This is a genomic window from Pseudochrobactrum kiredjianiae (assembly GCF_030362795.1).
GTDB lineage: Bacteria > Pseudomonadota > Alphaproteobacteria > Rhizobiales > Rhizobiaceae > Pseudochrobactrum > Pseudochrobactrum kiredjianiae.
The window spans coordinates 57,672-105,960 of sequence record NZ_JAUCBM010000010.1 but is presented as its reverse complement, the minus strand read 5'-3'; the positions used below and the strand labels follow the sequence as shown (position 1 = coordinate 105,960).

Sequence of the window (48,289 nt, the reverse complement as noted above, 5' to 3'; positions counted from 1 at the left end):
CGCGGATATCATCATGGCCAGCGGGAATAAAGCCGCATTAACAGGCCGAACATATGACTGCACCGTCCCATGGGCCATCAATGCAGAAAAACCTTGCTATCAGGGCCGTTCCACATATGCGACACAACCCCCGTTATGATCCACCGGATCAGCGTGACTGGAACCGTAATGCTATCGCAGTATCTAGCCGGGTAGGTTGGCAAGCCATTACCGGTTATTGCCAACGCGCCAGGGCAGAGTCATTGATGGGGCATTACAAATCTAACATGGTCAAACCGCTGCATACACGTAAGTTTGCAATTCAGTAAACAAAAGTTGGCCTTGGTTGGAGCGCACTCAATCGTACGCTGGGCTGAGTACGTCGAAATCCGCCGACAAGTGCATCCATATACAACGCTCCGTTTTGGGGGCGCGTCCACCCCCAAAACACTATACTATAGACACAGTCTTATTATGTTTTAATAATTTTTTCAGATTTGTAACCACGTTTGCCAAACGCGTTACGGGTATCCAAAATCAGCTTGGAATGTCTTTGTAACAAATCGTAGTCGACGTTATCATGATCGGTGGCAATTATGACTGCATCGTAAGTTTCAACGAGCTCTGGTGTAAGCTTAATAGAATGCTGGCCTGCAAGTGCGGCATGATCACGCGTGATCGGTACCTTTGGTACATATGGATCGAAGTACCCAATACTTGTACCACGTTGATCCATCAACTTTAGTAACGCTAACGATGGACTTTCCCGGATATCTGATACGTTTTTTTTGTAGGCGAGACCTACGATTAGAACCTTCGCGGAGCCCAGTGATTTTGACAAATGTTCGTCGAGTGCACGTTCCAAACTGGCGATAACATATTGCGGCATCGCCAGGTTAATTTCACCTGCAAGTTCTATAAAGCGAGTTGAGAGCCCGTATTCCCTTGATTTCCAAGTGAGATAAAACGGATCAATGGGAATGCAATGCCCCCCAAGACCAGGTCCAGGATAAAATGGCATGTAGCCGAACGGTTTCGAAGCCGCCGCATCAATAACCTCCCAAACATCAATACCCATCGCATCGTAGATCACCTTAAGCTCATTAACCAAGGCGATATTGACGGCTCGAAAGATGTTCTCTGTAATTTTTACAGCCTCTGCAGTTGATGGCGAAGAGACCATCACCACACGCTCGACCACCGCTCCATAGAAGGCCTCGGCGAGAGCTGAAGCGTTGGGGCCATCTCCCGCGACAACCTTGGGTATCGTCGTGGTGCCAAAATGTGCGTTTCCTGGGTCTTCGCGCTCTGGTGAGAACGCAAGATAGAAGTCGCTGCCACTAAGAAGCCCTCCTTCTTCCAATATAGGTTTTACCACCTCTTCGGTTGTACCGGGATAAGTAGTCGATTCTAGCACGATCAGTTGTCCCTCGCGCAAATATTTGGCAATCATTCGCGCCGTTAGCACAATGTAGCTAAGGTCAGGTTCGCGTTGTTTTGACAAAGGGGTCGGTACGCAGATAATAATAACATCACAATCGGCTAGTTCGGCGGAGTCACAGGTAGCGCGGAACAAGTTCTTCCTTATATAATCAGAAAGCTGTTCAGATGTGACTGCATCAATATATGATTCCGCCTTGTTGAGGCGAGACACCTTGTCAGCGTCAATATCGAAGCCAATTGTTCGGAATCCGCTACGCGCCATAGCTGCAGCAAGTGGCAGACCGACATAGCCAAGCCCGATGACACCGGCGACAGCTTCTAGGTTTCTAATTTTTTCGGCTACCTTGTGAAAAAGGCCGGTTGAATTTCTGTCATGATTTTTCATTTTTTTCTCGTTCGTCCTTGTTTACACAGCGCCTTGTAGTCTTGATGAGATGAAGCATTCGATTTGCCAAATGCTGGCGGTCATATTTGCGCGCAGCCGCCAGCCCGTTCCGTCCCAGTCTTGATGCCAATTCCCGATTATCGTCAAATTTAATAAGCAAACTGGCTAGTTCCACAGCGTTTTCAGGTTCGTAAGTTAGTCCTGCGTCCTCGTTCTGGACGATCTGTGCCGACTCCCCTTGGACACCATGCAAAACTGGGATTCCCATTGCCATGCCCTCGAACAGTTTTGAGGGAATAACAGTCTTAAATAGATCCGTCTTGCGCAGATGGATAATCGATACGTCAAGCAATGACCAATACCGAACGACATCTGCTTTAGGTACCGAATCGACAAAGGTCACGTTTCTGATGCCCTGTTCTTTTACACGTGCCATCAGAGCTTTCTTGGATGCACCACCCCCAAGAAAAAGAAGATGGATATCATCGCGACCTTCTTCTTGAAGCTGGCGAGCGGCCTCTATCAGTGTTTCTAGGCCATGTGCTAATCCATGCGTACCGATATAACCAGCAACAAACTTACCTTGCAGACCCAGCGTCTCAACCAGGCCGCTGTCTTTTTGCAAAGGTTGGAAGCGGGAAAGATCGGCACCGTTAGTAACAACATGAATCTTTTTTGCCTCAATACCGCGCGCCACAAGATTTGCTTTGAAAGAATTAGTAACCACAATGATTAATGTAGCCCTTCGGTAGAGAAAGAGCTCCAATTTTTCGAGCCAATCTAGGATGAAAGACTGTTTCATCGCTCCCACCGCCCGGATAGATTCTGGCCACAGGTCGCGTAATTCCAGAACAAAGGGTATGCGACGTAATTTGCTAACTACATATCCCGCGCAGATAGTAAAGAACTGCGGCGACGTTGCAACCACCACATCAGGCTTCTTAACTCGCAAACTAGCAGGAATGGCCGCAACCATGAAACTCAGATAGTCCAGCGTACGGCGCAGAAAACCTTCATTCGCTGTTATGTAACTCCAGACTCGGATCACCTCTATTCCATCCATAGTTTCTCGCGCGAAGAGCCTGTTGCGGTAACCCTCGAAAAGTACACCGGTGGGGAAGTTAGGAGCACAGGTGATTACTGTGACCTGATCAACTGCCTTAACCCACTCACGACAATGCTCGTAGGTTCGGCTGGCAGGAGCATTCACTTCTGGCGGGAAATTGTCGGTCAGGAAAAGGATTTTCATTGAGAGAGCGTGTTCCGAGTTAGAGTATTTCATCGTCAGATTGTTGCAACTTGACGGTTATGAAAATGCGAAAAAAATCTTGAGCGGATACTGCGATGCAGCCAGGAAGCAAACCATCATGTGTTAGGCCAGAAGAATTCGATAATACTTTCAGTATTGCAGAGTTCGATAACCAGCCGTTGTGACGGATGGCAAATACCAAATTCAGGATGCCAAGTCGAGCGCTCTAACCTTGCTGTTCCCTTGTGAATTCTCCAGCGTAGTAAAACATTATCATCCATAGCCAAATTCCCCGAACAACCATCTTCTAATAGTGAGAGAGACAAATCTGGATGGAAGTGGAACATCGCTTCAGCATGGCTATCACTGCCCTCAATTCTATCTGACACGATTAGGCTGCCAACTTTGAATTTCCAAGCGCGGTGATGTACTGGCTTTCCTACAAGCCGACGATATCCGTCATGTGCACAGGAGACGTCCCAACCTTGTTCATTCATTTCTATTAACGGTGGTTTGGGTCGAGCGCGGCGCGCAACACGGAAAGCTGACCAGACCTCGGATGAGTTCTCTGCGTCAACTACCACGGTATTATGCGCGGCCGTGCCCCGCTGGCGTAAGCGTTCCGGGCCATCTCCATATACAGAAGTGCCTGAATTGACGATGGTTCGCTGCCCAGCAACCGATAGTTCGAATGATAATGTGTCAGCATGGGCATGGCCTGGCAAGTAGTCTGGCCCAATTTTTGCAACATCAAGCAGGGCAACGACACATCCTTGCTGGATACGAATATAGCCACTATCACTTTGCCATGTGCATCCTGTAGGTAGTGCGGCTTTTGGCGCAAGGCCTAGCCTAATTGCATAATGTTCCAGTTCATCGGGTGAAGGTGCAATACCCATAGCCGCATCATTGAAAAACGCAATCTCGCCATCCGGATGGCACATGCTATCAAGCCAATCGCGCATGGTGACGAGCTTTTCGCCCCACAACTTCGGTATTGGAAGCCCTGTACTGCGTATGACATTCACGAGGTCAAGCATGTCTTCAAGCGCCAGCGCATGATACATTGGTGAAAGTTCAAAATGACCACCATCTGTCAAGATTTGTTCGGGAACTTCACGTGCCAATATGCGCATGCCTTGATGCAGCCATGCTGCCGCTTCAGGGCCTTCAAAAAAACAACCCGCGAAGACAAGCGCCTTGGCGTTTGTGAAGAGATGATTGCCCAGCAAGTGATATTCCAGCCGCTGCGTTAACCATCGTACCTGTATAGCCAGACTGTGAACCATATCAGGCGTGAGCGAATTCCCCACTAACGCCCATTTTATCCAGTTAACGATCCTGAGCGAGGTTGGATAAGGCTCCCAGCCTGATCCTTTCGTAGGAGAGTTTTCCACGATCCAGCGCGCAATCAGTGCTTTATGCCATTCCACGCGAGCCGTTGAGCCTTTGGCATTCAGGTCGTCAAAATAATGAAGGTTGTAACGCCACAGTTTTGCCAGTGCTGGATCATCCCAACTATGTTGCGATAACGAATGTACCTCGTTCAAAAGAAAAAATTCGTCTGGTCCTGTCAGGCTCTGCTCTCTATGTGCAGGTTTCACCCAACTCCCTTTGTGTTTCCGTTGGGCTGGCGCTGGGCGCGAGTCAGCTTTTGGGTTAGCGATCCGGAACCATATCCGACCATAGAACTGGACTGGCCGCAGATGACGCAGAGTTTCCCAATAGAGGCGTACAGACGTTGGAGTCATGAGAGAAGCAGACTTTCCAGAGCAGTCACAATACGTTGGCCTGTCTGTCCATCCCATTTTTCAGGAATGTTGCCCTTTTTCCAGTGGCCATCAAAGAGCTGTTCGAATGCAGGCGCAAGAGCTGCCGGGTTGGTTCCGAGCAACTCATTAGTCCCGATGGTAACGGTTTCTGGTCGTTCCGTATTTTCGCGCAAGGTCATGCAAGGAACACCCAACACTGTTGTCTCTTCAGTGATGCCACCTGAATCGGTTAACACAGCTTTCGCGTTACGCACTAGATAATTGAACTCGAGATAGGGCTGAGGTTCTACGAATTTTATTGTCAATGGCAGCCCGGGGATTGTCTCTAATGTCCGCGCCGTACGCGGATGTACGGGAAAAATTACCGGCAATCCACGAGCACCTTCGCCAATCGCCATGAGCAATCGTTCAAAGGAAGCACCAGCGTCCACATTGGATGGTCGGTGCATCGTGACAACGAAATACTCCCCCGAACAAAGACCCAGTTCATTCCAGAACAACGGTGGACGCAACCGGTCGAGATTTGCCAGCAGCGTGTCGATCATTGTATTCCCAACAAAAAAAATACGTTCAGATGTGACACCACCTGCACGCAAGTTTTTGCCAGCTTCCTCACTCGTCGTAAAAAACCAATTGGTGATGGAATCCGTCACCATGCGGTTGATTTCTTCCGGCATGCTCCAATCGCCTGAACGAATACCGGCTTCCACATGAGCAACCGGAACTCTCAGCTTTTGCGCAGCTATGGCGCAGGCCATCGTGGAGGTAACATCGCCAACGACGAGGCAAAGCTTGCTGGGCGCTTCGAGCAGCAGCTTTTCATAACGTACCATAATTGCTGCCGTCTGCTCTGCTTGAGTACCCGATCCAGCCTCCAGATTGACATCGGGTGCCGGGATGCTCAATTGGCTAAAGAAATCTCCTGACATGCGGGTGTCGTAATGTTGCCCTGTATGGATAAGCCGATAGCGCAAAGACCCGCCTTCAGCTTTATGCTTTTCCAGCGCGTGGATGATCGGCGCAATTTTCATAAAATTTGGTCGTGCACCGGCAATGATGTCGATACTGGGGTTCAAGTTCTCGCCCACGCTTACGCTTTCTCTGCTATCTTGATGGTCAAATTGCTAACCTCGAGCAGCTCTTCAAAAGGGATCGGCGCGGGGCCGCCCTTTTCTACTGCCACTACAAAGGCTGCGGCACAAGCTTTCTGGCCCTTGTCCTGTCGCCACAAATTCATTTTATTGAAGCCCGGCCAACCAAACCCACGCAAGCGACGGAAATTATCAAGTTGGAGAATGCGGCCGTTTGAAAACACCTCAAGCCGTTCCTTGGGAAAGCTCTTCGAACCATTGGCAAAATAATGAACCGTACCAATCGAGCCATCCACAAAGGTTAGCGTTATCGTTGCCGTGTCGCCCATATTCGCCTCCATGATCCGAATATCATGCGAGGCAAACGGCACCCCGGCCAAATAGCGAAGCAGATCAATGAAATGACAGGCTTCGCCGATAATGCGGCCCCCGCCAACGAGACGATCCTGAGACCAATGTTCAGCAGGGATACTCCCCGCATTAACGGTCATCACAAACGCTTTAGGTCCGGATGCGCCTTCAAGTAGGATTTTTATTTTTTGGATTTGTGGTGCAAACCGGCGATTGAAGCCAACCATAACAAGCGGCGTTCTGCCGGTTTCTGCGCTGACAGCATCCCTCACTGTGTCGATCTCGGTAAGCTCTTCATATGTCAGCGCGAGTGGTTTCTCGACGAAAACATGTTTACGGGCTTGCAAGGCACGACAGACGAGTCCGGAATGGGTGTCATGCCGCGTCGCTATCACGACCGCATTAATATCGGGGTCTGCGAGCACATCAGCAACGTCAGTGGTTGTTTTTTCGAAGCCGAATTTCCGCCCGACATGCAGCCCGCTGACGCCGGCATTAGATGCTACACTTACCAGCCGCGCACCAGCTTTGTTGAATGCTGGAATCAACACTGCGCCCGCATAATTCCCTGATCCGATCACCCCCAAAGCAACCTTGCCCGCCGTAGTGGGCACAACCGCTGTAAGCTGTACTGTACGGCGCATCAGCGTTTCAGCCGATTTTACATCCTTTTCTGAGTAATCGAGCAGAATGCCGAGCGAAGGTTCAGAACCGCTTACAATATCATAGGCTTTTGGTGCATCGGCCAGATTGAAACGGTGCGAGATCAGCGGTTTTACATCGATCCGTCCGCTTGCCATCATATCAAGCACAGCTTCAAAGTTGCGTTGCTCGGTCCAGCGAACAAAACCGATTGGATAGTCCTGACCCTTTTCTTCATAATTAGGATCGTAACGACCAGGACCGTAGGAGCAGGAAACCTGAAAACTCAGTTCTTTCTCGTAAAAATCTGCCCGCGATAGCTCAAGACCTGTCACGCCAACCAGCACAATGCGACCACGTTTGCGGCTCATTAATGCAGCCTGATGCACAGGTTCGCTGCTCTTGGTGGAGGCCGTGATAATAACGGCATCAACTCCGTGCCCACGCGAAAACGCCTGCGCGGCCACCATAGGATCGGCTCCCTTCGAGAGATCGACGGTTTCAGCCCCAAATCCTTCCGCAATCCGCAGTTTGGCCGGATCGTAATCCAAACCAAGCACGCGACAGCCCTGCGCGCGTAGCAATTGTACGGTCATCAGGCCGATTAAGCCGAGACCCGTCACGACTACGGCTTCACCAAGGGTGGGCTGCACCAGCCTTATGCCCTGCAAGGCGATTGCCCCCAGCACGGTGAAGGCTGCCTCATCGTCCGAGACTGCATCGGGAACAGCAGCGCACAGGTTAACCGGCACAGAAACCGCTTCGGCATGCTTGCCATTGGAAACGACCCGATCGCCGACTGTAAAACCCGAAACGTTAGCCCCTATTGCCAACACATTCCCGACATTACAATAGCCAAGCGGTAGCGGCTGATCTAGCTTGTTGAGCACAGTTTCAAGCGTCGGTACCAGCCCGTCGGTGCGGATCTTGTCCAGAACCTGACGAACCTTATCAGGTTGCTGGCGCGCCTTACCGATTAATCCTGCTTTACCGAAATCAACCAGCATGCGCTCGGTGCCGGCTGAAACCAGTGTACAAGAAGTACGCACTAGCACCTGCCGATGCCCTAGCGCCGGACAAGGCACCTCAGCAACTTCCGTGAAGCCCGTTTTAAGAGATTGGAGAATTTGTTTCATGAGGGCCTCAAAATTGTTGGACGCGAGGATGCGGCTGCCCAGCCGGTGAGGCGGGTATGCTCAATTCTCTGCCGTTCAAACGCATTTCAAACAGCTTTCGTGCTCGCATTCTGTAGACATCAGATCTCATCCGCGACCAGGTCAAACCAACGCGTCCCGCTCGCCAAGACCCCTGCCATAAATAAGAATACAAAAAGACAATGAGCGAACGAAATGGCATGTGCATGAGTTTCGACTTTACCCACATCCTGCGTTCAAGTTGGTTGCCAAAGAGTCGAGGCGAAAACGCGAGTCTACTGCCCCGATAGGTACTAAGAGCTTCCGCCGATGAATACCGGTTTTGTTTCTCAAACCAATGATGTAAATCAGGACTGTCATGGTGTTCTAAGAAGCCCACAGTATTAGTTGCATGTTCTTCCACCAAGGGATGCTCGTTCACAAGCACGTCACTAAAGTGACACGTACCTGTTTTCCATCCTCGCAAAATGACCTGTATCACATGAAGTGGTTGGTTCATAAACCAAAGCCGTCGACGCAGCGTAAAAGCGTTGGCTCCGTTTTTTTCAATAATCCCGCGAATACTTTTTTTGAGCTCGTCTGTCAGCCGTTCATCCGGATCAAGCTTCATCGTCCACGGTGCGGTAATCGGCAGTTCGCTCATGGCAAAGTTCCATTGGTCGCCGAAACCACGAAATTTGCGCTGTACAACATGAACCCCGTGCGCAAGCGCGATATCCACCGTCTCATCGCTGCTATAGCTATCGACAAGGAAAACCTCGGCAGCAAAACCTTTAATGTTTTCCAGCACTGCAGTCATGTTATGGCCCTCGTTAAGACTGATCATAACGATTGCGATAGGAACCACGCCGCTTGCCCATTGAGGTGATTGACCTGCGACACGTACCATCTCCGATGTTTCAGAATTTTCAGTCATTGCGTATCCATGTTGGAGGGGTTCCACCCTCTCGCACCCAGCGATAGGACTCGATCATCTGCGCCGCAATTTGCTTCCATGCAAAATCACGTTCCATCCAGGCGCGGCCACGTGCGCCCATTTCTGTAAGTTCACTCGGATATTTCGACATTGCTTCGTGCAAAGCACGCTTAAGTGGATCAACACCAATATCAATCCACCAACCCGCTCGTTGTATTGGCAGTCCCGACCATGGTGCGCCTTTGGTTGTCACAACAGGACAACCTGCAGCAAGCGCTTCCGCTATTGCTATCCCGAAATTCTCTGAATGCGTCGGTAAAACAAAGAGGTCCGCAGACTGATAGGCTTGTGTCTTTTCTTCACCATAAAGTGGGCCCGTAAATACTACCCGTTCCGCAGCAATGGAATTGGCAAGCGCCTGCATTTCAGCAACATAGCCAACATTTCCTGGGCCAACTATGCGTAGGTGCCACTCTGGAAAAGCAGTCTGCAGTTCAGCCCATGCGCTTAAAAGCACATCTAATCCTTTGACCGGATGTATCCGCCCAAGGAAAAGAAGCGTTTTCTTGCTTTTATCAGAAGGTGCTTTCGCCTGCGGCATATCAATTCCGTTCGGAATTATCGCCACCGGCTGTCGATATCCCATGCGCCGAATGTCCTCGTATTCGTTTTCAGCGGTGGCATGAAATAGCGCTGTATGTGCAAGGCTACGTTTTTGTAGAGCGTGCCAGAATAAAAATTTGACAACTCGCGATCGGTTCATCGCCCACTTTGAAAATGTTCCGCGCGGGGAAACAATAAGCGGAATGTTACGGCCTCTCGTTACCCAACCTGTATACACGTTTGGCATCATCCAGATGCTATGGTTATGGATAACATCAACCGTACCTGAAGCGACTTCAGTACTTAGCCACCGTATCATTTCGGGAGAGTGACCTAGTCGCCTCAAAAACTTATGGCGCTGAAATGTCCTCAACGTATAGTCTGAACTTCCCAACTCTTTATAATTATCCGTAGTAACCGCAAGCTGGGAAGCCATGCCCAACTCATTCGTCATATTGTTCAAGGCGGTTGTTGTATAAGCAGGCCCACTAGCCTCTTCGCCTATATATGGAACGACGTGAATAATTCGCATCATTTGGCTTCCTGTTCACGGAAGACATGCGCCCATGGTACGGTCGGATGGACTGTTATTGTCATGTCTTGCGCATGGGTGAATACCGCTTCCAGATAGCGCGCGCCAGTTTCAGCATTGAGGCAACGTGCCCATGCCGCGAGATCTTTACGCTGTTCTGCCATCTGTCTCCCTGCTGTCAAGGCACCTTTTAAGATATCACCCAACGCCTGTGTATCATAAGCAGGAAATACAGCGCCCCCACCTGCCTGTACAACACCCGCCGCACCGCAGGAATCTGAACAGATAGCTGGGGTGCCTGCCATTAGCGCCTCAGATAGTACCGCGCCCCAACCGTCATGACGACTTGGCAGCACGATGCAGTCTGCTCCAGCCATAAGTGACGGGATTTCCCCAATGGGTTTTTTACCTAGCCACTTCACTCGACCGGGGAGCTTATTATCAGCAATATCCCGTAGTTTAGTTTCCATTGGTCCAGAACCAATCAATGCCACTTCAAACTCCACCTCCATAAACTTTGCAAGTGCATCAAGTAGAAAATCTACGCGTTTACGTTCAATAAACTGACCTACATAAAGAAAACGAAACGGAGCAGCAGGATCAAAGTTAGGCATATTTTGTACATGGCTCTCAGGCAGGAAATATGCAAACGGAAAAATGCGTTCGGGGGGTATGCCGCAGGCCGCAAGCCAATGTGGTGTAGTGTGACCGATAGCTAACACCCCTTCTAGTTTAGAACGCCATTGCCGAATTACGCGCCTATATTCCATGCGCTTAAGCACCCCGCGCCACCCGGAATCATCTATAGTTTCCATAATGGACCATTGCCGAAGACCGCGTTCAGCGAGCGCCTTCTGCGCGATGCCGATCAAACCATTGCCACGTAGCCCTTGACAAACGTGGATACTCGTTTCAGGTGCATCGCTTACAGCAGCGCGGACAGCATTTACTGTCGGCGCAAAACGCAAATTCGCTTCGCCAAGGTCTGGTGCGTGCCAGCCTTGAGCCGCCCGATCCGCCGACATCTCCTGTTCGGCAACATAGGTAACTTTACGCCCCTGAGCGGCGAGCGCAGCAGCAAGCACAGCCATATGCGGTGAGACAATACGCTGCCAAAACCAGACTGGATCAGCCATGCGGCAACCTCCCGCTTGGACTTCCATTTGCATAGGCCCAACCCAGCAATATCATTGGTAAAAGACCTAGCCCCCCAGGAGAAAAAAGCGTAGATTCACCCAAATTGAGCACTAGAACTGTCAGGCAAACAGCGAGTGGGGCGATACCACCGCGCGCTCCAGTACGTAGAAGTCGAAATACCCATAGAAACACAAGAAAAGCTCCCAATATCCCGAGTTCCTCCAATATGGCAACTGGCACCACACCCTTTTCAATCGCTGCACCGATAGGGAGACCAAGAACTGGATCACGCGTGACATCCATAGTTTCCAGCTCAGATGCAATTCCAAATCCGATTCCGGTGAGTGGATGTTCGGCGATGTTAGTGAACATTTTATCCATCAATCCGCCACGCGAGCGTTCATAAGCTTGCAGAAGGCCGCCAACTTGGGCACCGTTCACCTGCGCACGGCCGGACTTGGAAATATAATTCTGAAAATTGCTAGCAATGATTGGCGCCATAGCAACGCTGGCGATCGAAACAACTAAAAGTACAATCCAAATGCGAGCGCTTCGCAGACCCGGCAGCACTTGCCTAATTGAGCGTCCAGCTAGTCTCGGCCCAATCAATACTGCAACCCCTACCGCAAGCACCATACTCAATCCGGCAGTGCGCGCTTCGGACATGACAATGCAAGCAAGCGACGCTGCAGCCACCCCTAGCAACCATAAAGGTGGTCGCGTGCCAGCGCCAAGTAAACGCGAGATTGCCCAAGCACCTAACAATGCCATCGTTGGCCCGAAAGCTTGCGGATGGTTCATTATACCTTGGAAACCCGACCCATTGCGCAAATAGCCGAGCGATGTCCCGGCTAGGGGTAAACTAACAAGAAGCATAATAACCAGTCCCCAAAAGATCTGCTCAGAGACTTCTTCTCTCTCCCGAGCTGAAAGTCCACACCAGACGGAAATCGACGTCGCCATTACGAGTGACCACGAAATCCCTTTCAGTACGGACACATCCACTATCGGGCTGAACATCATTGAATGAAGGATGATGAACAGGCCAAGCAAGATTGTGGCGAGAGTGAAGGGACGCAGTATCGGCCGACTGCTGAACATGCCGCTGTGTATCAACGCAGAGAGTGCGGCCGCTAACAAAATTGAATAGCGGCCAATTGCTCCGGCACTTGCAGCCGGCGCTATGCCCGGATTGATCATCGTGAACAACCATGACATGGCCAGCGCGCGTACAGCGTGTGAACGCCCGAGAAGCGCATAAACTGCCACCACTAAATAGCTCAGATTGGCAGTCGGTCCGGAAGCAAGCCGCAATGCCAGCGCACCTGCCAAAGATGCATAGTCAAATAAGACCATATGCGCAGCACCCAGGTGGTTGTGCATCCCACTTCCTCGCACCAACAAATCCATATTTTTTCGACTATGGCTGGACAATTTACTCATTTATCATAAGGTCACTGACTGAGGGATACATGGTTATTGATGAAATCATAAGGCATTACGCGCGATTGCGGATTTCAAGTTTAGGAGATCCAAAACTCTTTTTTCATTGGCGTCCCAAGTGGAACCTTCAGCGGTCTGCCGCGCTCGTTTTCCAAGGACTACGCGTAACTCAGGGTCCTCAAAAAGCCGACTTAGTGCCATTGCAACCGCATACGTGTTTTTCGGTGGAATCAGCAGGCCGTACTTACCATCAGTGATAATGTCAGCCGCGCCATTTCCTAAACATCCATCCGTGGGCTTGAACCGCGTCATAGCCTCCAAATAGACAATTCCGAACGCCTCTCCCCAACTCGGCAATGAGAAAATATCCGCATTTGCCACTTCGTCCATTGTTTCTTTATATGGTAACCGCCCCAAAAATCGAATCTGCAAATCAAATGAAGTAGCCATCCGTTCGAGGTCTATTCGCTCAGGCCCGTCGCCGATTATATTATAGCGCCACTCGGTAATATCATAGTCATTATTTAATATATGGAGAGCACGGATATTGTCATCAATGCCTTTCAGAGCATCAAGATTTGAAACGCTAACCAAAGTGAGATAGTTTCTATTTTCATGGTACCGAGAGTTCATCACAGTCTCTGGATTTGGAGTTCCATTTGGAACGACAACTGAATTTACAATATCCAAGCCTATATCTTCTATATGCTGTCGAAGCGGAGAGCCAACCAGAACAACGCGATGAATAGAATTAATCAGTGGCAAAGCTACAGACTTGACCCATTTCTTTACTGATGGATGATTCAGAAACGGGTCGACACCATGAATACACAGCAGTGTCCTGAGATTCAGCTTGCGTGCCCAACGGATAGCCGACACGCCGGAATAACGAAGCCCATCGCTAGGTTGTTCGTCCGCGTGGAAAAGGCGGGTAATAGCGGTTGAGATGGAGACGCCCATCATAAATGTAATGAATGAAAGGGCCATACGGCTTTTGGATAACGATTCTGGCAAGCGAAATGACAATGAACTAAAGAATCTAATCCCCGTAGGAAGGTCAAGTTCTTCCGGAGTGAGGAAGCGATCATTCTTTAGGACGTAACGAAAGACAATGACCTTAACTTCAATCCCAGCATCACGTAGGGCCTTGATTTGTTGCGTGACGAAAATACCCGAAATGGGATTTCGATCCGTAGGCCAAAAGCCCCTGACGACGAGGATCTTGTTCACGAGATTGTTACGCTTATATCTTGATTAAGATCTTTCCGAATGAAGCATTTAGCAAGGTTATCGAGCGATTCGTTAATTCTGGCTCTTATTTTGTTCTGAACTTTTGCTTGTTGTACACAATCAGTATTTACATCTTTCAATATATAAACAAGACTGGAATTAAACGATACATTAGCATCAAACAGCTCATTAAAAGAAATCGGCTTTACGTTGATATCTGCCTCACGCCAAATGCCTGATACTTTTTTATCCCAAATTAAAGGGACAACTTTCGTACCAAGACTATAAACTACTATTCCTGCGTACATTCGACTTGTTATTAGAATATCTATATTCTGCAACATATCAACCAATTCGGATGGCGTAGTAGGTGAAGCTGCGATAAAAAAACGCTCGTTCATGCCAGAAGCTTCATAAACTTCCTTTGCTGCAATCAAATCAGTCACATCACCGTTTATTAAAATATGGAACGTCCATCCCTGAAAGACCGCATTCTGAATAAGAGCTCTCCAAAATGCGATGTAATTGGCGCGTGAAATAATCTTAACACCCTCAGGTAATGCCGCCACCGTCTCATAGGGCATTAAATTAATGCCCAGTATTTTTTTATGCATCGTCTCGACTTGGTTGTACAAATTTCCAGCTAAAAAACCAATATCAGGACGGACATCTATTCTAAGTTTCTTATCTAGATTCTGGAACATTTCCGCTGATGTATTATCACGGACACAAATATATACTGCCTCCCGCGCCATCTTAAGGCATATACGCTGTGGGATCCAACCTTGTTTAGCATCTGCACCGCATGAGAATACAGCGACTGGATTTCTCGAGTTTCGTGCCATCTTTAAGATCGCCTCAATCGCGAGCGGAAAATAAAGTTGGCGGTCAACAAGACTCTGACCACCGCCAATGATGACGCCATCGCTACTACCGAAGATATCCTTATATTTATTTATAGAATTCCTTCTACCGCCAAAAATCCACTTAGTGAAAGTGATAATTCGCCTAAGAAAAAGACTGGGCCTAACAAAGTACCTTGCAAATTTTCTCGAAGCTCCTAGATTAGTTGGAGCACTATTTTTTTCAGGCACAGAGTATCCATCACTCCGGGATAAATCTGCGGGGAAAATTTTAACTTCTCTTTCTGCCAAACCTAGGCGCAAACATTCACAAATTATGCCGTCACCAACATTTCGACTATAAATTTCACCAAGAGCTACATCATTGGTACTTCTAAAAATTTTACCCATGACACCGCCCGTATTAAAAACATCAGTAATAAACTCTATTCTACGTGCCTATTACATATTCAAGTCTATATTTGATCAAGAAGTGGCTCTTTCACAGTGGTATAACTTTCACGGAGCCCCCCTCCAATTGCACCACCATGTCGCAGCCTTCAAGTGTTGAGAGGCGGTGGGCTATAATGAGGATGGTCAGGTTGCGGTCGAGACGGTTGATCGCGTTCATCACAGCACTTTCAGTAGCAGTGTCCAGCGCACTCGTGGCTTCGTCAAACACCAATACACTCGCCTGTTTATACAGTGCGCGCGCAATGCCAATGCGCTGGCGCTGGCCACCGGAAAGCTGAATGCCGCGCTCGCCCACCTTTGTCTCATAACCCTGCGGCAATGCCGCGATAACATCTGCCAATTCAGCCTGCTCAGCGGCGCATTGCACCCGCTCAATATCAATATCTTCATACCGCACACCGAAGGCAATGTTCTCGGAAATGCTGGCATCGGCGAGAAAAATAGATTGTGGCACATGGGCTATGTTGCTCTGCCATGCGCCGCGGTTCTTCTCTGTTAACGCAATGGCGTCGATACAGATCATACCGTCCTCTGGCTGAAGCAAACCAAGAACAATGTCCATCAAGGTCGATTTACCGCTTCCGGTCTTTCCAGCAATGCCTACACGCGCACCTTTTGGAATTCTTAGACTGATCCCATTGAGGGCTGCGGCTCTGGCACCCGGATATGTGTAGGTTAGATTGTCCAATGTAATTGTATGCTCAAATGGGAGTGCCGCTATCGCTCGAGACTGCGCAGGCGATGAACGGCTCAGCAGTTGTACTATGTCCTTCAGCACGTTACTGTTGCCCATGGCTGATGCCCAGCCCCCATAAACCTGCTGGATCAGCGGCAACAAACGCTGCGCTCCAAGAGCAAGCGCACCCAATATAGGGAGTGCCGTCGCAAGACCGCCAGGTCGTTGCACCACAACCACAGCAATAGTGGCAATCAGCACCATCCCTACAGCTTCAACGATAAAGCGGGGTGCGCCGCCTAGAAAAGCATTTTTCACCCGTGCATCGCGAAAACCAGCTTCCGCCTGTTCGTATATTTCAACAAAAATTGGCTGCGAGCCATCAAGCAAAATATCGCGAATGCCGCCCACCCCTTCCTGCATAGTCTGGACACGTTTGCTCTGGGCGCGTGCGATAACGACGCTATTAGCCCGTAAACGCTTGCGTGCGGTGACTGAGGCTAGCAGGTAGATAGCTCCAAAGCCCAACCCGGCTACAAATGCAACCATTGGGTCAATGATGACGAGACCCACAATAATAAACAAGCCAATAACCGCTGCTATAATGCTCTGCATGATGGGCAGCAGAACATTGTTAGTGGCCATCTGGACCTTGTTGATTGAAGCAATAATCTCACTAGAATTGTGCTGCGTATGGTAAGAATAGGATTGCAGCAAAGTGTCAGCATAAAGCTTAACACCGAGTTCGTAAGACATGCCGTAAATAAAGCTGTTGCTTGCCCATAAAAGTGACAGACGAAGCACAGCGGCGACTAGTGTTGCCAGTGTGAACAGACCTATTACGACATAGACAGCAATGTTCGAGTCTCCTGCGCCCAGAAAATCGAGCAGGCCGGCAGTGTTTGCATTATCTATCGTAATGCTTGCGGGCGATGCTATAAACGCCAGAAGAGGAAGGATGGCCCCGATACTGACGACTTCTGCGACCGCTCCAGCCAACATCAGCAGTAGTAGGGGTAGAAAGGCGCGTCGTCGTGCAGGTGATAGTTGACTGAACAACAACCGCATAGCTATCAGCAACGACAATTCTTTCGCTTCGCTGCCGTTGGTCCTAGATTTTTTCACTTTTGTCTCTCTGTTTGGATCCACTCGCACATCAAGTACAGGCTTCACCTTAATGCTGTGTCTAATGGCCTCCATCACTTAGCCCCGAAGCCGGTCAGGATGATCCTGATCGTTCTCATCACTATGACGAGATCGAGCCAAGGTGAAATATTCTTGATGTAGTAAAAATCGTAATGCAGCTTTTCATGAACCTCGTCCACCGCCGCCACATGCCCCTGATTGACTTGTGCCCAACCAGTTATGCCCGGCCGCACGATGTGACGATAAGGATAAAAAACTAGTTCGGCATTATACCAGCGGGATAATACAACGGCCTCAGGGCGTGGACCGATCCAACTCATCTCACCCCGGAGAATGTTAATGACCTGTGGCAATTCGTCGAGCCGCGTGCGTCTTAATACATGACCGAGGCGCGTAATGCGCGGATCGCGATCACGCGTAATCGCACTTTCCTTCGCGGTCGCCGCACTATTATCGCTATGGCGCATGGAGCGAAACTTATAGACCATGAAATGTTTGCCACGATAACCGACACGCTCTTGACGGAAGAAGGCAGGCCCAGGAGTTTCAAGTTTGATTACTAGTGCCAGTATCAGAAACAATGGCGAAGCCAGTACAAGGACGACAAGAGCAATGAGCCATTCAAAAGATTGCTTTATCTTAATGTAAATTTGATTTGGATTGAGCGCACCTAAAGTATTTTCAGAGAGATGTTCTATCTCTACACGGCCAGTGAGAGATTCCAACACCTGCTTGACATGGTAAACGGGCGTGCCTGACAGTACGGATTGTGTGATAAAACGTTCCCAAGACTCAGACAAATCGGCACGAAGATCCGCAACCACACCTTGCGCTCTTATGATAGCAGTATCCGGAGATGACAAGAGTTGCCATTTGACGCCTGCCACTGATACAAGGTGTTCAACACTCCCGCCAGGAACTATGGCCAGATGATATGGCTCTAAACGACGAGTAAATATGATGACACCAAAATACCATGACACAGATGCAAAAAAGGAACCAATAGCTTGGAAGCGGCTATAGTCAAGACGAAAGAACAATATAGTGAGTATTACCAATCCATAGGTAAATGCGAACGGCGGTAATATATTACTAAATCCCGATATTCCTGGGAAAGTTTCTAATTTTTTATAAAAAGCATACCCCAACATATGTGCGGTCATCGCGGCTACGATCGTCACCTGATGATTGACTGAAAAGACGATATTAGGATTAATCAACATCCGGAAAAAAAGCGGCACTCCAATGGCAAAGATAAGCCCACCTAGAAGTTGATAGCGCCGCCGTTGTAATGGATGCTTTTTATGGCCAACATTGCCTACATAACTATACATGAAAACCACTTAACTATCTGATTGTATTTGAAGCCCCCGTCAGGCAAACTACAAATCGCTCCACATTTGCTACAACCCTGTAGGATGAATTCCCCAGAATATTACCTTTTACTTATCATCGCGGCTATTAAATCACGCTCACACAACAAGACTTTCGGTGATGTTGAAAATCCCGTTTTCGCCAGTTAATATTTAAAGTTATTTACTGGCCAGTCAGAACAACGTGAAAAACTCCTATTTTGCATAATTAGTGAACGGAGACATATTGTTCCGTTGACTGCACGCCACTAACCGATTGTGAAAAAAACATACACCTCTCTGGAAGTAGCCCCGTATGTCGCGTGACACTCAATGTGGTGGGCACTCAGACAATAAATCCCTACCTATGCAAATTCCTCTCAGCTTAACTCTTTTGGAATTACTTAGAAGATAATACATTCTAATGCGCAATCTTGCCAAAAATATAAACCAATTTTAATGTTCTGAATATAACATTTATTAAAAGACAATATAAGTCCAAGCATTATCTGTCAATGATGACAAATGAAATTAACCACTGCAGCGATACCGGATCTGTCATAAGATTTTTGGTATGTTAATAATGGTCTTATTCTCGTTCACAGTTATTGTGCGAGCTCCGCCAACACTTGAAATAGGGCTTGTCGCAAAGATTGTGCTTTAGCGATTGGTTAAACTTAATGGATTATTCTGTATCTCCAGATGGAGGAGATAGTCATGCGTTGGTGCATGGATACGCTTTAGGTCAGAGTCCGGTCCTTGATGTTAGTTTTATGCTGTTTTCTCTGTTACGCGGACGGAATTCGGGCGTGCGCAGTCCAGCATCCGGTTGAGAATGCGGCATCCGAGTACGACTTCGGTTTGTTGATTGGCAAATTTGCGTGAACGCAGCCGGATAGCCAATGATGGATTTGTAACGGCCCATTGATGTTTCCGCGTTGGATCGTCTGCCATAGCCGGTGATGATCTGCCAGCTCATCCGTCCATTTTCTGCGATTACGTTTGTGTGCCAGTCGCGCTGACCCGGCGGCTATGAGAGACCGGCAGTCGTGGCGCTAACGACGGTAGGGTTTGTAGTTCTTGTCGTCAATCCAGCACAGGTCCGCGCCTATGCCAATGCTCTGGGTCGAAAGGCTAAGACTGATCCGATTGATGCGGCTGTAATCGCGGCCTTCGTGATTGCAACACAGCCGCCAATTCAGCCGCTTCGAGACGCCGAAACCCAAGCTTTGCAAACACTTGTGACTCGTAGACGACAAATTGTCCAGATGATTGTCGCCGAGCAGTACCGCGTGCGGCTGATCCAGGACAAGCAGACGCAGAAAAGCTTCAAACGATTGCTGGCAGCGCTCAATCGCGTGCTCGTCAACTTGGATGCTGATTTCGATGACTATATCCGTAAGTCGCCGCTCTGGCGGGTCAGCGAGAGCCTGCTAACCTCGGTTCCTGGTGTCGGTGCGAAAAGTGCGCGTATACTTCTGGCTGAGATGCCCGAACTTGGCACACTCGATCGGCGCCAGAACGAATCGTTGGCAGACCTCGCGCCCTGGACCCGACAGTCAGGACAATGGTGCGGAAGGAGGTTTATTGGTGGTGGCCGAGGTAATGTGCCTTCGGGGCTGTTCATGGCCGCTCTCGTTGCCAGCCGTTATAATCCCGCACTTAAAGACTTTCGAGATCGGCTGGTCGCTAGCGGCAAGCCGAAGATCGTCGCTATCGTAGCCACCATGCGAAAGCTACTCACCATCCTCAACGCTATCATCAGAGACCAAAAGCCATGGCAAAGCACTTGACAGACAAGACAGTCGCTCTCTTCCGGTCGGTTCGCCGACTGCTCAGGGACAGAAGCAAAGTGCTTCTGACCTAAGCGTCAATATTAAAGAGTGAGTGAATTTGCATATGACCAAAACAATTATTTCTCACAAAGATATTTATCAGGACGTTACGAATGCGATTATTGCACAGCTTGAAACAGGTGTTGCCTCTTGGGTTAAACCTTGGATTGGCGGCGCATCTATGAGTTTGCCAAAGCGAGCAACAGGCGAGTATTACAAAGATATCAACATTTTGCTGCTTTGGACTGCCGCCCATGAATTCGATTTTTCCTCCCCCTATTGGATGACATTTAAACAGGCAAAAGCATTAGGCGCACAGGTTCGCAAAGGTTCAAAATCAACCACGATTGTTTATGCCAATGTGTTTACCCGTGAAAAACAGGACGCCGAGGGCAAGGATGTTGAGCGCACATCCCATTTCTAAAAACCTATGCCGGGTTCAATGCTGATCAGATCGAAGGCTTGCCGGAACAATTTTTTGTGCAGTCGCTGATAATGGAAACGGCAGAGGAGCGCATCGAGGCGATTTACCGTCGGCCAAACACCTCGAAGCCAGCGCCAGGGCATAAAATCTATCCTTATCTCCTGCGCAAGCTAGCGGTCACCAGACCCAATCAGGTGTGGGCAATGGATATAACCTATAGTGCGCCTCGCCCCAATCGGGGAGGCATATGACTGGAATGCAAAGAGAAAGGAGGATGCGAAGAATTGCCTGCCCTCTGCTGTACCCAAGGAAAAGGCCAAGGGGTTTGTGCGCAAGCTCACCGAAACCTTATCCGGCAATCATAGTGTCAGCACGGTCGACATGATCGCCGGCTTAAACCGCCAATTGGTGGGATGGGCGGCGTTCTACAAGTTCACCGACTTCACGGCGTACGTCTTCCGACGCATCGACCATGTCGTGTTCTGGAAAATGGCGCACTGGCTGGGGCACAAATATCGATCCCGCATCAAACCCTTGATGCGGAAATGGTTTAGGGTCCCGGAACCGGGCAAGGCGAAAACCTGGCTCGTGTTTGGTCGCAATGAACGCGGTGACCCTATCGGAAAGGCGTTGAAACGGCTTGTCTCAAGCCCCAAGGCGCAATTCCGGTGGCGTAATCCGGAGGAGAACCCATACATCTTCCGGCTTGAAGACCGCAATACCGTCACGTCGCACTACCACGACGTTGCTATGGCCATGGGCCAAGCTTGAACAGAGAGCCGTATGCGCTGAAAGGTGCACGTACGGTTCGGGGAGGAGAAGCGCATCTGCGCTTCTTACTCCACTTCCGATGGCACGTGGTTTTGTCTATCTGTGCGCTGTCGTCGACTGGTTCAGCCGCCGGGTTTTGTCATGGCGGCTGTCGATCACAATGGGGGCGGACTTCTGCATCGAAGCGGTTGAGGAAGCGCTGATCCGCTATGGAAAGCCAGACATATTCAACACGGATCAAGGATCACAGTTCACTTCCATCGACTTCACCAACGTGCTGAAAAAGGTAGGGATCGCCATCTCAATGGATGGCAAGGGTGCGTGGCGGGACAATGTCTTCGTCGAACGGCTCTGGCGGTCAATCAAATACGAAGAGGTTTATCTTCACGCCTACAAGACCGTGTCCGAGGCCCGCACTGGCATCGGCAGATATCTAAAATTCTACAACAGCCGACGGCCACATTCATCGCTTGACCGACAGACGCCGGATCAGGTTTACTTCAACGAGCTGACACCAATGATGGTGGCGGCATAATTGCGGCGGAAATCCACTTAACAAAACGCCCGAAACTGTTCAGACAATCCGAGCCACCTCTGTGCAGACCTGATTGAAAATCTAGAACAATTATTAAGCCCTAAATTGTTGCAGGGGCTGCAATCGGGAGACCCTGAGCGTTTGGCAGTTTTTGGAATTGATGCCCATGAAACGCTTTCCATTGCCAGAAGCTATTGTGATGCCATGCGCGAGCATGGCCACGATATGGAAACGTCAGAGCAGGCCATTCAGTTTGAGCAGCATTTACTCGACAGCACAGACCGTTTGAAGGCGCGCCAGCCCCAAGACTTGGGGTATGGCGCAGCGGAACATAGTGAAGTTGCGGTTGATGTTAATGAAGAACATCAGCAATTGGTACAGGACGACCGTATTGGCGCGCTGGATGAGATTAAGGATCTGGTCAAAATGGACACGCGCACCATCGTGGAAAGCCGTGCGCTGATTGATATTCTGGGTACGGTTTTAGGCTCTGACGGCATGAGGGATTTGCAAAACGGCAATCCTGATGCCTTTAAGAATGCGGGCCTTACCATTGACGCCCGTGAAACCTTATCGATTGCCAAGAGCTATTGTGATGCCATGCGTCAGCATGGTTACGATCCGCAAGCATCAGAACAGGCTATCATCCGATCAAGTGCCATTCTGGACGTTCAGGATAAAATTGCCTTACTTGAGGAGGAGCGCCGCATTGGCGAGGAAGCGCATAAGCAGAACTTGGGCGACAAAGAGTCTTACGGGCTCTAAGCGCAAAGGAATGTTTCAATGGGTATCAAGGGCGACTTCAAAAAATAGCTGATTTGTATTAGTTACGACTTGATCTGACACCGTTCCCTTTCCAGCTTGCTGCATTGGGAACGGTGCAGGCTCTTGCAGAGCCATGTGGTTATTGGTTTTGATGGTGGTGCAAACCCAACCTCAAAACGAAGGAAACCACAATGTTGCACTCTACAGATAAGATCATCAAACACAAAACGGGACTTTTAAATCTCGCGGAAGAGCTTGGAAATGTATCGAAAGCCTGTCAAGTCATGGGCCTGTCGCGTGATACATTTTATCGCTACAAAGCAGCGGTTGAGGAAGGTGGTGTTGCAGCGTTGCTGGAACGCACGAGACGCAAGCCCAACCTTGCCAATCGTGTTGATCAGGCAATCGAACAGGCAGTTCAGGACTCCGCCGGTGAGTTTCCGGCATATGGTCAGGCGCGAACTTCTAATGAATTGCGCAAGCTTGGTGTTTTTGTCTCACCGTCTGGCTTGCGTTCAATCTGGCTATGACAGAATCTTGCAATTTTCAAAAGCCGCCTGAAAGCGCTTGAAGCCAAAGTTGCGAATGAGGGGCTGGTGCTCACCGAAGCGCAGGTTCAGGCGTTGGAGAAAAAAGCCCTTGATGACGAGGCTTGCGGCGAGATTGAAACCGCGCATCCTGGCTATTTAGGCAGCCAGGACACGTTTTATGTCGGAACTCTCAAAGGCGTTGGCCGGATCTATCAGCAGACCTATGTGGACACCTATTCAAAGCACACCCATGCCAAGCTTTACACCACCAAAACGCCAATCACAGCCGCAGATTTGCTCAATGATCGGGTTTTGCCGTTTATGGAAGAACACGAATTACCGGTGCTGCGCATTTTAACGGATAGAGGGACTGAGTATTGCGGCAAGGCCGAAAGCTATGACTACCAGTTATTCCTTGCGATCAATGATATCGATCACACGAAAACCAAGGTCAGACACCCACAGACGAATGGCATTTGTGAGCGGTTCCACAAGACGATCCTGCAGGAGTTTTATCAGGGCACATTCCGCAAGACAATTTACCAGTCAATCGAGGAATTGCAGGCTGATCTTGACGAATGGCTTGATCACTATAACAATAAGCGCACACATCAAGGAAAGATTTGCTGCGGAAGAACACCGCTCGAGACAATGATCGATGGTAAGACGATCTGGCAGGAAAAATTCATAGGCTGAACTTAACCTGACAGACATCATCACAAAGCCGCTAACTGTCAGATCAAGTTTGAACCACTACAATTTACACTTGAAACCTTACTATATAATTGTGGCAAAGATAAAGAAAATTCAATAAAATAAGCTATTCAACGGTAACGGATTTTGCCAAATTGCGTGGCTGGTCAATATCTGTACCCATAAATACGGCTGTATAATAAGCCAGCATTTGAATTGGCAATGCATAAACCAGAGGCGAAATAAACTCAGGCACCTCTGGCATAGTCAGCGTAGCAACTGCATGTACATTGGCGTGTTTCGCGCCTTCAGCATCGGTTATCAGGATGATGCGACCGCCACGGGCTGCCACTTCCTGCATATTCGATACGGTCTTTTCATACAGACGATCATAAGGCGCAATCACAATAACCGGCATGGTTTCATCGATCAGCGCAATCGGCCCATGCTTCAATTCACCGGCGGCATAACCTTCGGCGTGAATATAGGAGATTTCCTTGAGCTTAAGCGCACCTTCCATTGCCAATGGAAATGACGTTCCGCGCCCCAAATAAAGTGCATGTTTAACATTAACCAGATCGCGGCAAATCGCTTCGACCTTCGGCGCGAGCTTCAATGCCTGATTAATATAGCCGGAGAGTGAAGCAAGCTCCTGCACCAGTTGCTGCTCTTTCTGTGGTGTAATTGTGCCCTTAGCCTTGGCAGCTGATAGCGCCAGTGCGGCCAAAACAGACAACTGACAGGTGAAAGCCTTGGTTGATGCTACGCCAATCTCAGGCCCTGCCAAGGTTGGCAGTACAATATCAGCCTCACGTGCAATGGTCGATTCACGCACATTCACCACAGCCGCAATGGGTAGTCCTTGCGCGCGGCAATAGCGCAGCGATGCCAGCGTATCCGCTGTTTCACCGGACTGGGAAACAAACAGAGCTAATGTGTCTTTCGACAATGGCATTTCGCGGTAACGAAACTCCGAAGCAATATCAATTTCCACCGGCAAACGAGCGTAACGCTCAAGCCAATATTTACCGATTGTCGCTGCATAATAGGCTGTACCACAGGCAGAAATCGCCAGACGATTGATCTGTGACCAGTCGATATTCGTCACATCTTCACGGACTGACGACGAAGCAAAATCCAGATAATGCGCCAGAGTGCGTGAAATCACTTCCGGCTGCTCGTAGATTTCCTTTTCCATGAAATGCTTATAATTGCCTTTATTGACAACATAAGCAGCGCCGGCGGATTGCTGCACAATGCGGCTAACCTGCGCATTATTCTCATCGTAAAAAGTGACGCTATCGCGCGTTAACACTGCCCAATCACCGTCTTCAAGATAGGTAATTTTATCCGTAAAAGGTGCCAATGCAATCGCATCGGAGCCAAGAAACATTTCCCCCTCACCATAGCCAATGGCCAGAGGGGAACCACGTCGCGCTGCGATCAAGAGATCGTCTTCCCCCTTAAACAAGAAGGCAAGCGCAAATGCACCGCGCAAACGATCAAACACTTTGCGCACCGCTTCAATCGGCGCATCACCGGTACGGATATTACGCGACACCAATTGCGCTACAGTTTCCGTATCGGTATCACTTTGAAATTTGATGCCTTCAGCTTCAAGCTCGGCACGCAATTCAGCAAAGTTTTCGATAATGCCATTATGAACAATCGCCACTTGCTCGGTTGCATGAGGATGCGCGTTGCGCTCCGTTGGCGCACCATGGGTTGCCCAGCGTGTATGGCCAATACCAATCGTACCGCTTAGCGGCTCAGCATTCACACGTTTTTCAAGATTAACCAGCTTGCCCTCAGCACGACGACGCTCAATATCACCATCAACCAACGTGGCAATACCGGCTGAATCATAGCCGCGATATTCAAGGAGTTTCAATGCTTCAAGAACCATTGAACTAATTGGTTGTTTACTAATTATTCCAATTATTCCACACATGATGCAGCCACCTATATAAATTTATATCTGAACATGGAATATTGTGAACAAGAATGAAAGTCGAGTGCGCATTGCAATACAAATACTATATTTTACATTATTTGTATAAGAGTTTGGACTCATAGATTTTCACACCATGTCCAACAGCCGCACTTCATTTTATTACCGCCATAGTTTTCATGGTTCTGTCGTATATGTGGAAGGACCCTGATAGCAAGGTTTCTCTGCATTGGGTTCGGAACAAGAGCTGCTCTAAATCGTACGCGGACTTTATCAACCAAAGACAATGAATTCCTTGCAGGCCAGCATCTTTCGTGCGATTCTTGGTCGTGCCCGAAGGAGATAGTTATGTCTGAAACGATGCTGGCGACCCTGTCCAATATTCGACAGTTGAAGACATGATCACCGCGTTCCGAAACGAGGAGCATTGCCGTCGTTTTTTTGGAAAGCATGGTATGGTCGAATGGCAGGGTCTGCCCCTCCTGTGGTTACAGACGCTCGATCGCAATAGCTGGCCGCGACATGGGCAAGCGCCGCGCGCGGCCGGGTCTCTTTCAATGTTCCAGCGGGGACTGCCGCTTCCAGTTCACAGTGACAACACACCGCCCCTGCACACCACTAAACTTCCCTTGAACACCTGGCTCAAGACGATGTGGCTGTTGCTGCAGACGGACAAAGGATTGTCCTCAATTCGTCTCGCCGAAACACTGGTGGTGAGCCAACCTACGGCCTGGCGGATTGGTCATGCGCTGCGCCTCATGGTGGCGCGTGAACATATGCTCAACGGCACGGTGGAAGTTGACCATTTCTATCTTGGTGGCAGACCCAGAAAGCATCCCGAAGATCCATCCCCCGGATGAGGCCGCAAAGGGCAAGCACAAACGGAAAAGACGCCCGTCGTGGCGATTGTTCAAAGACCAACAGATGTTACTCCCGGCTCCATCGCTGGCGATGCTCGCGCCGCTGTCGTTACCGGTCTTTCATTGCGGGCTGTCACACGTGCGATTGCGCCACAAGTCGAACTGCAAACACATTTGATGAGTGATGAGGCAAAGGCATTCATGGCCATGGGCGAAAGCTTTGCTACACACGAAACAGTCAACCACTCCCGCCGCGAATATGTCCGGGATGCCGTCCGCGTCAATTCAGTTGAGGGGTTTAACGCTCGGGTCCGCCGAACCATCGCAGGTGTTTTTCATCACATCATCCCAGAATTGGCGGACCTGTATTTCCATGAAATAGGCTTCCGTTGGTCCCAGCGCATTGTCACTGGCCAAGCTGTGCGGAAAAGCCGAAATGGCAGAGAAAGCATAAAAACACTTTGGTAGCGAGTGCCGCCAGCGCTGCAATTGCTACAAGTATTCCGCACTGTTACCGGTCGGCAAATGCGCAGAAGTCCGGATGGCGGCATCACCATCAAATCCGCTGTGGCTGTCTTTGGTTGATAAAGGCCGCGTACGATTTAGAGCAGCTCTTGTTCCGACCCCCATCTATGTAAAATTCTATGTTACTGCCCAACGAGCGTGCCTGTGAGGTATATACGCTAATTCGTATTTCATTTCATTATCTCGGTTAGCGTATATATATTCTGTATCGTAATTAACGTATATTGACTCAATATCCGAATTTACGTATAAGGAGATATGAACACTATTGCCCGTACCCCGCAGCAAATTGGCAATGCCATCCGACGCGCACGAAAGCAGCTCGGCATTTATCAGGCTGACCTCGGTGATCGAGCGGGCCTGCGCCAAGGAACGGTTTCTATCCTAGAAACAGGGAACCCCGCCGCACGGATCGATACCGTTTTGGCCTTGCTGGCTGCGCTTGATCTGGAATTTCAAATTGTACCGCGGTCAAAGCAGTCACCTTGGGACATAGAGGATTTGCTTGGATAATGGGTCGAAAACCGCTGCACGTCCCGCTACGGATTTATCTGAATAATCGCCTTGTCGGGCATCTGTCCAAAGAGTCGGGTGGGGCAACGATGTTTCGCTACGATGAAACTTGGCTGAACCGACGCGGTGTAATGCCCGTGTCTCTTTCTCTACCGTTGCGCGAAGACGCCTATCGCGGTGAACCTGTCAGCGCCGTCTTTGAAAACCTGCTTCCGGACTCTGATGCGTTGCGCCGCCGCGTTGCTGAAAAAGTCGGCGCGCGAGGAACGGACGCCTACAGCTTGTTGACCAAGATCGGGCGCGATTGTGTCGGTGACAAGGAGTTTGAATTTGACAGCAATATCAGCGGTGAGCCTGTTGATACTGCGCAGATCGAAACCCTGTTGAAGAACTTAGCGCAAGCGCCGCTTGGTCTCAATCGGGATGACGATTTCCGTATTTCGGTCGCCGGAGCGCAGGAAAAGACCGCCTTACTCTGGCATGAAGGGCAGTGGATCAAACCCCACGGCATGACGCCGACGACGCACATATTCAAAACACAGATTAGTACGCTGCCCAACGGGCTCGATCTGATGGATAGCGTCGAGAACGAATTTTATTGTCTTTCACTGGCCGAAGCTTTTGGGCTGCCCGTCAATGCCACTCGCATCGAAACCTTTGGCGAGACCAAAGCTCTCGTCATTGAGCGATTTGATAGGAGATGGACGGATAGCGGCCGATTGATATGGCTGCCACAAGAGGATTGTTGCCAAGCCCTGTCGGTTCCGCCGACACTCAAATATCAGTCTGAAGGCGGGCCGGGAATGGCGGCGATCCTTGATCTGTTGAAAGGAAGCGACACACCGGCTGAGGATCAGAAGTGCTTTCTGATCGCGCAGATGTTTTTCTGGATCATAGGAGCGACAGACGGACACGCGAAAAATTTCAGCGTGTTCTTACTACCGGGCGGAGGCTTCCACATGACGCCGCTCTACGACATTCTTTCGGCGCAACCGAGTTTGGACCGGCGCCAGATCGAAAGGAAGCAAATGAAGCTGGCAATGTCGGTTGGTCGGAATCGCCACTATCGCATCGACCAGATTCAGCCACGCCACTTCATGCAGATGGCGGCGGTGGCGAACATTCCCGAAAGCGTTGTTCGTACGGCTATGGCTCATGTCGTTGAGTTCGGCGCACTGGCATTCGAAGCTGTAGCGAATAAACTGCCTGCTGATTTCCCCGAAGAAATTCATACGAGTGTGAATGCCGCAGCAGTCTCTCGCCTTCATGCATTTGAGAGAATAGCCAATGGCGGTTCGAAAGCCGAAAGGTGGCAATGACAAAACGGCCATTTTTCCCTAAAGGCATCGAGGAACTGGAAGCGCTGTTCAACCCGAAGCGCGATGATACCGGCTTCCTGCAAACGCTTATTGCTGAGCTTAGCGAACATAGTACACAGCGTGCCCACGACCTCACAGGAAAGCTGATTGAAATCATATAGGTTAAATACCTGAACAATATCCTTGAACAGGGCCATCGTTTTATCAAGCGGATTACCAAACACATATTGGGCTTCAAAGCGGTTCATTCAGCCTCTGCTACTATCGCCGGCATCTGAGTCGCTCATATGATCCGCAAGAAGCAATTCGCAAAGGACAACCGTTACGCTTTCGAAGTCTTTACGGAGCTCGCTGCATAATCACGTCCAGAAATAAGGGCGCTTTTATCTAACGAAAAATTTTGCGGCACAACCCACAGGCGGATGAATATCTTTAGCGTCTGATGAGTAAGCGCAAGCTTCAATGATCGCGTCGCACTTTTTTTGTTTGTATAAAGCATAGCATTACATTAGATTTGTTTTCTGCCTGTCCCGCCGAATTTTTGCCAAGTACCGAAAGGCGGTAGTGCCGTAATACTACCAGCGAACAACAATTCTATTTCGCCACGCTTCAACCCGGGAACCACAGTTACTTTATCGATCAGTGGGCGAATGAGTTGAGAGGCAGCATGCGTTTCAGATCGCGCTTTGAGAAAGGTAAAAAGATCGGCAACGGCGTTCTGGTAATGGGTTAGGATATCGTCCCTATGGGGGCTGCAAACCTCCAGTCCCGTCTCAAGTTGGTACTCCAAATCTTTCTTGACCTGCTCTTGTTTTACTAGTTCTGCAGTCAGGCTGTCTGAACAAAGTCCATTCTTTATTTCGTCCACCATCGCGTTGATCTCCCGTGTAACCTTTTCCAATAACTTTCTGGTATGTTGACCATCGCTAGTGTCAGTGTCCATCAAATTCCGGAATTCTTTTTCGAATGCGTCAAACATGGCGTCTAATGCATTCTTGTCGTTCAGCATATCTTTAAAAGAATTATAGATATGCTTTTCAATCATCGGACCAGAGACTGTGCGGCTGTTTCGACAGCTGCCTTTGCGTTCGTGAGAAGAACAGCTGAATAGTTTTTTAGAGCGTGGCGTATATAGACCCTCACAACAACCACACCGTATTAAACCTAATAATAGTTTATGAGGACGAGGTGATGCGTTAAGTCGCATCTGTTCGTGACTGTTCTGAGTTTTTTTTATCGATTTCGTGTTGTTTTGAGTGACCTGTGCCTGTCGCAGACGAACAGCGCGATATAAATCGTCATCGATTATCTTCCAAGCTGGAACCGCGGCCATGTGCCACAGTTCTCTCGGATTAATCCTGCGATTCCGCCTATCGGTATACGGGTTTCTAGCGAAATCATGTTTGTTCCAAATGTATAGGCCATTGTAACATTCGTTGTTCAAAATACCTGTGGAATTTTTGGCGTGGCCTCTTATGGTTGAATCACACCATTGCTTGCCACTGGGAGAAGGGATACCTTCGGCATTGAGGCGTCTTGCAATCGAGATTGGGGAGTGGCCGGCCGCATATTCCTTATAAATTCGTTCCACAATTTTTGCAGCCGCTGGAACGATTACAAGTCTACCTTTGTTATCGTTATTAAGGTCTGTTGTGGCCGAGCGGCGTGCTAATTTGTAGCCGTAAGGTGGGGGGCCACCTGCCCATCGTGCTATTTTGACACGTTCTCTCATGCCTTGAAAAATTTTCTCACCCATCTGAGTATTCGTCTTTGCATTCGTAGTGCCGATCAATCTAATATGAATCTCAGAGATCATTCCTTCAGACAGCGTCTGTATACGGACCCTATTATATTTGAGGGTGTTGAAGATATGGACCCTGTATTCTTGGTTGCGACTTAGTCGATCGGTTGCTTCAGTAAGAACGATGTCAAAAGCCCCCATCATGGCATCGCGAAGTAAGTGTTGGATGCCAGTGCGGAGTTGCAAGAGAGAACCACAAATGGCCTCGTCGTGGTAAAATTTCACAATTTCCCAACCCTCGCTTTGGGCAAAGTCACTGCAGATGTCATTTTGGTCTATGATGGACTGTTGGTGCTGCTTATCCGTCGAAAATCTCGCGTAAATAGCAACCCTCAAAGGGCGGTTCAGCGAAGTGTGATTTCTAAATTTGTCATAACTGTTCATATCATTTTTCTCCAGAGGTGGGGTTAGTGCGTTTGGCGAAAAAATCTTTTGCAAGCAAACGTCCGACAAGTTGAGCAAGGCTTCGCGGAGTGGCATTCAGTTCATCAACTGCCTTTTGTGATGGATTGGTTTTATGTGGAAAAGCAGTACGCAGTTCACTCCGCCGCTGGCAGGTGAGATTGCCAACAAGCTGATGACATTTATCCTGTGGGCATTTAATGCGATTGTGGGGGCATTCAGTCATTAGAGGCTCCATTAATTTGAGGAGCCTGTTAATAATCACCTTGGGAAATGCAGATGTTTGAAAATAATCACCGACACTAAAAAATATTTGGGCGTACGTGTAAAAAACATTGAGGTCCACCGTAATAAAACGGTGGACCTCAAATATTATAAGCGTGTCGTCTCGTAAAACCTGCGGACAGATTCAATCAATCTGATAGGATAGGACACAATCTATTTTTAAGTAGTGAACGATCGTTAATATATGTAGGGTGACAAAGCCATGAAAAGTCGGTGTCCCAAATAACGTGCTCCAAACAGCCCTTTTAAACTCCAAATCTACTATTGGATCTGTATAGCTAAGCTGACCTCTTACCCACTTATGAAGTACGCGTACCGCATCTTCAGTAATTTCGGTAATGGGTTCATCATTTGCCGCTTTTGCGCAGATATTTATTAGCTCATAATATGGCCGCTCATGTTCCGCCGTCCAAATAAAGTCAGCGGGATTTACTTTTGAGATTTCGGCCAGTTTAATTCGCTCATGGCGGGTAATTTCAAACTCATTCTTATCACCTAATAGTTTTGGTGACAGGGTTTCAGCAGTAAATTGATGCTTACTTTTTCGGTTTCTAGTTCCGACTTTATTTTCACGATCCGCGAGCTCCCGGCCGAATTTATTAAACTCCTTAAAAAATTCGGAGGCAAATGCAAGTGCTTTTGCCAGTAATTTAATTTTGTTTAGGATCTCTATCTCCCACTCAACTGGCGGTGAGCCGTGAGCATGTGGCTGGGTGAGATCGCAAGAAATTGCTTTCATGTCATTATTGAAGTCAGAGGTAGATTTGTATTTTGTATAGTTTTTAATAATCCGCTCCGACCTGTTCGTGAGGCTATAAAATGCGTCTTGAATGTTCAAAGGCTCAAAGTAATTCGCGCTATGAAGTGCAAGAAGGCGGCTTTGCGCCCATGCCTTGTCCGTGCCGGGAGCTTGAAGTTTGAAAAACCATTCGCGATAAAAGATACTCATCCAATCATGCATAAGCACACAGGCTTTGTTCTTTTTTGCCTTCGAGGTGCGGTCCGATATTTTAATGGGTACAGGGCTTATTATTGGTGCTTTAATGAATTTAACATGGTTTCGGATTAGTGGGCTCATCGGAAGCATATTATTATATTCGCTGGCATCTCTATATTTGTTATCATCCCAAGAATAAAGTTCTGCGCCTGCTTCTGGTTCATCGGATTCTCTTTTAAAATATGTCCAACTACCATTTGGTAGCTTTCTGAAAAAACTAGTGTCAGGGATTTCACCAAGATTTATTTTAGGGGCTCGATTATTCATTTCTTAAACCTTTATTTTTTGAACTAAATACAAGGAAATATTGAAAATGAATTTTTGTCGACCAGTTAAATCGAAACATATGAGCGTGAACTTGACAAATGGATGCTAATTTTGCTATAATTTATGATATTATATAATAATTACCGACAACAGGTTTTTGACAGTTCGTACAATTATTGTTTCTACTGATAATATTTGTTGATTTTTTCACTTTTTAATACGCTTACCACTCCAAATGTTAATTTTATTAATTATTTTGGTAGAGTTACTATGAGTATTTCTTCGCTATGAAAACAGTCTGGCGACAGAAAGATTTATGCCGCCAGACTGTTTTCTTAGATCAAGCCCATATGCGCGAGAATGACATTTTCGATGACGGCGATGAGCCTTTTGCAGTCATCCTGGTTTTCATTGCGAATGCAATAGAGCTCGGTTGCTTGTGTGATCCCACCACCGACGCCATAATCCGTATAGCGGTCGGTAATATCCTGATTGATATTATTACGTTCAAAATGATCAATGGCATCTTCGGTGTTGCGCCAAACAAGCCAGCTGCAGGACGCAAGCCGCTTTTGAAACCCGCGAGTGAATTGCTGACGACTCATGTCGTGGGGGAGGGTGACTGACAAACCACGGGTTAAAGCGCGTACAGGACTTTTCTCATGCAGCATTCCCGGCAGACAAATCTGAAGGGCAGAATAGTTGTTATAGCCCTTCTCTTTTACTAGCCCGTCACCATCGATCTTATAATAGGACCCATACTGGTCTTTGCTCTGCTGCTTCATCCGATCCGCAATGCGGCCCTCGCCACATTCTCCAACCTTGAAGATCGGAATGCTGAGCTGCCTTTTAATATCCCTGAATCCATCGCAGCCGGCGATATAGATGTGTCGTTTGATGCCGGGCACAAATTTGGCAGAAAATGCTTTCGAATTCAGAATACCCGCGGTATCGAGGATGAGATCTTCACCACCGATAACAGGCCATTGTGTCGGATATTTTGATGAAGCTTTCTGTGAACGGGGAGACGGCAACAGCAATTGCTTTTCGTCTGTTTTGTTCTGCGCGACTTTTGATGTGATGGTTTCGTGCGATGTTTCGCTGTGTGGTGAACAGTTTGCATGAAGGGCTTCTTTGCTTAAAATGAAATTGTCGGGAAAGGAGAGGCTGATGCTCAGTGGGTTTCCACCCTCAAAGCAAAGACCGTTGGGGAGGGGCAAGGACATCTGGACTTGCCCAAATTCAATGCGCATGGTTGCGGATTTTGGTTCACTGCCAGCGTCAAAGGAGATGGTGAGCTGGAGGTTGGTATTTAAAGTTTTCATTAATTAGGTACTTTCTCTTGTTCGGTTTGACTTGTTAATGATGTTCAGTGCTGACGAACCGCGCGCGAAGGCATACTGAAAGCAAAGATGCTCCAGATATGAATAGGCGGATTGCGCGATCGATCTTTTTGGGAATGGAAGCTTTGCCAGCTACTGCTTATACTTGCAGATATTAGACGTGGGTTTTGCTTCAATGCTGTCGATTACAGTGAACGCTATCGACAGATGGCCGGACGCAAAAAGGCGCGTCAGACAATTAGTTATTAAACTTGAGTTTGAATGATGCCCGTGTGGCAGACTTAGCTATTGTGGGCTGGGTTCTTGGTCGTAGCAAAGCAAGAATTAAGTATTACCGCCTCAACTTTTACACGAATACGCGCCTTCAGATATCGCTTGCGCTTCAATTAAATTTTGGGGGAATAAAACTAAAAAAGTTCAAAGATCGACAATTTTAATAATTATAATCCATCATGAAAAGTTTCTGGATCTGTAATTTGGTTCGTCTGATCCAATTCTTTTCTCTTTTTTGGGAAATTAACTTCATTCCTCACACATATAATCTTTACTTAAAATTATCTTAAACCCATTCCAGTATGTCTTAAAATAAACGACTGCGCGCTTTAACAGTATCATATGCGCGCTAAACAAATTTTCGGGAAATAAAAAAATAATAAAAAAAAATATAGGTCACAGATTAACAATTCTAAATTTCAAAATCCATTTAATATTCTGCCTCGAAAATTATCTTCGCTTTGCAGGAATAATATTCATCTTCCCGTGACAATATCTGCCTAGCTCCAAATTTTAATACACTGCATTCCAGCCATACTATTACTTTAGCTTTGTTGTATTCTTATTCCTACGTCTGCTTAATTGTCGCAACATATGTTCGCATAAAAACGTCTGAAATTAGGGTTGTGCCTGTGATGAGATACCTTATGCAGTGCGGCGCTCTATAGCGAAATGCCAATCAAGGTTCGTTCGTTTGGAGAGTAAAAGCACAAAGGCTAGGTGTTTGATCCCATGGTTGACTAAACAAAAGACTGTCAATAAACGACAGCCGCTTCCTGAATATCAGGAAGCTTCACTGGCGCACTTTCTCACCGGCGTTCTCACGATATTTGTGGCAAGAATCCGAAAAATTGCAGTTTATGGCAACGAGATGGCTGCTAAGTTATTGATTTTAAATTGAAGTGGGTGAGGGGGCCGAACCCGCGACATTCAGCTTGGGAAGCTGGGACGGAAGCCATAGTTTCAGCAGGCTACAGAAAGTTCGCCACAGACTTGCCACATCAAATTTCCGGTAACTTGAAGATAAGAAAATCGGCTCTTTCAAAAATGTAAACATGCCACAAAAGACGTGCGTCACCTTTTTTATATTATCGCATGCTCCGCCCCTTGGATCAAATTTCTCAATTCTGTGCGAGAAACCCTCGCTTACCACCGGCATAAGCCGTTCATCGGCTCCTCTGGTCCCCTGAACCACTGGACCTCTGGTTTGTGTACACATGCGCGGCCACAAAACCCTTTAATGCGTGCGCTTGTGAACGCTACATCCTTGGCTTATCAAACATACTTGTTGCGTTAATGGCCACTATCACGTACACTATAGGTGATAGTGTACGTGATAGTAACCGTAAGGACGCAGAATGCAGCCCGTTTCACCTCTGCCGATCCCGGTAAAGCGGGCTCTGCGTAAACTCGGACAGGACATAAAGGACGCCCGCAAGCGCCGACGCATAACTATGGCGTTGCTGGCAGAGCGCGCCCGTATCAGCCGGTCTACGCTGACGAAGGTTGAAAAAGGCGATGAGTCGGTTGCGCTTGGCATTTATGCGACGGTGCTCTTCGCCCTCGGCCTAGTCGAAGGGATTGGTAAACTGGCCGACCCGTCAAACGACGCTATCGGACGCTCTATCGAAGAACGCAACCTTCCCGAACGCGTCCGTTTGTCAAGCACCCGCACGACGAAGGCCGGAGCCTCAAAACGAGGCGGAGGCAGCGATGACTGACCGGCTTGTCTATGTCCACGCTGATCTTGAAGGTACCTCACGCCTGGTGGGCCGCCTCTATTCGCACAACAACAAGGGCAAAGAGACCGCCTCCTTCGAATATGAGGCGGCATGGCTGGCGAACCCCCAGCGCTATTCTCTCGAACCAGCGCTCTATCTCGGTGCTGGTCAATTCTACACGCCGCGAAGCCTGTTCGGGTCGCTTGGTGATTCAGCGCCTGACCGCTGGGGGCGCACACTGATGAAGCGTGCTGAGGTCCGCCGCGCGCAGGATCAGAAGGCCAAAGCCCGTACGCTCTACGAGGTCGACTACCTCCTGCTGGTCAATGATGAGACCCGGCAGGGTGCCCTGCGGTTTGCGGATGAACCGGAGGGCAATTTCCTCGCGCATGACGGAGCACCGGTGCCGCCACTGATCAATCTTCCGAAGCTGCTCACGGCAACCGACGCGCTTCTGGAGGACGCCGAAACCGCCGCCGAACTGAAGCTTCTTCTCGCGCCGGGGTCGTCGCTCGGTGGGGCGCGTCCTAAGGCGTCCGTGCGGGAAAAAGACGGACAGCTGGCGATCGCGAAATTCCCCAAGAAGGAAGACGAATACGCCGCCGTAGAGTGGGAGTTCGTCGCGCTGCAGCTGGCAAGCCAAGCGGGGATCACGGTTCCGGACTTTCGCCTTGAGACCATAGCTAAGCGTTCAGTTATTATCCTGCGCCGCTTTGACCGCGCCGGTACGACCCGCATCCCTTTTCTGTCTGCTATGAGCATGATTGGTGCCAGCGACAACGAGCCTCACAGCTATCTCGAACTCATGGATGCGCTTCGCCAATTCGGTGCATCGCCGGATGCTGACGGTGCCGAACTGTGGCGGCGGATCGTGTTTAGCATCCTGATCTCAAACACTGACGATCACTTACGCAATCATGGTTTTCTGTATGAAGGCCAGCAAGGCTGGCGGCTCTCCCCTGTTTACGACGTGAACCCGGTTCCTATAGACGTAAAGGAGCGCGTTCTCACCACCGCCATTGACGAAGAGGACGGCACCGCCTCACTCGATCTCGCCCTCTCGGTTGCCGATAATTTTGGCCTGAAGAAAAAGGATGCTCTAGCGATCGCGGCAGAAGTAGGCGCGAGCGTGGCGACCTGGCGCGAGGTGGCAGCCCGCGCTGGTATCAGCAAAGCCGAAATCGAGCGCATGGCGTCCGCTTTCGAACATGATGATTTACAGCAGGCTGTTGGATGATGCACCGAAAGCGCTTTTGCCGATATGAGCTTGTGTCGCGGTTCATTCTATTCCTCAGGCAGCATTTCTAACGCTAAGTCTTCAACGGTCTGCGCCTGCTCTGCCTCTTTGTCCTTAAGCAGGTGTCCATAGACGTTTAGCGTCAGCTGGATTTCGGCATGCCCCATGGCGGTCTGAATGAATTTCTGGTCCTTGCCCTTCTCGATCAGCTTGCTCCGCATCTTGCGGCGCGTTACGATCCCCGCTTCTTTCTGTAAGGGCTCCCACGCCCGGCGTGTGAAGTTGTTGAGCGGGGGTTGGGTTGCCGGTGGCGGTCGGAAACACGAGACCGGCAGCCGATATCGCCTACTCGAAGGCATCGAGCGGATACCGGGACACGACAAAAAGGACGCGCTTAAAAAGGAGAATCTCGCAAAGTAGGTAAGCGAGGTGCGCAAACTTGCGGCCGAACTAGACCGGCTGGCGGCTAGTGACATCTGCCTTTACAATGCACGGGGTGTTCGCTGGCGCGTTGAAGGCGATAGTCAGGAACGCGAGCTGGCTGACAAGTACGGAAAAAATTGGCCGAGGCAATCCACTTTAGCCATCCGTTCGTGTCGTCAACATTGTTGATGGGGATGGTGAACACCTACCAAAACGAAGCCGCCCGAGAAGACAATGAAGCGGGTATCCGTCGACGCTTCCGTCACTGACCTAATATGCTAGTTGACGTGCCAGACATCGTCCTCAATCGGGCGGACCTGAGAGCCGCAAGGCCTATTCCGATCTTACATTTCATAAGCGATATGTCTGCTTCTAGCTAGATCTTCCCAATAGTGGACATTCGGTAATCCCCCCTTTAATTAAAGGTGTTTGAAAGTGGAGTTTTCTCGGTTTAATAAACGAGGAGATTTTGATGAAAATGACTAGATTTACAGACCCACAGATCCTTGCGATTTTGCGCCAAGCCGAAACTGGCGTTCCAGTGCCTGAACTTTGTCGCGAACATGGAATGAGCAATTCATCATTTTATAATTGGCGTGCCAAATATGGTGGCATGGATGCATCCATGGTTAGTCAGATGAAATCTATAGAAGACGAGAACCGTCGGTTGAAGAGAATGTTCGCTGACCTGAGTATGCAAAATGACTTACTGAAAGAAGCACTTGGAAAAAAGTGACGGAGCCATCTCAGCGTCGTGAGATGGCCGTCATCGCTGCGGCACAAACAGGTGTCAGCGTTGCCTGCGCGTGCCGTGCTTTTAGGGTTAGCGAAACCTGTTATCGCTATAGTCCTATCCTTCGTTCTGAGAATGAAGAAATTGCAGACCTTCTGACTGGCCTAACGACAGCGAAGAAAACTTGGGGCTTTGGATTGTGTTTTCTTTATCTTCGTAATGTCAAAGGCTACGGTGGGAACCACAAGCGAGTTTATCGCATTTATTGTGAGTTGCAGCTGAACCTAGGCATTAAACCCACAAAACGGCTCAAAAGGGATAAGCCTGATGCCTTGGCAGTTCCAGAAAAGCCTAATCTGGTCTGGTCGATGGATTTTATGGCGGATCAACTGGCAGATGGCCGGTCATTTCGATTGCTGAATGTACTGGACGATTTTAACCGTGAAGGGCTTGGCATTGAAGTCGATTTCTCGCTACCAGCAGAACGGGTCATGCGAAGCCTAAACCAGATTATCGAATGGCGTGGGAAGCCTAAGACTATACGGGTTGATAATGGCCCAGAATATATATCAGCGGCAAGCTTCTGAATTGGGCTAAAAAGCATTCAATTACAATCCTGTACATCCAGCCAGGACAACCGCAGCAAAACGCATATATCGAACGCTATAATCGGACAGTCCGGAATGAATGGTTGGATCAATATATCATCGAGACAATAGAGGAGGCGCAGAACTTTGCCACTGACTGGCTATGGACTTATAATAATGAACGGCCCAATATGGGCATAGGCGGCATAACACCCGCACAGAAACTGAAAATGGCCGCATAAACTCTACATATGCACCCCGTTAAAAATGGGGGTATTACCATTGGTTGTGTTGCAAAGTTTTCATCTCTGCTCAGATGTGTCACAGTCAGTGGATATAATTGAGTGAGGCGGATGCAGATGAAGGTCGATTTCAAAGGAGCGCAGTTTCCCAAAAGTGTCATTCTGCATGCCGTTTTCTTTTACGTGCGCTACCCAGTTTCCTACCGTGACCTTCAGGAAATTCTGGCTGAACGTGGTATCAGTGTCGACCATACGACTTTGAACCGTTGGGTTGTTCGCTACTCGCCGCAGATCGCCGCCCAGGCTCAGATGCGCAAGCGTCCCACAGCCAGTTCCTGGCGTGTTGATGAGACATATATCAAGGTTAAGGGCAAATGGACCTATCTTTATCGGGCTGTTGATCGCAACGGCCAAACGCTTGATTTCCTGCTGTCTAAGCGACGGGATCTGGCTGCAGCGCGTCGGTTTTTCAAGAAGGCCATCGTAACCAATGGCCTTCCGGAGAAGGTTGTCATTGACAAGAGCGGAGCTAATCTGACCGGGCTGCAGGCTGTGAATATGATCCTGAAAATCACTGGAACGGGCGCCATGATAGAAGTCCGCCAGATCAAATATCTCAATAACATCCTTGAGCAAGACCACAGGTTTATCAAACGGATCACCCGGCCGATGATGGGCTTCAAGGCATTCCATTCCGCCTCAGCCACCATTGCAGGGGTCGAAGTGGCTCACATGATCCGCAAAAACCAATTCGCTAACGACAATCAATCGCCATTCCAGGTCTTTGCGGAACTCGCAGCATAACTGCGACCAGAGATAAGCACACATCTATCCTACTGAAAACTTTGCAACACAACCACTAGCCTTCAACTCGTCAAATTGCTTTTGGGCTTCTTCGACTTTTTTCTGTGCCTCTAAGCGCAGCTCTCCCACACGTGCTACAGATTGATCTACGCGTGTTTGGGCTTCAGTCTGGGTTAAGTTCGTCTGAGCCGCAACTTCTGAAACTAACCAGGTTCGATCGTCATCAGAGATCTCACCTGTTCGCAAAAGGCTCCCCAGAATTCCAGTTACCTGTCGTGTTGCTCTATCCACATTCCCAATCTGGGAGTCTGCTGTTTCTGGGGTTGCTGCGCTTTTACGCAACAAGCTATCGGTTATATAATCAAACGGATTATTTTTAAGGCTCTGAGGAAGCATTTCATCAAGAGTAGGCGCTACTGCTTGTCCGGCTCCTTGAGTCGCGCCTGCTAGTGCATTTCCTGCCCCGGATATCAGACCTCCACCCAGTTGACCAATGCCTTGAGCTGTACCGCCGACGGCCGATCCTGTGGCTTCAAGTGTTGACTGTGTCACGCTGCTGACTGCTTTTACCCCTCCAGTGATAGCACTGGCAGCGAAAAAACCGGAGATTAGTATGCCGATACCCCATACAGCTAAACCATTGAGCCCATCACGAATAGTCGTTTCATCACGGGTTGCATTTCCAACTGGACGTCTCATTCTACCGGTTATGTAACCACCGAGCATATAAGATGCGACCATAGAAATAACGGCAAAAAGCGCGGTTATTATCAACCACGTCTTGCTGATATCGCCACCGTCCTCTGCCGTTATTGAACCAAGACCTAATCCGGCTGCAAATGTAGTAAAGACCACTACAATACCAGCCGAAATCACTGAACCAGCTAGTATTGCGGCCCAATCGACATAACTGCGATCTGATTCAACTTTAATATTATTTTGGTCTACCATTATCGTAATCCCAACATTGAAAGGATAAACAAAACAATCACAACAAGACCAACAAGATAAATGATGGAATTCATAGAGCTACCCTCCTATACGGATTTGCACGTGGTATCAATAATAGTAATTTTTATCGAACTATTAGGACGTTCAGCTATTATAACGTCGCTGAGTAAAATAAGTTGCACGCATATAATTGGATAAGCCTTCCCATAATAATTTTAATTCAGATCCAGGATTTTTTATAAAAAGTGTTACTTTAAGTAAAATCTCTTATTTATTGCGATGAATAATATTATTTTAAAGTATTTTTTATTGTACTTATCTAAGTATAAATATATATTCAGTATTTTAGTTAACTGCAAGTTTTATGGAACCTACATTATGTTTTTGCGTTGAATATTTATCGGATTTTCGTGAATATTCTAAGGGTCTTAAAACATGTGTGGCATATGTGGTGAAATCAATTTCAAGGGCGAGCCTAGTATTGTAAATGTAGAAAAAATGATGCGCAATTTGCAATCGCGGGGTCCAGATGCAGCAGGCCTACTCAAGCAAGGGAACGTCGCCTTTGGACATCGGCGCCTTAGTATCATTGACACGTCTAATGTATCACAGCAGCCAATGTTTGACCCTGAATTAGGGTTAGCGATTGTTTTCAATGGATGTATCTATAATTACGTCGAGCTAAGAGCCGAGTTGAAATCCAAGGGTTACCGATTTTTCTCAACCGGCGATACGGAAGTCATCCTCAAGGCATATCATGCTTGGGGAGTGGACTGTTTAAACAAGCTCATCGGGATGTTTGCTTTTGCAATTTGGGAACGAGATCGTGGGCGAACGATATTGGTGCGCGACCGCCTTGGTATTAAACCTCTATATTATAATGAGAATACCAAGTATTTTCGGTTTGCTTCAACACTTCCCGCATTATTGGAATGTGGGGATGTGGACACGTCCATAGATAGCGTTGCTCTGCATTACTATATGAGCTTTCATGCGGCGGTGCCTGCGCCTTTCACTATATTAAAAGGCATTCGCAAGTTACCACCAGCCACTTACATAGTGATTGACCGAACGGGCAAACGTGAAGAGCATCGCTATTGGTCTTTGAATATTGGGATACGCTCTGCCGATGAACAGTATTCGAAACAGGATTGGCAAGAGATGGTATTTGATGCCGTTGAGCTAGCCGTCATGCGACGTCAGATTGCGGATGTTCCAACCGGCGTCCTGTTGTCAGGCGGACTGGATAGCTCGCTTATCGTAGCATTACTGGTGCGAAACGGCCAAAGTGATCTCAAAACTTTTTCTGTTGGCTTTGATGATGTTAACGGTATTACCGGTAATGAGTATAAATATTCAGACCTTATCGCCGAGCAATATGGGACAGAGCATACTCGAATTCATGTAAGCCCGGAAGAAACGCTTTCTGCATTACCAGCAGCAGTCGGGACGATGTCGGAACCTATGATGAGCCATGACTCTGTTGGCTTTTATTTGCTCTCCCAGCAAGTTACTAAAAACGCTAAAGTTGTCCAAAGCGGGCAAGGCGCGGATGAGGTTTTCGGAGGATATCATTGGTATCCTAAGCTGGAAAACTCACAAAATCCTCTGGATGATTATGCGAAGCTTTATTTTGACAGAGATCATGCAGAGATGCAAAAGACGCTCTCTCCAGACTATATTGGCGACGACCACAGCAGAATTTTTGTTGAGGAGTACTTTGAAAAATTAAGTGCGTCTTCACCGATCAACAAAGCACTTCAAATTGATACAGACATTATGCTGGTTGATGATCCCGTTAAGCGTGTTGATAATATGACAATGGCCTTCGGTGTAGAGGCAAGAGTTCCGTTTCTTGACCATGAGCTCGTAGAGCTCGCTGCACGCATTCCTTCTCAGTTAAAAGTCGGGCATGGCGGAAAATACATTTTGAAAGAAGCTGCGCGAAAGATTTTACCGGCAGAAGTTATAGATCGTCCAAAAGGATATTTTCCCGTACCAGCCTTGAAATATATCCAAGGGGGTTATCTAACTTTCATCAAAATGATTTTAAATCAACCAGCTGCTCGTTCGCGCGGTCTATTTAATGCGGCTTACATTGATGGATTATTGGCAGCGCCAGACGCAGCTCTAACCCCTAAAGGCCATTCCAAGCTTTGGCAGATCGGTTCTCTTGAACTCTGGTTGCAGTCACATGGAATTTAATAAGGGAGGATTAACAATGTCACTGACAGACCTGCACCGATTGAGCGGTTTTGAAATTGCAAATCGTGATCAAGCTTCATTCTCCTTTGGAATTGAAGAGGAGTTTTTCCTCTCTAATCTAAATTCGGGTGAAATAAGTGTTCATACACCTGATGAATTATTTGAAGCTGCCCATGTTGCTACAGATGGGAGAGTGGATAGAGAGTTTTTACAAAGTCAGGTTGAAGTCGCTACTCCGCCTCTCTATTGTTTCAAAGAAGCGCGTACGGAAATGTTATATATCAGGCGCGTATTAGCTGCATATGCCAAGGAGCATAATCTCGCTATTCTCGCGTGCGGTACCCATCCAGAGGGTAATTGGCAAAACGCAGTTCAAAGCGATAAAGAACGCTATAACCGTGTGATGGATAGCCTACAGATGATTGGAGAGCGCAATCTTCTATGTGGTATGCATGTCCATGTGGAGCTTCCTGACCCAACACGTCGCGTCGACATTATGCGGCGCGTTCTCCCTTACTTACCTTTATTGTTAGCGTTATCAACGTCTTCGCCTTTTTGGCATTCACGTCCTACCGGTCTCAAAGGATATCGGCTTGCTGCCTATGACGAGCTTCCACGCACCGGTATTCCTGAGCTTTTTGGTGATACGGCTGAATATGAGATTTATGTGGAGAGTTTAGTAAATGCTGCCGTAATGCCCGATGCCTCACACCTATGGTGGATGATACGCCCCTCTGTAAAGTACCCCACATTGGAGTTGCGCGCTCCGGATTCCTGTACGCGGGTAGAGGATGCATTGTCTGTTGCAGCACTTTATCGCGCCCTCATTCGCCACCTTTTTTATAACGTAAATTGCAATGCGGACATTGATAGCGTGGATAGAGCGTTAATTGTAGAAAACAAATGGCGAGTGCAACGCTATGGCACAAAAACTGTTTTCGTTACAAAAAAAGGCGAAGAGAAAATAGAAAATTTTCTAGAGAAAACTCTCGCCATGGTAGCAGAGGATGCACAAATCCTAAATTGTGAAGCAGAAATTGCGCAGTGCCGTGACATTTTACTAAATGGCAGCTCAGCAGACATGCAGATGAAGATTTATCTGGATGCTTTATCAAAGGGATCGGAGAAGGAAGCGATTGAGAATGTAATTAATTGGATAATCGACACAACCACTCAGAAATCATAATAAAATTTCCGAGATTTTTGGGAAAATTAATAGAAGATTTTGCATCTCATACAGTTGCATTGGTAATCCCCCGTTTTTAATGGGGCTCTGCAGTAGAATTTACGCAGCCATTTTTAGTTTCTGTGCGGGTGTTATGCCGCCGATGCCCATATTGGGCCGTTCGTTTTTATACGTCCAGAGCCATTGTGTAGCGAATTCCTGAGCCTCTTCGATGCTTTCAATGATGTGTTGGTCTAGCCATTCGTGACGAACAGTTCGGTTATAGCGTTCGACATAAGCGTTTTGTTGCGGCTTTCCTGGTTGGATGTGACTGATGGTAACGCCTTGTTTTTCAGCCCATTCCATGAACTTGCCACTGACATACTCAGGTCCATAACACATTCGGAATGCTGTCAGTCGAGCGGCTATGACCGCCTGCGCAGCCTTAAATTGCATGCGACAGGTGGTCATAACCGGGTCTAAGGTCCCTATAGTGGTTTTGTCAAAAATCACACCACAAGGGAGACCAGCATGACCAATAACATTATCTCACAGACTGCACCGATTTTGGTGGCAATCGATATTTCGATGACACGTCACGAGGTTTTAATCGACCTGACCGATAAGAAGCGTCGTCGACGTCTGACCATTTTAAACCAGCTTGATGATTTTAACAGATTGATTGCAATACTGTCAGAATATGGTCGCCCAGTCCGTGTGGCCTTTGAGGCTACAGGCAATTATCATCGGGCACTGGCTTACCATCTTGCCACAGCTGGATTTGACGTGAAGCTGATATCTTCCGTGGCACTCGCCAGGACGCGTGAAGCACTGCATAACAGTTGGGATAAAAATGATCCTAAGGATGCGCAGGTTATTCTGCATATGATGCAAATCGGGAACGAACAGTTTTATCACGATCCATTATTGTGCGGGACTAATGACCTTCAGGAATTATCCAAAACTCATGAGATTATATCGCGATCAAAAACCGAACTCTGGCATAGAGTGCTAACGCATTACCTTCCGCTGTATTTCCCCGAAGCTGGACGCTTCCATCGCAGTTCTCGCAGTGACTGGTTCTTTGCCTTTCTCGAACGATATCCTTCGCCCTACATCATAACCGCAATGACTAGTTCGTAGAAAATGCTTGGACCGTCGTTGGTCGTCGTGTTGCAAAAGAACGTTTATTGTCAGATATTTATGAGACAGCCAAAACCTCTGTGGGGCTACCAGTCACGGCACAATCTGAAGCGATCCGAATGTTTCGGCTTGTTCTGGCGGAAGGGCGCAGCCTGATTGCTCAGCGTAATGCAATAGAAGATCGGGCTATCGCGTTACTTAAAGATGATTCGGATTACCAACTTCTGACGACCATTCCCGGCATTGGCCCTATCAACGCCTTGACGATCTTAGCTGAAGCTGGAGATTTGCGTCGTTCTATTTCAGCCAGCATCGTGATCTGAGTGCTGCTAAACGCTTTATCCGCAAGGCACTGGCCCGCCATGGCAGGCCAGTGCGCATTACCGTTGATGGAAGCGAGACCAACAGGATTGCTATTCTACGATGTGATGCAGAAAGCGGGCTTAGCCAGACTTGCAAACCTATTGCCATCTGCTCCAACAAATACATGAACAACATGATTGAGCAGGATCATCGTCGCATCAAAAGACGCACACGCTCCATGCTTGGGTTCAAGTCAGAAGCCGCAGCCGGCATCACGCTCGCCGGTATCGAACTCATTCACATGATGCGCAAACAGCAAGGCGTCTTAGCAGATCAAAAAGCACTCTCAATCAAACAACAGTCCGAAGCACTCGCTGCATAACTGTGTCCAGAGAAAAGCCGAACTCCGTTCAAATCGAATTTTTGCAACACAACCAGTTTTATTAACATGAAAAAATTTATTTCATTCAATCATTTGATAGCTAGTTGTTAGAAGCTTTTAGATATTTTTTGACCCACTGATTGATTTGCTCTCTAACTTGCTCTGGGGTCAGGCTATAACGTTCTTGTATTTTTTTTTCTAAAGCGTGCTCTTCACCGGCAATTTCGTCAATCTCTTCAGTTGTTAAGTTGCCCCATTGTTCGCGAATATTAACTTTATAACGTTGCCAATCCGTTTTTATTTCATTCCAATCCATTGCTTTCTCCCAATACGTTTTACAAATGGCATAGAATATTATGCTAATATATCTAAACGTATAAGCGATATCGCATAAATGATCTGAGCCATTTTTTGTCAATTTAGTTTCGCAAACTTTCTTCATTTGAAGAATTTGACTCCATAGTGTTCTCACTTTCAGAAATATGGCTTCCATAAATTTCTGCGCCGAACCAAACCAAAGCAACAATAATTAGGCTTGAGATTAAAACGATCAGAACAGGCCTGCCTTTTCCACCTTGACGGGCTTTTTGCGGTGGAATTTCTTTCATGGGACACTCCTTCCGTTAGAACCTTTGATTGATTAACTAACGGAAGTAGGGTTCTGTTCCTCAAAAAAATGGAAACTGCTATTTTGAAGCAGTCTGCGCTATATTATATAATAACCTAAGGTGTCCGCATATCTTGAACATGAAAATAACGAAGGGCTCAGCCTAAGTACATCGCAATTCGTCAAGATAATTCGCACACCAATGATTTATCATTTTCCTCCAAGGGCTTGATCAATCTATGATGAATAGCTTTCGAAACAAACTCATTCTCGTAAGGGTTGACCAGAAGAGCGCTATTCAATTCACGTGAAGCATGTGCAAACTGCGAAAGCATTAATACACCAGTGTCGTTGTTATCGGCTTTGTCGCAAATATTACACTTCTGTTGATCGATGAAACCTTTGGATTTGATAACTAATTGTGGAGTTAGCGGATGACGGTTGATTTCAAGTGCGTCGATTACCTTAAAGGTGTCATTCTGTATGCTGTTTTCTTTTATCTTCGCTATTCAGTTTCATCTCGAGATCTCAGTAAATAATGGCTGAGCGCGGAGTAGAGATCGATCATGCGACATTGAACCGGCAGTTGTTCGATACTCACCGCAGATTGTGCTTCAGGCGCAGATACGCAAACGCTAACCAATTGTTAATGGCGTGTTGATGAGACCTATATAAAAATCAAAGGAATATGAAACTATCATTATTTGACGGTGGATCGCGACGGATAAACGCTTGAGTTTATACTCTAGGAGCGCTGAAATCTCGATGCTGGTCGGTATTTCTTTAAAAAGGTATCACAAGCCATCGGCGTTCTTCACAAGGACGTCATTAATAAAAGCGGTACCAACAATAACCTTGAGCAGGGCCATCGTTTCATTAAGCGGATCACCAAGCCTATGATGGGTATCAAAGCATTACACAGTGCAGTTGCAACAATCGCATGCGTCGAAGACGACGCATGCGATCCGCAAGAACCAATTTGCAAACGATAATCGCTCACCCTTCGAAGTCTTTACGGAGCGCGCAGTATAAGTACGTCCAGTAATGGCCGCTTTGAAACTGTTAAAATTTGCATAAGAGCGCTTATACTCCTGTCGCTATTACGAATTTGTGCGGCACGCAGTCTTGCAATGTCAAAGCAATGTGAAATGAACATTGTATCGGCAAAGCAAACCACGTGTCCTGTTATGAGTACTAATGCGCCATCAAGATGCCAGTGCAAATGAGGTAGAATATCATGTAATTGTTGCGGGAATTATATTTTTACGGTGCTGAAGCGA

At 48.0% G+C, this 48,289-nt stretch carries 34 protein-coding genes and 12 pseudogenes; 21 read left to right on the top strand and 25 right to left on the bottom strand.

From position 1 onward, the window contains the following. Window positions 1-451 precede the first annotated feature (451 nt). The 14 genes and pseudogenes from QUF18_RS16110 to QUF18_RS16045 form a co-directional block, all read right to left on the bottom strand. Window positions 452-1,807 (bottom strand): nucleotide sugar dehydrogenase, encoded by a 1,356-nt coding sequence (locus QUF18_RS16110; RefSeq protein ID WP_289388296.1) that lies wholly within the window; start codon window positions 1,805-1,807, stop codon window positions 452-454. Continuing rightward, window positions 1,794-3,056 (bottom strand): glycosyltransferase family 4 protein, encoded by a 1,263-nt coding sequence (locus QUF18_RS16105; protein WP_289388295.1) that lies wholly within the window; start codon window positions 3,054-3,056, stop codon window positions 1,794-1,796. Before QUF18_RS16105 ends, QUF18_RS16110 begins: the two co-directional genes overlap by 14 nt. Window positions 3,057-3,172: 116 nt before the next feature. Beyond that, window positions 3,173-4,660: a heparinase II/III family protein gene (locus tag QUF18_RS16100; protein ID WP_289388294.1), complete on the bottom strand. Its 1,488-nt coding sequence runs from the start codon at window positions 4,658-4,660 to the stop codon at window positions 3,173-3,175. A 143-nt stretch (window positions 4,661-4,803) separates the two neighbouring features. Further along, entirely contained in the window at window positions 4,804-5,904 is a 1,101-nt protein-coding gene (gene wecB, locus QUF18_RS16095) for a non-hydrolyzing UDP-N-acetylglucosamine 2-epimerase (protein ID WP_289388293.1), read from the bottom strand. 14 nt (window positions 5,905-5,918) lie between these two features. Further along, a complete protein-coding gene (locus QUF18_RS16090) occupies window positions 5,919-8,048 on the bottom strand; it encodes a bi-domain-containing oxidoreductase (protein ID WP_289388291.1) in 2,130 nt (709 codons plus the stop codon). A 7-nt stretch (window positions 8,049-8,055) separates the two neighbouring features. After that, a complete protein-coding gene (locus QUF18_RS16085; RefSeq protein ID WP_289388289.1) occupies window positions 8,056-8,982 on the bottom strand; it encodes a glycosyltransferase family 2 protein in 927 nt (308 codons plus the stop codon). Then, window positions 8,975-10,120 carry a glycosyltransferase gene (locus tag QUF18_RS16080; protein ID WP_289388287.1) on the bottom strand — a complete coding sequence of 382 codons (1,146 nt, stop codon included), beginning with the start codon at window positions 10,118-10,120 and terminating at the stop codon, window positions 8,975-8,977. The genes QUF18_RS16085 and QUF18_RS16080 overlap by 8 nt, the downstream gene beginning before the upstream one ends. Further along, complete coding sequence (locus QUF18_RS16075; RefSeq protein ID WP_289388285.1) at window positions 10,117-11,253, bottom strand: glycosyltransferase; 1,137 nt, start codon at window positions 11,251-11,253, stop codon at window positions 10,117-10,119. Before QUF18_RS16075 ends, QUF18_RS16080 begins: the two co-directional genes overlap by 4 nt. Then, on the bottom strand, window positions 11,246-12,697 hold the full coding sequence (locus tag QUF18_RS16070) for an O-antigen ligase family protein (protein ID WP_289388284.1): 1,452 nt from the start codon (window positions 12,695-12,697) through the stop codon (window positions 11,246-11,248). Before QUF18_RS16070 ends, QUF18_RS16075 begins: the two co-directional genes overlap by 8 nt. Window positions 12,698-12,742: 45 nt before the next feature. After that, window positions 12,743-13,927, bottom strand: a complete 1,185-nt coding sequence (locus QUF18_RS16065; protein ID WP_289388282.1) for a glycosyltransferase — start codon at window positions 13,925-13,927, stop codon at window positions 12,743-12,745. After that, window positions 13,924-15,180: a polysaccharide pyruvyl transferase family protein gene (locus QUF18_RS16060; protein WP_289388280.1), complete on the bottom strand. Its 1,257-nt coding sequence runs from the start codon at window positions 15,178-15,180 to the stop codon at window positions 13,924-13,926. Before QUF18_RS16060 ends, QUF18_RS16065 begins: the two co-directional genes overlap by 4 nt. A 91-nt stretch (window positions 15,181-15,271) precedes the next feature. Further along, window positions 15,272-17,119 (bottom strand): ABC transporter ATP-binding protein, encoded by a 1,848-nt coding sequence (locus QUF18_RS16055; protein WP_289388279.1) that lies wholly within the window; start codon window positions 17,117-17,119, stop codon window positions 15,272-15,274. Continuing rightward, window positions 17,119-18,399, bottom strand: a complete 1,281-nt coding sequence (locus QUF18_RS16050; protein ID WP_289388278.1) for a sugar transferase — start codon at window positions 18,397-18,399, stop codon at window positions 17,119-17,121. Before QUF18_RS16050 ends, QUF18_RS16055 begins: the two co-directional genes overlap by 1 nt. 789 nt (window positions 18,400-19,188) lie before the next feature. Then, a pseudogene (locus QUF18_RS16045) lies at window positions 19,189-19,444 on the bottom strand (IS5/IS1182 family transposase); the annotation flags it as partial. Here QUF18_RS16045 and QUF18_RS16040 point away from each other — a divergent pair. From QUF18_RS16040 to QUF18_RS16010, 7 genes and pseudogenes are all read left to right on the top strand, one after another. Then, a pseudogene (locus QUF18_RS16040) lies at window positions 19,443-20,210 on the top strand (IS110 family RNA-guided transposase); the annotation flags it as partial. The pseudogenes QUF18_RS16045 and QUF18_RS16040 sit on opposite strands and share 2 nt — an antisense overlap. Window positions 20,211-20,316: 106 nt before the next feature. Beyond that, entirely contained in the window at window positions 20,317-20,676 is a 360-nt protein-coding gene (locus tag QUF18_RS16035) for an ArdC-like ssDNA-binding domain-containing protein (RefSeq protein ID WP_289388277.1), read from the top strand. A 92-nt stretch (window positions 20,677-20,768) separates the two neighbouring features. Beyond that, a pseudogene (locus QUF18_RS16030) lies at window positions 20,769-20,894 on the top strand (IS3 family transposase); the annotation flags it as partial. A 1-nt stretch (window position 20,895) separates the two neighbouring features. After that, window positions 20,896-21,447 carry a group II intron maturase-specific domain-containing protein gene (locus QUF18_RS16025; protein WP_289388273.1) on the top strand — a complete coding sequence of 184 codons (552 nt, stop codon included), beginning with the start codon at window positions 20,896-20,898 and terminating at the stop codon, window positions 21,445-21,447. 64 nt (window positions 21,448-21,511) lie between these two features. Then, window positions 21,512-21,982: pseudogene (locus QUF18_RS16020) on the top strand (IS3 family transposase); the annotation flags it as partial. Window positions 21,983-22,123: 141 nt separating this feature from the next. Next, the gene (locus QUF18_RS16015) at window positions 22,124-22,747 is read left to right on the top strand and encodes a hypothetical protein (RefSeq protein WP_289388271.1); all 624 of its coding nucleotides are present in this window, start codon (window positions 22,124-22,126) and stop codon (window positions 22,745-22,747) included. A 191-nt stretch (window positions 22,748-22,938) separates the two neighbouring features. Then, window positions 22,939-23,973 (top strand): annotated as a pseudogene (locus tag QUF18_RS16010) (IS481 family transposase). 124 nt (window positions 23,974-24,097) lie between these two features. On the opposite strand, the gene glmS reads toward QUF18_RS16010, so the two are convergent. Continuing rightward, entirely contained in the window at window positions 24,098-25,921 is a 1,824-nt protein-coding gene (gene glmS, locus QUF18_RS16005) for a glutamine--fructose-6-phosphate transaminase (isomerizing) (protein WP_289388270.1), read from the bottom strand. A 348-nt stretch (window positions 25,922-26,269) separates the two neighbouring features. Here glmS and QUF18_RS16000 point away from each other — a divergent pair. The 5 genes and pseudogenes from QUF18_RS16000 to QUF18_RS15980 all read left to right on the top strand — a co-directional run. Next, window positions 26,270-27,366, top strand: a pseudogene (locus QUF18_RS16000) (IS1595 family transposase). A 198-nt stretch (window positions 27,367-27,564) separates the two neighbouring features. Continuing rightward, complete coding sequence (locus tag QUF18_RS15995; RefSeq protein WP_289388268.1) at window positions 27,565-27,819, top strand: helix-turn-helix domain-containing protein; 255 nt, start codon at window positions 27,565-27,567, stop codon at window positions 27,817-27,819. Then, on the top strand, window positions 27,819-29,138 hold the full coding sequence (locus QUF18_RS15990) for a type II toxin-antitoxin system HipA family toxin (RefSeq protein WP_289388267.1): 1,320 nt from the start codon (window positions 27,819-27,821) through the stop codon (window positions 29,136-29,138). Before QUF18_RS15995 ends, QUF18_RS15990 begins: the two co-directional genes overlap by 1 nt. Beyond that, window positions 29,135-29,299 carry a hypothetical protein gene (locus QUF18_RS15985; RefSeq protein ID WP_289388299.1) on the top strand — a complete coding sequence of 55 codons (165 nt, stop codon included), beginning with the start codon at window positions 29,135-29,137 and terminating at the stop codon, window positions 29,297-29,299. The genes QUF18_RS15990 and QUF18_RS15985 overlap by 4 nt, the downstream gene beginning before the upstream one ends. Further along, window positions 29,276-29,497 (top strand): annotated as a pseudogene (locus QUF18_RS15980) (DDE-type integrase/transposase/recombinase); the annotation flags it as partial. The gene QUF18_RS15985 and the pseudogene QUF18_RS15980, both read left to right, overlap by 24 nt. A 149-nt stretch (window positions 29,498-29,646) precedes the next feature. On the opposite strand, the gene QUF18_RS15975 reads toward QUF18_RS15980, so the two are convergent. The 4 genes from QUF18_RS15975 to QUF18_RS15960 form a co-directional block, all read right to left on the bottom strand. Next, on the bottom strand, window positions 29,647-31,323 hold the full coding sequence (locus QUF18_RS15975) for a recombinase family protein (RefSeq protein WP_289388265.1): 1,677 nt from the start codon (window positions 31,321-31,323) through the stop codon (window positions 29,647-29,649). A gap of 1 nt (window position 31,324) precedes the next feature. Continuing rightward, a complete protein-coding gene (locus tag QUF18_RS15970) occupies window positions 31,325-31,567 on the bottom strand; it encodes a hypothetical protein (protein ID WP_289388264.1) in 243 nt (80 codons plus the stop codon). Window positions 31,568-31,750: 183 nt separating this feature from the next. Further along, window positions 31,751-32,890 carry a hypothetical protein gene (locus QUF18_RS15965; RefSeq protein ID WP_289388262.1) on the bottom strand — a complete coding sequence of 380 codons (1,140 nt, stop codon included), beginning with the start codon at window positions 32,888-32,890 and terminating at the stop codon, window positions 31,751-31,753. Window positions 32,891-33,225: 335 nt separating this feature from the next. Then, complete coding sequence (locus QUF18_RS15960; protein ID WP_289388261.1) at window positions 33,226-34,215, bottom strand: hypothetical protein; 990 nt, start codon at window positions 34,213-34,215, stop codon at window positions 33,226-33,228. A gap of 1,649 nt (window positions 34,216-35,864) precedes the next feature. Here QUF18_RS15960 and QUF18_RS15955 point away from each other — a divergent pair. Both QUF18_RS15955 and QUF18_RS15950 read left to right on the top strand, forming a co-directional pair. Further along, window positions 35,865-36,227 (top strand): helix-turn-helix domain-containing protein, encoded by a 363-nt coding sequence (locus QUF18_RS15955; protein ID WP_289388259.1) that lies wholly within the window; start codon window positions 35,865-35,867, stop codon window positions 36,225-36,227. Then, window positions 36,220-37,464, top strand: coding sequence for a type II toxin-antitoxin system HipA family toxin (locus tag QUF18_RS15950; RefSeq protein WP_289388258.1), 1,245 nt, complete (start codon window positions 36,220-36,222; stop codon window positions 37,462-37,464). The genes QUF18_RS15955 and QUF18_RS15950 overlap by 8 nt, the downstream gene beginning before the upstream one ends. Before the next feature lie 47 nt (window positions 37,465-37,511). On the opposite strand, the gene QUF18_RS15945 is transcribed toward QUF18_RS15950, so the two are convergent. Then, window positions 37,512-37,823 (bottom strand): tyrosine-type recombinase/integrase, encoded by a 312-nt coding sequence (locus tag QUF18_RS15945; RefSeq protein ID WP_289388257.1) that lies wholly within the window; start codon window positions 37,821-37,823, stop codon window positions 37,512-37,514. Between the two features lie 536 nt (window positions 37,824-38,359). Here QUF18_RS15945 and QUF18_RS15940 point away from each other — a divergent pair. Together QUF18_RS15940 and QUF18_RS15935 are read left to right on the top strand one after the other, a co-directional pair. Beyond that, window positions 38,360-39,449 (top strand): annotated as a pseudogene (locus QUF18_RS15940) (IS3 family transposase). 117 nt (window positions 39,450-39,566) lie between these two features. Further along, window positions 39,567-40,253, top strand: a complete 687-nt coding sequence (locus QUF18_RS15935; RefSeq protein WP_289388256.1) for an IS6 family transposase — start codon at window positions 39,567-39,569, stop codon at window positions 40,251-40,253. A gap of 24 nt (window positions 40,254-40,277) precedes the next feature. Here the strand turns inward: QUF18_RS15935 and QUF18_RS15930 are convergent, their stop codons facing one another. Continuing rightward, window positions 40,278-41,204, bottom strand: a complete 927-nt coding sequence (locus QUF18_RS15930) for a hypothetical protein (RefSeq protein WP_289388255.1) — start codon at window positions 41,202-41,204, stop codon at window positions 40,278-40,280. A gap of 435 nt (window positions 41,205-41,639) precedes the next feature. Here QUF18_RS15930 and QUF18_RS15925 point away from each other — a divergent pair, with 435 nt between their 5' ends. Together QUF18_RS15925 and QUF18_RS15920 are read left to right on the top strand one after the other, a co-directional pair. Then, entirely contained in the window at window positions 41,640-43,409 is a 1,770-nt protein-coding gene (locus QUF18_RS15925; RefSeq protein WP_289388252.1) for an N-acetylglutaminylglutamine amidotransferase, read from the top strand. A 16-nt stretch (window positions 43,410-43,425) separates the two neighbouring features. Continuing rightward, a complete protein-coding gene (locus QUF18_RS15920; RefSeq protein ID WP_289388251.1) occupies window positions 43,426-44,595 on the top strand; it encodes a carboxylate-amine ligase in 1,170 nt (389 codons plus the stop codon). Between the two features lie 99 nt (window positions 44,596-44,694). Here QUF18_RS15920 and QUF18_RS15915 read toward each other — a convergent pair. Further along, window positions 44,695-44,979: pseudogene (locus tag QUF18_RS15915) on the bottom strand (transposase); the annotation flags it as partial. 126 nt (window positions 44,980-45,105) lie between these two features. Between QUF18_RS15915 and QUF18_RS15910 the strand changes: the two are divergent. After that, window positions 45,106-46,013 (top strand): annotated as a pseudogene (locus tag QUF18_RS15910) (IS110 family transposase); the annotation flags it as partial. After that, window positions 46,013-46,402 (top strand): annotated as a pseudogene (locus tag QUF18_RS15905) (DDE-type integrase/transposase/recombinase); the annotation flags it as partial. The pseudogenes QUF18_RS15910 and QUF18_RS15905, both read left to right, overlap by 1 nt. 100 nt (window positions 46,403-46,502) lie before the next feature. Here the strand turns inward: QUF18_RS15905 and QUF18_RS15900 are convergent. The 3 genes from QUF18_RS15900 to QUF18_RS20410 form a co-directional block, all read right to left on the bottom strand. Next, the gene (locus QUF18_RS15900; RefSeq protein ID WP_289388250.1) at window positions 46,503-46,718 is read right to left on the bottom strand and encodes a CsbD family protein; all 216 of its coding nucleotides are present in this window, start codon (window positions 46,716-46,718) and stop codon (window positions 46,503-46,505) included. 103 nt (window positions 46,719-46,821) lie between these two features. Next, complete coding sequence (locus QUF18_RS15895) at window positions 46,822-47,010, bottom strand: hypothetical protein (RefSeq protein WP_289388249.1); 189 nt, start codon at window positions 47,008-47,010, stop codon at window positions 46,822-46,824. Between the two features lie 181 nt (window positions 47,011-47,191). Then, a complete protein-coding gene (locus QUF18_RS20410; RefSeq protein WP_353074539.1) occupies window positions 47,192-47,383 on the bottom strand; it encodes a trehalose-6-phosphate synthase in 192 nt (63 codons plus the stop codon). 60 nt (window positions 47,384-47,443) lie between these two features. Between QUF18_RS20410 and QUF18_RS15890 the strand changes: the two are divergent. Beyond that, window positions 47,444-48,041: pseudogene (locus tag QUF18_RS15890) on the top strand (IS6 family transposase). Window positions 48,042-48,289: the final 248 nt, after the last annotated feature.

What these genes read in the sequence shown, in the direction of transcription:
- QUF18_RS15990 (WP_289388267.1), top strand. Translation starts at nt 27,819, where the DNA reads ATGGGTCGAAAACCGCTGCACGTCCCGCTACGGATTTATCTGAATAAT.
- QUF18_RS16080 (WP_289388287.1), bottom strand. Translation starts at nt 10,120, where the DNA reads ATGATGCGAATTATTCACGTCGTTCCATATATAGGCGAAGAGGCTAGT.
- QUF18_RS16105 (WP_289388295.1), bottom strand. Translation starts at nt 3,056, where the DNA reads ATGAAAATCCTTTTCCTGACCGACAATTTCCCGCCAGAAGTGAATGCT.
- QUF18_RS16075 (WP_289388285.1), bottom strand. Translation starts at nt 11,253, where the DNA reads ATGGCTGATCCAGTCTGGTTTTGGCAGCGTATTGTCTCACCGCATATG.
- QUF18_RS16035 (WP_289388277.1), top strand. Translation starts at nt 20,317, where the DNA reads ATGACCAAAACAATTATTTCTCACAAAGATATTTATCAGGACGTTACG.
- QUF18_RS16070 (WP_289388284.1), bottom strand. Translation starts at nt 12,697, where the DNA reads ATGAGTAAATTGTCCAGCCATAGTCGAAAAAATATGGATTTGTTGGTG.
- QUF18_RS16060 (WP_289388280.1), bottom strand. Translation starts at nt 15,180, where the DNA reads ATGGGTAAAATTTTTAGAAGTACCAATGATGTAGCTCTTGGTGAAATT.
- QUF18_RS15945 (WP_289388257.1), bottom strand. Translation starts at nt 37,823, where the DNA reads ATGCCTTCGAGTAGGCGATATCGGCTGCCGGTCTCGTGTTTCCGACCG.
- QUF18_RS15965 (WP_289388262.1), bottom strand. Translation starts at nt 32,890, where the DNA reads ATGAATAATCGAGCCCCTAAAATAAATCTTGGTGAAATCCCTGACACT.
- QUF18_RS16055 (WP_289388279.1), bottom strand. Translation starts at nt 17,119, where the DNA reads ATGGAGGCCATTAGACACAGCATTAAGGTGAAGCCTGTACTTGATGTG.
- QUF18_RS15985 (WP_289388299.1), top strand. Translation starts at nt 29,135, where the DNA reads ATGACAAAACGGCCATTTTTCCCTAAAGGCATCGAGGAACTGGAAGCG.
- QUF18_RS16090 (WP_289388291.1), bottom strand. Translation starts at nt 8,048, where the DNA reads ATGAAACAAATTCTCCAATCTCTTAAAACGGGCTTCACGGAAGTTGCT.
- QUF18_RS15960 (WP_289388261.1), bottom strand. Translation starts at nt 34,215, where the DNA reads ATGAAAACTTTAAATACCAACCTCCAGCTCACCATCTCCTTTGACGCT.
- QUF18_RS15955 (WP_289388259.1), top strand. Translation starts at nt 35,865, where the DNA reads ATGCAGCCCGTTTCACCTCTGCCGATCCCGGTAAAGCGGGCTCTGCGT.
- QUF18_RS16110 (WP_289388296.1), bottom strand. Translation starts at nt 1,807, where the DNA reads ATGAAAAATCATGACAGAAATTCAACCGGCCTTTTTCACAAGGTAGCC.
- QUF18_RS16085 (WP_289388289.1), bottom strand. Translation starts at nt 8,982, where the DNA reads ATGACTGAAAATTCTGAAACATCGGAGATGGTACGTGTCGCAGGTCAA.
- QUF18_RS16050 (WP_289388278.1), bottom strand. Translation starts at nt 18,399, where the DNA reads ATGTATAGTTATGTAGGCAATGTTGGCCATAAAAAGCATCCATTACAA.
- QUF18_RS15995 (WP_289388268.1), top strand. Translation starts at nt 27,565, where the DNA reads ATGAACACTATTGCCCGTACCCCGCAGCAAATTGGCAATGCCATCCGA.
- QUF18_RS15930 (WP_289388255.1), bottom strand. Translation starts at nt 41,204, where the DNA reads ATGGTAGACCAAAATAATATTAAAGTTGAATCAGATCGCAGTTATGTC.
- QUF18_RS15950 (WP_289388258.1), top strand. Translation starts at nt 36,220, where the DNA reads ATGACTGACCGGCTTGTCTATGTCCACGCTGATCTTGAAGGTACCTCA.
- QUF18_RS15925 (WP_289388252.1), top strand. Translation starts at nt 41,640, where the DNA reads ATGTGTGGCATATGTGGTGAAATCAATTTCAAGGGCGAGCCTAGTATT.
- QUF18_RS15900 (WP_289388250.1), bottom strand. Translation starts at nt 46,718, where the DNA reads ATGGATTGGAATGAAATAAAAACGGATTGGCAACGTTATAAAGTTAAT.
- QUF18_RS15895 (WP_289388249.1), bottom strand. Translation starts at nt 47,010, where the DNA reads ATGAAAGAAATTCCACCGCAAAAAGCCCGTCAAGGTGGAAAAGGCAGG.
- glmS (WP_289388270.1), bottom strand. Translation starts at nt 25,921, where the DNA reads ATGTGTGGAATAATTGGAATAATTAGTAAACAACCAATTAGTTCAATG.
- QUF18_RS15920 (WP_289388251.1), top strand. Translation starts at nt 43,426, where the DNA reads ATGTCACTGACAGACCTGCACCGATTGAGCGGTTTTGAAATTGCAAAT.
- QUF18_RS15975 (WP_289388265.1), bottom strand. Translation starts at nt 31,323, where the DNA reads ATGAACAGTTATGACAAATTTAGAAATCACACTTCGCTGAACCGCCCT.
- QUF18_RS15935 (WP_289388256.1), top strand. Translation starts at nt 39,567, where the DNA reads ATGAAGGTCGATTTCAAAGGAGCGCAGTTTCCCAAAAGTGTCATTCTG.
- QUF18_RS15970 (WP_289388264.1), bottom strand. Translation starts at nt 31,567, where the DNA reads ATGACTGAATGCCCCCACAATCGCATTAAATGCCCACAGGATAAATGT.